This window comes from Brevibacterium sp. K11IcPPYGO002 (assembly GCF_050920635.1).
Taxonomy (GTDB): domain Bacteria; phylum Actinomycetota; class Actinomycetes; order Actinomycetales; family Brevibacteriaceae; genus Brevibacterium.
This window is the reverse complement of the sequence record NZ_CP131929.1, coordinates 2,875,491-2,929,130: the sequence shown is the minus strand read 5'-3', so window position 1 is coordinate 2,929,130 and position 53,640 is coordinate 2,875,491. Positions and strand designations below refer to the sequence as shown.

The 53,640-nt window shown below is 62.9% G+C and carries 70 protein-coding genes and 1 other RNA gene (2 of these 71 running past the window's edge); 45 read left to right on the top strand and 26 right to left on the bottom strand.

Features of this window, described 5'->3' with window-relative positions; all coding sequences use genetic code 11:
* The 9 genes from QYM46_RS13435 to QYM46_RS13395 all read right to left on the bottom strand — a co-directional run.
* Positions 1–376: the 5' portion of a hypothetical protein gene (locus tag QYM46_RS13435; RefSeq protein ID WP_432789320.1), read on the bottom strand. The gene continues 68 nt to the left of window position 1, outside the view; 376 of the gene's 444 nt are visible here — the first part of the coding sequence; the start codon lies at positions 374–376; the stop codon falls past the left edge of the window.
* Positions 366–983 carry a hypothetical protein gene (locus tag QYM46_RS13430; RefSeq protein WP_432789319.1) on the bottom strand — a complete coding sequence of 206 codons (618 nt, stop codon included), beginning with the start codon at positions 981–983 and terminating at the stop codon, positions 366–368. Before QYM46_RS13430 ends, QYM46_RS13435 begins: the two co-directional genes overlap by 11 nt.
* Entirely contained in the window at positions 980–2,266 is a 1,287-nt protein-coding gene (locus QYM46_RS13425) for a phage portal protein (RefSeq protein WP_432789318.1), read from the bottom strand. The genes QYM46_RS13430 and QYM46_RS13425 overlap by 4 nt, the downstream gene beginning before the upstream one ends.
* Complete coding sequence (locus tag QYM46_RS13420; protein WP_432789317.1) at positions 2,263–3,729, bottom strand: terminase large subunit domain-containing protein; 1,467 nt, start codon at positions 3,727–3,729, stop codon at positions 2,263–2,265. The genes QYM46_RS13425 and QYM46_RS13420 overlap by 4 nt, the downstream gene beginning before the upstream one ends.
* Positions 3,689–4,183 (bottom strand): HNH endonuclease signature motif containing protein, encoded by a 495-nt coding sequence (locus QYM46_RS13415; protein WP_432791740.1) that lies wholly within the window; start codon positions 4,181–4,183, stop codon positions 3,689–3,691. The genes QYM46_RS13420 and QYM46_RS13415 overlap by 41 nt, the downstream gene beginning before the upstream one ends.
* Positions 4,167–4,349 carry a hypothetical protein gene (locus QYM46_RS13410; protein ID WP_432789316.1) on the bottom strand — a complete coding sequence of 61 codons (183 nt, stop codon included), beginning with the start codon at positions 4,347–4,349 and terminating at the stop codon, positions 4,167–4,169. Before QYM46_RS13410 ends, QYM46_RS13415 begins: the two co-directional genes overlap by 17 nt.
* A gap of 66 nt (positions 4,350–4,415) precedes the next feature.
* A complete protein-coding gene (locus tag QYM46_RS13405; protein ID WP_432789315.1) occupies positions 4,416–5,240 on the bottom strand; it encodes a helix-turn-helix domain-containing protein in 825 nt (274 codons plus the stop codon).
* 1 nt (position 5,241) lies between these two features.
* Entirely contained in the window at positions 5,242–5,763 is a 522-nt protein-coding gene (locus QYM46_RS13400) for a hypothetical protein (protein ID WP_432789314.1), read from the bottom strand.
* Positions 5,760–5,951: a helix-turn-helix transcriptional regulator gene (locus QYM46_RS13395; protein ID WP_432789313.1), complete on the bottom strand. Its 192-nt coding sequence runs from the start codon at positions 5,949–5,951 to the stop codon at positions 5,760–5,762. The genes QYM46_RS13400 and QYM46_RS13395 overlap by 4 nt, the downstream gene beginning before the upstream one ends.
* Before the next feature lie 201 nt (positions 5,952–6,152).
* Here QYM46_RS13395 and QYM46_RS13390 point away from each other — a divergent pair, with 201 nt between their 5' ends.
* Positions 6,153–6,692 (top strand): helix-turn-helix domain-containing protein, encoded by a 540-nt coding sequence (locus QYM46_RS13390; protein WP_432789312.1) that lies wholly within the window; start codon positions 6,153–6,155, stop codon positions 6,690–6,692.
* Positions 6,667–7,773: a tyrosine-type recombinase/integrase gene (locus tag QYM46_RS13385; RefSeq protein ID WP_432789311.1), complete on the top strand. Its 1,107-nt coding sequence runs from the start codon at positions 6,667–6,669 to the stop codon at positions 7,771–7,773. Before QYM46_RS13390 ends, QYM46_RS13385 begins: the two co-directional genes overlap by 26 nt.
* Here the strand turns inward: QYM46_RS13385 and QYM46_RS13380 are convergent.
* Complete coding sequence (locus QYM46_RS13380; protein ID WP_432789310.1) at positions 7,718–8,068, bottom strand: hypothetical protein; 351 nt, start codon at positions 8,066–8,068, stop codon at positions 7,718–7,720. The genes QYM46_RS13385 and QYM46_RS13380 overlap by 56 nt on opposite strands.
* Before the next feature lie 445 nt (positions 8,069–8,513).
* Between QYM46_RS13380 and QYM46_RS13375 the strand changes: the two genes are divergently transcribed.
* The 12 genes from QYM46_RS13375 to QYM46_RS13320 all read left to right on the top strand — a co-directional run bounded on the left by QYM46_RS13375 (position 8,514) and on the right by QYM46_RS13320 (position 19,850).
* Positions 8,514–9,740 carry a globin domain-containing protein gene (locus QYM46_RS13375; protein ID WP_432789309.1) on the top strand — a complete coding sequence of 409 codons (1,227 nt, stop codon included), beginning with the start codon at positions 8,514–8,516 and terminating at the stop codon, positions 9,738–9,740.
* A 103-nt stretch (positions 9,741–9,843) separates the two neighbouring features.
* Complete coding sequence (gene prfB / locus QYM46_RS13370) at positions 9,844–10,968, top strand: peptide chain release factor 2 (RefSeq protein WP_432789308.1); 1,125 nt, start codon at positions 9,844–9,846, stop codon at positions 10,966–10,968.
* A 203-nt stretch (positions 10,969–11,171) separates the two neighbouring features.
* On the top strand, positions 11,172–11,861 hold the full coding sequence (gene ftsE / locus QYM46_RS13365) for a cell division ATP-binding protein FtsE (RefSeq protein WP_025780920.1): 690 nt from the start codon (positions 11,172–11,174) through the stop codon (positions 11,859–11,861).
* Positions 11,858–12,772, top strand: coding sequence for a permease-like cell division protein FtsX (ftsX, locus tag QYM46_RS13360; RefSeq protein WP_169252834.1), 915 nt, complete (start codon positions 11,858–11,860; stop codon positions 12,770–12,772). Before ftsE ends, ftsX begins: the two co-directional genes overlap by 4 nt.
* A gap of 1 nt (position 12,773) precedes the next feature.
* The gene (locus QYM46_RS13355) at positions 12,774–14,003 is read left to right on the top strand and encodes a peptidoglycan DD-metalloendopeptidase family protein (RefSeq protein WP_432789307.1); all 1,230 of its coding nucleotides are present in this window, start codon (positions 12,774–12,776) and stop codon (positions 14,001–14,003) included.
* A gap of 175 nt (positions 14,004–14,178) precedes the next feature.
* The gene (gene smpB / locus QYM46_RS13350; RefSeq protein WP_432789306.1) at positions 14,179–14,649 is read left to right on the top strand and encodes an SsrA-binding protein SmpB; all 471 of its coding nucleotides are present in this window, start codon (positions 14,179–14,181) and stop codon (positions 14,647–14,649) included.
* 210 nt (positions 14,650–14,859) lie between these two features.
* Positions 14,860–15,238, top strand: a transfer-messenger RNA (tmRNA) gene (gene ssrA, locus QYM46_RS13345).
* A gap of 220 nt (positions 15,239–15,458) precedes the next feature.
* Positions 15,459–15,812 carry an SdpI family protein gene (locus tag QYM46_RS13340; protein WP_432789305.1) on the top strand — a complete coding sequence of 118 codons (354 nt, stop codon included), beginning with the start codon at positions 15,459–15,461 and terminating at the stop codon, positions 15,810–15,812.
* Positions 15,813–15,982: 170 nt separating this feature from the next.
* Positions 15,983–16,540: a hypothetical protein gene (locus QYM46_RS13335; RefSeq protein WP_432789304.1), complete on the top strand. Its 558-nt coding sequence runs from the start codon at positions 15,983–15,985 to the stop codon at positions 16,538–16,540.
* A gap of 111 nt (positions 16,541–16,651) precedes the next feature.
* Positions 16,652–17,860, top strand: coding sequence for a sensor histidine kinase (locus QYM46_RS13330; RefSeq protein WP_432789303.1), 1,209 nt, complete (start codon positions 16,652–16,654; stop codon positions 17,858–17,860).
* On the top strand, positions 17,857–18,495 hold the full coding sequence (locus QYM46_RS13325; protein WP_432789302.1) for a response regulator: 639 nt from the start codon (positions 17,857–17,859) through the stop codon (positions 18,493–18,495). The genes QYM46_RS13330 and QYM46_RS13325 overlap by 4 nt, the downstream gene beginning before the upstream one ends.
* Positions 18,496–18,686: 191 nt before the next feature.
* Positions 18,687–19,850 carry a DUF418 domain-containing protein gene (locus tag QYM46_RS13320; protein ID WP_432789301.1) on the top strand — a complete coding sequence of 388 codons (1,164 nt, stop codon included), beginning with the start codon at positions 18,687–18,689 and terminating at the stop codon, positions 19,848–19,850.
* Here QYM46_RS13320 and QYM46_RS13315 read toward each other — a convergent pair.
* The 4 genes from QYM46_RS13315 to speB all read right to left on the bottom strand — a co-directional run bounded on the left by QYM46_RS13315 (position 19,831) and on the right by speB (position 26,068).
* Complete coding sequence (locus tag QYM46_RS13315; RefSeq protein ID WP_432789300.1) at positions 19,831–21,507, bottom strand: thiamine pyrophosphate-binding protein; 1,677 nt, start codon at positions 21,505–21,507, stop codon at positions 19,831–19,833. The genes QYM46_RS13320 and QYM46_RS13315 overlap by 20 nt on opposite strands.
* Positions 21,508–21,800: 293 nt before the next feature.
* Positions 21,801–23,327, bottom strand: a complete 1,527-nt coding sequence (locus QYM46_RS13310; protein ID WP_432789299.1) for a sodium:solute symporter — start codon at positions 23,325–23,327, stop codon at positions 21,801–21,803.
* A gap of 24 nt (positions 23,328–23,351) precedes the next feature.
* Positions 23,352–25,055, bottom strand: a complete 1,704-nt coding sequence (locus QYM46_RS13305; protein ID WP_432789298.1) for a thiamine pyrophosphate-binding protein — start codon at positions 25,053–25,055, stop codon at positions 23,352–23,354.
* Between the two features lie 2 nt (positions 25,056–25,057).
* A complete protein-coding gene (gene speB, locus QYM46_RS13300) occupies positions 25,058–26,068 on the bottom strand; it encodes an agmatinase (protein WP_169252824.1) in 1,011 nt (336 codons plus the stop codon).
* Between the two features lie 144 nt (positions 26,069–26,212).
* Between speB and QYM46_RS13295 the strand changes: the two genes are divergently transcribed.
* The gene (locus QYM46_RS13295; RefSeq protein WP_432789297.1) at positions 26,213–27,703 is read left to right on the top strand and encodes a PucR family transcriptional regulator; all 1,491 of its coding nucleotides are present in this window, start codon (positions 26,213–26,215) and stop codon (positions 27,701–27,703) included.
* Here QYM46_RS13295 and QYM46_RS13290 read toward each other — a convergent pair whose 3' ends face one another.
* From QYM46_RS13290 to QYM46_RS13260, 7 genes are all read right to left on the bottom strand, one after another.
* Positions 27,704–28,891: a histidinol-phosphate transaminase gene (locus tag QYM46_RS13290; protein WP_432789296.1), complete on the bottom strand. Its 1,188-nt coding sequence runs from the start codon at positions 28,889–28,891 to the stop codon at positions 27,704–27,706.
* Between the two features lie 70 nt (positions 28,892–28,961).
* On the bottom strand, positions 28,962–29,741 hold the full coding sequence (locus QYM46_RS13285; protein WP_432789295.1) for a hypothetical protein: 780 nt from the start codon (positions 29,739–29,741) through the stop codon (positions 28,962–28,964).
* Complete coding sequence (locus tag QYM46_RS13280; protein WP_432789294.1) at positions 29,738–30,928, bottom strand: vWA domain-containing protein; 1,191 nt, start codon at positions 30,926–30,928, stop codon at positions 29,738–29,740. The genes QYM46_RS13285 and QYM46_RS13280 overlap by 4 nt, the downstream gene beginning before the upstream one ends.
* Positions 30,925–31,899: a vWA domain-containing protein gene (locus QYM46_RS13275; protein ID WP_432789293.1), complete on the bottom strand. Its 975-nt coding sequence runs from the start codon at positions 31,897–31,899 to the stop codon at positions 30,925–30,927. Before QYM46_RS13275 ends, QYM46_RS13280 begins: the two co-directional genes overlap by 4 nt.
* Positions 31,890–32,342, bottom strand: coding sequence for a hypothetical protein (locus tag QYM46_RS13270; protein ID WP_432789292.1), 453 nt, complete (start codon positions 32,340–32,342; stop codon positions 31,890–31,892). The genes QYM46_RS13275 and QYM46_RS13270 overlap by 10 nt, the downstream gene beginning before the upstream one ends.
* Positions 32,329–33,213 carry a DUF58 domain-containing protein gene (locus QYM46_RS13265; RefSeq protein ID WP_432789291.1) on the bottom strand — a complete coding sequence of 295 codons (885 nt, stop codon included), beginning with the start codon at positions 33,211–33,213 and terminating at the stop codon, positions 32,329–32,331. The genes QYM46_RS13270 and QYM46_RS13265 overlap by 14 nt, the downstream gene beginning before the upstream one ends.
* A gap of 12 nt (positions 33,214–33,225) precedes the next feature.
* Positions 33,226–34,221: an AAA family ATPase gene (locus QYM46_RS13260; RefSeq protein WP_025778733.1), complete on the bottom strand. Its 996-nt coding sequence runs from the start codon at positions 34,219–34,221 to the stop codon at positions 33,226–33,228.
* Between the two features lie 244 nt (positions 34,222–34,465).
* Here QYM46_RS13260 and QYM46_RS13255 point away from each other — a divergent pair, with 244 nt between their 5' ends.
* The 5 genes from QYM46_RS13255 (at position 34,466) to nrdF (ending at position 38,969) form a co-directional block, all read left to right on the top strand.
* Complete coding sequence (locus QYM46_RS13255) at positions 34,466–34,636, top strand: hypothetical protein (RefSeq protein WP_432789290.1); 171 nt, start codon at positions 34,466–34,468, stop codon at positions 34,634–34,636.
* Positions 34,637–35,057: 421 nt separating this feature from the next.
* Positions 35,058–35,303 (top strand): glutaredoxin-like protein NrdH, encoded by a 246-nt coding sequence (gene nrdH, locus QYM46_RS13250; protein WP_025778731.1) that lies wholly within the window; start codon positions 35,058–35,060, stop codon positions 35,301–35,303.
* Between the two features lie 2 nt (positions 35,304–35,305).
* The gene (gene nrdI, locus QYM46_RS13245) at positions 35,306–35,719 is read left to right on the top strand and encodes a class Ib ribonucleoside-diphosphate reductase assembly flavoprotein NrdI (RefSeq protein ID WP_169252815.1); all 414 of its coding nucleotides are present in this window, start codon (positions 35,306–35,308) and stop codon (positions 35,717–35,719) included.
* Between the two features lie 5 nt (positions 35,720–35,724).
* Positions 35,725–37,851 (top strand): class 1b ribonucleoside-diphosphate reductase subunit alpha, encoded by a 2,127-nt coding sequence (gene nrdE, locus QYM46_RS13240; protein ID WP_432791739.1) that lies wholly within the window; start codon positions 35,725–35,727, stop codon positions 37,849–37,851.
* Between the two features lie 146 nt (positions 37,852–37,997).
* Positions 37,998–38,969, top strand: coding sequence for a class 1b ribonucleoside-diphosphate reductase subunit beta (nrdF, locus tag QYM46_RS13235; protein ID WP_062862062.1), 972 nt, complete (start codon positions 37,998–38,000; stop codon positions 38,967–38,969).
* Between the two features lie 331 nt (positions 38,970–39,300).
* Here the strand turns inward: nrdF and QYM46_RS13230 are convergent, their stop codons facing one another.
* From QYM46_RS13230 to QYM46_RS13210, 5 genes are all read right to left on the bottom strand, one after another.
* Entirely contained in the window at positions 39,301–40,359 is a 1,059-nt protein-coding gene (locus tag QYM46_RS13230; RefSeq protein WP_432789289.1) for a tyrosine-type recombinase/integrase, read from the bottom strand.
* A 4-nt stretch (positions 40,360–40,363) separates the two neighbouring features.
* Positions 40,364–40,774, bottom strand: a complete 411-nt coding sequence (locus QYM46_RS13225) for an ImmA/IrrE family metallo-endopeptidase (protein ID WP_432789288.1) — start codon at positions 40,772–40,774, stop codon at positions 40,364–40,366.
* Between the two features lie 41 nt (positions 40,775–40,815).
* Positions 40,816–41,277: a hypothetical protein gene (locus QYM46_RS13220; protein WP_432789287.1), complete on the bottom strand. Its 462-nt coding sequence runs from the start codon at positions 41,275–41,277 to the stop codon at positions 40,816–40,818.
* Positions 41,274–41,948, bottom strand: a complete 675-nt coding sequence (locus QYM46_RS13215) for a hypothetical protein (protein WP_432789286.1) — start codon at positions 41,946–41,948, stop codon at positions 41,274–41,276. Before QYM46_RS13215 ends, QYM46_RS13220 begins: the two co-directional genes overlap by 4 nt.
* Positions 41,949–42,282: 334 nt before the next feature.
* A complete protein-coding gene (locus QYM46_RS13210) occupies positions 42,283–42,861 on the bottom strand; it encodes a helix-turn-helix domain-containing protein (protein WP_432789285.1) in 579 nt (192 codons plus the stop codon).
* Between the two features lie 270 nt (positions 42,862–43,131).
* On the opposite strand from QYM46_RS13210, the gene QYM46_RS13205 reads away from it, so the two are divergent.
* The 25 genes from QYM46_RS13205 to QYM46_RS13085 form a co-directional block, all read left to right on the top strand.
* Positions 43,132–43,386 carry a helix-turn-helix domain-containing protein gene (locus QYM46_RS13205; protein WP_139908645.1) on the top strand — a complete coding sequence of 85 codons (255 nt, stop codon included), beginning with the start codon at positions 43,132–43,134 and terminating at the stop codon, positions 43,384–43,386.
* 63 nt (positions 43,387–43,449) lie between these two features.
* The gene (locus QYM46_RS13200; protein WP_432789284.1) at positions 43,450–43,806 is read left to right on the top strand and encodes a hypothetical protein; all 357 of its coding nucleotides are present in this window, start codon (positions 43,450–43,452) and stop codon (positions 43,804–43,806) included.
* Positions 43,803–44,030 (top strand): hypothetical protein, encoded by a 228-nt coding sequence (locus QYM46_RS13195; RefSeq protein WP_432789283.1) that lies wholly within the window; start codon positions 43,803–43,805, stop codon positions 44,028–44,030. The genes QYM46_RS13200 and QYM46_RS13195 overlap by 4 nt, the downstream gene beginning before the upstream one ends.
* Positions 44,027–44,179: a hypothetical protein gene (locus QYM46_RS13190; RefSeq protein ID WP_432789282.1), complete on the top strand. Its 153-nt coding sequence runs from the start codon at positions 44,027–44,029 to the stop codon at positions 44,177–44,179. The genes QYM46_RS13195 and QYM46_RS13190 overlap by 4 nt, the downstream gene beginning before the upstream one ends.
* A complete protein-coding gene (locus QYM46_RS13185) occupies positions 44,160–44,378 on the top strand; it encodes a hypothetical protein (RefSeq protein WP_172170960.1) in 219 nt (72 codons plus the stop codon). Before QYM46_RS13190 ends, QYM46_RS13185 begins: the two co-directional genes overlap by 20 nt.
* Positions 44,375–44,587 carry a hypothetical protein gene (locus QYM46_RS13180; protein WP_432789281.1) on the top strand — a complete coding sequence of 71 codons (213 nt, stop codon included), beginning with the start codon at positions 44,375–44,377 and terminating at the stop codon, positions 44,585–44,587. The genes QYM46_RS13185 and QYM46_RS13180 overlap by 4 nt, the downstream gene beginning before the upstream one ends.
* A complete protein-coding gene (locus QYM46_RS13175; protein ID WP_432789280.1) occupies positions 44,584–44,979 on the top strand; it encodes a hypothetical protein in 396 nt (131 codons plus the stop codon). Before QYM46_RS13180 ends, QYM46_RS13175 begins: the two co-directional genes overlap by 4 nt.
* A gap of 2 nt (positions 44,980–44,981) precedes the next feature.
* Positions 44,982–45,176, top strand: coding sequence for a hypothetical protein (locus tag QYM46_RS13170; protein WP_432789279.1), 195 nt, complete (start codon positions 44,982–44,984; stop codon positions 45,174–45,176).
* Complete coding sequence (locus tag QYM46_RS13165) at positions 45,164–45,334, top strand: hypothetical protein (RefSeq protein ID WP_432789278.1); 171 nt, start codon at positions 45,164–45,166, stop codon at positions 45,332–45,334. The genes QYM46_RS13170 and QYM46_RS13165 overlap by 13 nt, the downstream gene beginning before the upstream one ends.
* A 97-nt stretch (positions 45,335–45,431) precedes the next feature.
* Positions 45,432–46,364: a YqaJ viral recombinase family protein gene (locus tag QYM46_RS13160; RefSeq protein ID WP_432789277.1), complete on the top strand. Its 933-nt coding sequence runs from the start codon at positions 45,432–45,434 to the stop codon at positions 46,362–46,364.
* Positions 46,361–47,215: a recombinase RecT gene (locus QYM46_RS13155; protein ID WP_432789276.1), complete on the top strand. Its 855-nt coding sequence runs from the start codon at positions 46,361–46,363 to the stop codon at positions 47,213–47,215. Before QYM46_RS13160 ends, QYM46_RS13155 begins: the two co-directional genes overlap by 4 nt.
* 2 nt (positions 47,216–47,217) lie before the next feature.
* Entirely contained in the window at positions 47,218–47,721 is a 504-nt protein-coding gene (locus QYM46_RS13150) for a single-stranded DNA-binding protein (protein WP_432789275.1), read from the top strand.
* Positions 47,705–48,088: a WhiB family transcriptional regulator gene (locus QYM46_RS13145; RefSeq protein ID WP_432789274.1), complete on the top strand. Its 384-nt coding sequence runs from the start codon at positions 47,705–47,707 to the stop codon at positions 48,086–48,088. The genes QYM46_RS13150 and QYM46_RS13145 overlap by 17 nt, the downstream gene beginning before the upstream one ends.
* A complete protein-coding gene (locus QYM46_RS13140; protein ID WP_432789273.1) occupies positions 48,085–48,378 on the top strand; it encodes a hypothetical protein in 294 nt (97 codons plus the stop codon). Before QYM46_RS13145 ends, QYM46_RS13140 begins: the two co-directional genes overlap by 4 nt.
* Entirely contained in the window at positions 48,372–49,889 is a 1,518-nt protein-coding gene (locus QYM46_RS13135) for a DNA cytosine methyltransferase (RefSeq protein ID WP_432789272.1), read from the top strand. Before QYM46_RS13140 ends, QYM46_RS13135 begins: the two co-directional genes overlap by 7 nt.
* The gene (locus QYM46_RS13130; RefSeq protein WP_432789271.1) at positions 49,886–50,233 is read left to right on the top strand and encodes a hypothetical protein; all 348 of its coding nucleotides are present in this window, start codon (positions 49,886–49,888) and stop codon (positions 50,231–50,233) included. The genes QYM46_RS13135 and QYM46_RS13130 overlap by 4 nt, the downstream gene beginning before the upstream one ends.
* Positions 50,230–50,607 carry a hypothetical protein gene (locus QYM46_RS13125; protein ID WP_432789270.1) on the top strand — a complete coding sequence of 126 codons (378 nt, stop codon included), beginning with the start codon at positions 50,230–50,232 and terminating at the stop codon, positions 50,605–50,607. Before QYM46_RS13130 ends, QYM46_RS13125 begins: the two co-directional genes overlap by 4 nt.
* Before the next feature lie 14 nt (positions 50,608–50,621).
* Entirely contained in the window at positions 50,622–50,888 is a 267-nt protein-coding gene (locus tag QYM46_RS13120) for a glutaredoxin family protein (protein ID WP_432789269.1), read from the top strand.
* Complete coding sequence (locus QYM46_RS13115; RefSeq protein WP_432789268.1) at positions 50,885–51,076, top strand: hypothetical protein; 192 nt, start codon at positions 50,885–50,887, stop codon at positions 51,074–51,076. Before QYM46_RS13120 ends, QYM46_RS13115 begins: the two co-directional genes overlap by 4 nt.
* Before the next feature lie 2 nt (positions 51,077–51,078).
* The gene (locus QYM46_RS13110; protein ID WP_432789267.1) at positions 51,079–51,918 is read left to right on the top strand and encodes a hypothetical protein; all 840 of its coding nucleotides are present in this window, start codon (positions 51,079–51,081) and stop codon (positions 51,916–51,918) included.
* Positions 51,915–52,328, top strand: coding sequence for a hypothetical protein (locus QYM46_RS13105; protein ID WP_432789266.1), 414 nt, complete (start codon positions 51,915–51,917; stop codon positions 52,326–52,328). Before QYM46_RS13110 ends, QYM46_RS13105 begins: the two co-directional genes overlap by 4 nt.
* Positions 52,325–52,684: a hypothetical protein gene (locus QYM46_RS13100; RefSeq protein ID WP_432789265.1), complete on the top strand. Its 360-nt coding sequence runs from the start codon at positions 52,325–52,327 to the stop codon at positions 52,682–52,684. Before QYM46_RS13105 ends, QYM46_RS13100 begins: the two co-directional genes overlap by 4 nt.
* 2 nt (positions 52,685–52,686) lie before the next feature.
* Positions 52,687–53,097, top strand: a complete 411-nt coding sequence (locus tag QYM46_RS13095) for a hypothetical protein (RefSeq protein ID WP_432789264.1) — start codon at positions 52,687–52,689, stop codon at positions 53,095–53,097.
* Positions 53,098–53,239: 142 nt separating this feature from the next.
* Positions 53,240–53,485 (top strand): hypothetical protein, encoded by a 246-nt coding sequence (locus tag QYM46_RS13090; protein ID WP_432789263.1) that lies wholly within the window; start codon positions 53,240–53,242, stop codon positions 53,483–53,485.
* Positions 53,482–53,640, top strand: partial view of a hypothetical protein gene (locus QYM46_RS13085; protein WP_432789262.1) — the 5' portion only. The gene runs 141 nt beyond the window's last position; only the first 159 of its 300 coding nucleotides appear in the window; the start codon lies at positions 53,482–53,484; its stop codon lies off the right edge, out of view. Before QYM46_RS13090 ends, QYM46_RS13085 begins: the two co-directional genes overlap by 4 nt.

Here is a 53,640-nt window from a genome sequence, read left to right as displayed (position 1 = left end):
TGCTCCCTGAAGGTTTCCGAGACCCCAGGTGAGGCTTCTTCTCCAGAAGCTCCGTAATGGCCGTATCCAGGGCTTCGGGGTCGTCTAGGTGTTCTGGACTGTATTCGAGGTCGGAAGCGTCCTGTAGGCGTCCTGTGGCCGCTGCAAGGGCATTGTGTAGCCGGTGGGCGAGATCGTCGGCCTTCTGTGCTCGTTGACGGTACTTTGCGTTCTCGTCACGCAGCTTCTCGACGTAATCACGCGGGAACGTGTCCTGCTCCTCGTCGGTCGGCTCCGGGGCCTCGGGAGTCTCGTCGACCTCGGGGATTTCGACCGGCTCCTGGTCGACGGTCTCCTGCTCGACGATCTCCTCGTCGTTCATCTGCTCAAGCGACATTGGTGTTTCCTCTCTTTGCCTCGCGGCGCATATTCGTTCGGGCCGCGTTCGCGGCCTGCTTCTCGTTCTGATAATTGCTAGTACGGGTGATCGTGGGCACCGGGTGGCACACACAACCCTTATGTCGGGGCATCACATGATCGGGACGGAACACACGACCGTCACGTCCCCACCACTGGCAGAGTTCGCACGCCTGCGAGTCGACGCCTCGAGTCCACCCCTTCACCATTGGCAGCTTCTCCATGGATTCGCCGTAAGCCTGGTGCGCGGCGTCCAACGTCTCTCCAGTCGCTAGGCGGACGATCTGCATTCGCGTGTCCTGGTCGGATCCGAGAATCGTCACGACGGCACCTTCGAGGCGTTTAAGGTCAGCCGGTGGCATTGCAGGAGACACGGCGACGGGGGCCTGTAGCGCGGTCTCCACGTAGTCGCGGAGGACAGACACGGCATAAGTAGCGCCCTGAGCTCGTGCCTGTCCCACAACGTCGGCCATGGCGGTAATGAACGTGCCCTGCGAGATCTGTCCCGACTCGAAGGCGTCGAGCAGCTTCTCAGCCCGTGCCCTGACTTGCCCGGACAATGAGTTCAGTGCAGTCTCGAAACTCATTCACTGATCCCCGCGGTTGCGGCTGCGTCGAACGACTCGAGACGTTTCGCTTCCCGGATGCGTTCGATCTCAGCCTGCGAATATCCCAGACGCTCGAGCGCGTAGGACGGGGGAAGAATCCCGGACTGGACGAGCTTCACCACGGCGTCAGCCTCCTGCGCGATTGAACGCGTAGCGGCGTCAGCCCACGAAACTTCAGCCTCGATCTGATCGATCGGTTTGCCGGTGCGGACGGCGATTAGCAGCCGTGCTACCCATTCCCACGATCTCGAGAACTGATCCTGGCGTGCCTCAGCCCGTGCGGTCAGTGACGCCTCAGAAGCTCGCAGCGCGTCACCCGATGCAGGGTTCGACGTCGTAATACCGATGTAATGCGACGGGAGCGCGGAGACGGCCATGATCTGTCCCAAGATGATGCGGACAGATGCTTCATAGGCTCCGAGATCCGCAGCCGGGAGTTGTCCGAACCTAGTGTCCGACGATTCCGACACCATGGCGCGGGGGCCTTCAGGGATCGGGTTCTCGGCGTTGCCGTCCTCGTCCTCCTCGAGCTCGATGCCGGTTGCCCAGCGTCTGGGCCTGCCGACGTACTCCGACGACACCATGAGATCAGCCAGCGTCTTATTCAGTGCGTCGACGAGGGGGATCAGATCTTCGATCTCGGAGACACCATCGTCGAGGAGACGATCACCATTGATGAACGGGACGACGGGGACAACACCTAGCGGGTTCTCGATGACCTCGACGGAGGAGAAGCCAGTCGTAGTTGCGCCGGTCGTCTTCGCAGAAAAGCGGGTGATCGCCTCGGCGGTGTAGAGAACCGCCTCAGTCGTCTTGTCAGTCGTCCAACGCTTCACTGCTGCGAGAACTTCACGCGTCGCCGGGTGACGCAGGACAGTCACTTGCCGTGCTGATTCGACAGTCGCTTGCGGACGTCCAAACGTATCCACCCAGACGATGACGTAGGACTTGCCCAGCGTGAGGGCTTCACGGTGAACGACGCCGGAGTGCTGATCGAGGTTGTTGCGGATCCAATCGGCCCAGACGAGAGAATCGTCGTCATTCGTCTTGAAGCCGGTGATGCGCAGCCGCTCCGACAACGCGGTCACGGCCAGACGAGGAATGTTCGACGCCATGCGCCCAAACCTGTTCCCCAGAGCGGTCTTCGCCTCGGGAGCGAGATAGGCGAGTGCCTGCCGGCCACTGTAATAGCGGTCCAACTCCGAATAGGTGCCGATAGGTTCGTCGAGCTTCTGGAGGAGAGATTCGAGAGTCTTGTTCATGCGAAAGTCCTAACTTTCTTCGAGGTCTTCTGATTGGCGTGCCAAGCGGCACGGTCGAACGCGATAATCGAGGCAACTGCGCCGTCGATCTTGCGCGGAGAGTTCTTCTTGTCCTTCGACACGAGATCTCCGAGCGTTGTTGACTTGGCGACTGTGTTGGAGAAGTGAGCAGCCAGCTCGGGATCTCCGTCGTAAGTCACCATGTGTTCCATGACCGCCTGATAGAGACGGTCGGTTGCCGGGGCCATGCGTCGAGCGAACGCGGTGTTGTACTCGACGACTCGTTTCTCACCGTGACGCTCCTGCCACGATTCGATCTCCGAACGCCACCCCCACATGTCACAAGCCAGCTCGACGACGTTGTAATCGTCGAAGGCTTGATCGACGGCCCGGTCGACTTCGCCACGGGGGACACGCCAGCGTTCGTCGCCGGGGTTCTGCCACATACCGACGACGAATAGGTGCGGGTTCAGGACGGTGCAGCCAATGAGGACTGTGGAGTCTCCAGAAGCGGACCCGTCGAAGCCGAGAACGACTTTCTCCTTGGGATCGACGACGCGGTGAAGATCTCGCACTTCGTCGAGTGCTCCGAACGGCAACCATGAGTCCGAACCTGACACCCATTGGCCGAGACGGAGCTGCCGGAATACGGGTTCGCGTAGCGTCTTACGTGCCGACGCCAGCCCGTCAATGGCCAGGAACGGCCTAGAACACGATAGGGCGGGATTGGCAGCCTTCCACGCTTGTTCGTCGCTTGTAGAGCATCCTCCGGGTGCTGAGTACTCTTTCAGCCAAAACGACTTGTCAGCGCCTTCACGACCATGCTCCACGAGCTTCCACATGATCGATTCCTGAGACGATGCAGGAGTCGAGATCGCCAGCGTCAACGACTCGGGACGCTTACCCGCTACCGACGACACGGCTTCCCATACCGGCTCCGTGACGACGTGGAGTTCATCGACTATTTGGAGAGTCGGATCCCAACCATGCAGCGCGTCAGCGTCCGCCGGGAGCGGGACCAGAGTGGCGTCATTCTGGGGAACGACGATGCGGTCTTTGTAGATGTGTGTCCGCTCGAGGAGAACCGGGTTCAGCTCGATCATGCGTCGTGCCAGGTTCAGAGTGAGCTTCGCCTGCCGTTCATCCGTAGCAACGACGAGGACTTCAGCCGACATAGGGCCGGCGAACAGTTCTGCCACGGCCAGCATTGCAGCCAGTGCGGTCTTCCCGTTCGCTCGAGGCATGGAAACCAGACCAGTGCGAATCTTCTTCCCAAAAGCACCCTTGATAATGTCTTTCTGGAACGTGCGCAGCTTTACCGGATCTCCTGCACCGACACCCTTCGGTACGATGCAGAACTCCTCGATGAACTTGATACGCCTAGCAGCACGACCAGACGGCAGGTGAGAGACGTCCAGCGGCTCAACACTGATCGGGGCCTTCGGTCCAGCCTTGATCGCCACTTGATACCTCCTTGTCCACAATGTGAGAGGGAACGAGAGCCTTGCCGGGTGGCCGATCTTCGACCTCCGGTTGGTGCAACCCCGCACGTAGTCGAAGACGTCGGGCTTTCGATGCGGCGATCTTCTTTCCGATTTCGTTTTCGACTTCGGCGGTCGCTGGAGTTCGTGCGATCTTCCCGTTGTGATATCGGCAGAGGATGCGGCAGTTGTCGGGTTCGTATGTCCATTCGGGTCGATCGACGACTCGGACGATGTGATCGACTGTCAGGTCATCGGAGGTTCCACATACCTCGCAGAATGGTGAAGCCTTGCGAAGCTTCTGTGAAAGTCTTCTCCACTTTGATCTGTTGAAGTCTGCTGCATGTGATCGTGTCGTCTTCGGTGAGTGTTTGAGCTTGTGTCTCGAGCATCTGTTCTTCTCGCTGAGTTCTCCGCACTCAACGCATGGTTGCATCACCATCAGCATCACCACCTTCGACGAGATCAATGATTGCGTTGGCGAGATCGGTAGCTTCGTCCATGCGAACTCTCATAGTGGCGAGGTAGCCGCGACAGATGTGCAGGGCAGGTTCGCCGTGGATGGTGGTGGGCCTAACTGATAGGCCGGGTTTCTTAGACATGGGGGCCTTTCTGACAGTGGGGGCCTGATCTTTCAGACCCCCGGTGTACTCGAGTAGTGGCGGGTATTAGCTGGCTCTCTCCATTTCGGTGATGGGGTAGCCGTTTGCGACGAGGTGGCCGATGAAGTGGTCGAGCTTCTGTTCTGCACTCGAGGCGTCCATCTGTGGCATTGACACCTTCCATTCGTGTTCCCATACGTCTCGCGCTTCATCACCGATGTAGATGGTGATGTGGTAGAGGAGTTCCTGGAGTGCGTCGTCGTATTCGTCGTACCCGCTTCCTGGTGCCAGCTTTCGAGCTACATGCTGTATGCAGGTGATGAGGTCTGAGCGTGCATCTTCTGCGAGGTTGTAGGGACGTCGGTTCTTCTGCGAGTCACTCAATCTCGGAGAGTTGAGTGCTCGTGATTTCACCGGGTAGTTACCTGGATCTATAACCGGATGGGACCCCAATTGCTGGGGGGCTTCATGTCCAATTGCTGGGGGGCTTGTGTCCAATTGCTGGGGGGCTATGTCCACTGGCTGTTCCCCTTGTGCATGAACATCAGTTGCGCCATGTCCAGCATTTGGGGGGCTTGTGGATTCGCCTAGTACCCATTTCGGGTAGGTCAGCTGGTAGACGTTTGCGAAGCCTCGGCGCACTTGGTTTCCGCCTTGCTGAACGAGCCTGAGATATCCCCGTTCGACGAGGACGTTGATCGCCTTGTCGATGGTCGTTCGACTGCATCCGATCTCATCGGCCACGCGCTTCTTGCCGGGGTGGATCCTGCCTCCGTCTTTCGAGTCGGAGTACGTGCTCAGGTGCAGAAGAATTCGGACCTGAACGTGTGTGAGGTCCTTACCGACTCCACGGAGGATCGTCTGCTGCCAGTCGAGCTTGCTGAATGCCACATCAGTCCTCCCGTTCAAGTGCGTCGCGGCCTGCGTTGGTCAGCGTGTATCCGGTGCCGGTCGCTTCGATCAGTCGGACGCGTGCAGTGTCGAGGAGGAGGATCAGGTTCTCGAGCTGCTGGAGGTTCAGAGAAGCGTCTCCGACGATCATCTCGGGGTCTTCGTCGTCGAACTTGACGAGGGTAACGTCGATGCCTTCGCGTTCAGCTACTCCGATGTAGCCGAGGTTCTTATGGTGGAGCCGGCGGTCGCCCAGTTCTGCGAAGTCGGGGGCGATGCACTGCTCGGGGTCGCACCAAATGGGATGGACGACGAGATCGTTGTGGGATATACTGACTTGCAACATATCTTGTTCACCTTTCAGGTTGTTCAGGTTGACGGCACCGGATGGATTCTTGGCGGGATCTCCGGTGTCGTTTTGTTTTGTGAGGCGTTGGTCCTCGTCGTGCTTCATGCGTCGGAGCATGTCGCCGCTGACGGGGAAGAACACCGTGTCGTCTACGGGGACGTCGTAGATGGTCATGACGCCTCCTTTTCGAACTGTTCGTCGATCCAGGCGAGGACGTCGGATTCGCGGAACATTCTGCGTCCAGCCAGCTTTGCGGACTTGGGGGCGGTGCCGGCGTGGATCATGAAGCGAACGGAGGCCGGCGATCGGCGGATCATCTCAGCGACTTCTTCGACGAAGAGCAGTCGGTCAGTGGTAGTCATTGTTTTCTCCTTAGAAATTGTTGGTATGCCCGAGGACCGTGTGGTCTCGGGGTCTTGCTTGAGTCCCATATGTGATTGCCAACCGCAGTAGACGTGTAACGTCTAGGTGTCTGACTATACACGTAAGACGGTTATATGTCAACTCTGGGTCTAAAAGTGCGCTGTTGGCCGTGTTAGACGCTATGTTGGTAAAATGGCTGCATGAAGACGATCAACCAGAATCTCAAGCGCGTGCGCAAGGCCAAGGGCCTCAATCAGACGGAGCTTGCTGAGCAGGTGGGTAACGACTGGACGCAGCGGATTGTCTCGAGGCTCGAGCAGGGCCAGGAGATGACCGTGACGCAGCTAGAGGAGCTTCTGCGGGTTCTGGGTCCCGATATTCTGGCCGGCTCCCTGCTAGAGAACCTGGTGTCTGAGGACTTCGCTTTCCTTGCGCAGCAGAAGCGCATCGACGCCTATCTCGATCGACTCCATAAGATTCTGACGCTGACGATGGACTCCGAACGCGAGATTAAGATTCTTCGCCGGGTCATGCAGGGCCAGTCCGAGGAGGACGCTGAAAAGGCCGTAGACGCTTCGCTGCCGCCTCAGGCGCTTCCGGGCCTCGAGCGAGTCATCATGGAGATGGAGGCGCGTAGGTTTAAGTTGGGTCCGCATCCAGCGGAGGGAACCGCTGAAGATGCCGCCGCCTGGCTGAAGGATCAGGAGGCACAGAGTGGCGTCGATCAAGAAACGACCTAACGGCAAATGGCGTGCTCGATACCGGGACTCGGACGGCAATGAGCACGCTCGGCACTTCGCCCGGAAGATCGATGCTCAGCAGTGGTTGAACACTGTCACGGCTTCAGTGGTTCGCGGTGATTACGTCGACCCTAAAGCCGGTCTCGTTACCTTCACGGAGTTCTACGATTCGTGGTCGACTCGGCAGATCTGGACGAGGGGCACCCGTTCCAGTTATGACCACGTAGCCGGCACCGTCACATTCGGGGATATGCCGCTCCTGAAGATCAAGAAGTCGCACGTAGAGACGTGGGTAAAGAAAATGTCGACTGACGGTCTCGCCGCCCTGACGATCTCTAACCGCCTCGGACTCATGAGAGCGGTGTTCAAGGCCGCTGTGGGGGACCGGCTCATTGCTTTCGACCCCTCAGGCGGCGTTAAACGCCCCGGTGCGGCGTCAAGGGCATCGACGATGAATATCCCGTCGTCGGAGGAGGTTCGTGCGCTTATGGACGCTTCTGAGCCGTTCTTTCGGGTTGCGTTCGTCGTTGGTGCGTTCGCGGGACTCAGGCAGGGCGAGATCTGCGGATTGCAACTGGAGGACGTCGACTTCATGCGTCAGCAGTTGCATGTTCGACGGCAGGTGCAACGGCGGATGCCTCACCCGGTCGAGATCCGCGAACCGAAGTACAACTCCGATCGGACTATCCACCTTCCCCAATTGGTCCTGCACGAGATCTCTCGGCACTTGCAGGAGTTCGGGACATACGGCGACGACCGGTGGCTCCTGCTCGGGCGCGACAATGGACCGATGTGGCCGAGGTTGCACGAATACCGGTTCTCGAAAGCTGCGGAGAAGACGGGCCTGAAGTACACGTCTCATGATCTTCGGCACTTTTTCGCTTCTGGTTTGATCGCTGCTGGCTGCGACGTCGTGACAGTGCAGAGGGCGATGGGGCATAAGTCGGCATCGGTCACGCTGGACACGTATTCGCACTTGTGGCCGAGCGCGGAGGAGAAGACGCGTGTGGCCGTGGAGTCGATCTTCAATGAGGCTTTCGGTTCTCCTGCGGACTCCTCGCGGACTGGAGGCCAGAAGTAGGCTTCTCACCTGGCACGATGCTCGATATAGGTGAGTTGACCCAGATCTCTTCGACGTGCGGATCGTCGAAATAGTCCTGCAGGGCACCGAAACCCGAGAGCTGATGATCGATATGCCGGAAAGTCGCCTCTTTGTCCTCGAGCAGGGGGAGATCGGCGACGAGGCTGCGCTCGTCGTATTCGGCGATGACGGTGCGAATGAGCTCACGAGAGCGCTGAATATCGGCGCGGGGATCCACATCGAGATCTCTGATCCGTTTGTGAACCTCGCTGGTGATGACTTCGGTGGCTTCCACTCTGAACCCTTGCCTGATCATTCAATAGACAGCGTGATTTGCTGTTTAACCTATCTGTAGTCGAATGAAGAATCTAGTGAAAAACCAAATCTGTGGATAACGGAGAATCGCTTCGGCAAATGCCCGCCGTGTAGTTTCACGAATGTCACTAAGGGGGCTTTTCGTCTTGCGCAGGGGTGGGTTTCGATCTATATTTTCCTCACCAGTCTTCGTGTGAAGCGATGTGAGCCGCGCCGCCGGCGGGATGAATGAGATCTCCCGCCGGCGGCGCTTTTCCTGCTGTCGAAGGGATCCTCGCCTCCCGGCTGGTACGAAGAATCTCATATTCTACAATGCGTAGAATTCGGCGTCGTGGTCCGAGTACGGTTGAAACTGCCAAGAACGACTGCGACCTGGAAAGGCCGTTCCCGCTGCGCGGTGCACCGGTGCCGCAAAAGGAGCACAAGTGATCTCCCGACCCGCTTTCACCATCGTCAAAGACACCCTTCCCGTCATCGGATCGGCCATCGGCGACATCACCCCGATCTTCTATGACCGGATGTTCACCGCCCGTCCCGACCTGCTTGCTGACCTGTTCAATCGCGGCAATCAGGCCCAAGGCGAACAGCAGAAGGCGCTGGCCGGCGCGATCGCCGCCTATGCCAGCCTGCTCGTGTCCGAGGATGCGCCGAACATCGACGCGATGATGAGCCGGATCGCGAACAAGCACGCCTCGCTGGGCATCACCGAAGACCAGTACCCGATCGTCTACGAGCACCTCTTCGCCGCCATCGGCGAGGTCCTCGGCGGAGCGGCCATCCCCGAGGTCGTGGACGCGTGGACCGAGGTCTACTGGGATATGGCGAATACCCTCATCGCCGCCGAACACACGCTCTACGCCCACCACGACGTCGACCCCGGTGACGTCTGGTCCGACCTGGTCGTCACCCGCCGCCGGCAGGAATCACCGCATACCGTCAGCCTCCTCCTCGCTCGCCCCGATGGTGGAGCTCTGCCGCAGGCCCGGCCCGGGCAGTACATCTCCGTCCAGGTGCAGCTGCCTAACGGGGCGCGGCAGATCCGCCAGTACAGCCTCACCCGGACGAGTTCGAACGACTCCTGGGCGGTGACGATCAAGGCCGAACCGGGCTGCGCGGAAGCGGGCGTCCCTGCTGGTGAGGTGTCGAACTTCATCCATGGAAATGTCTTCGAAGGCGACCGGGTCCGCTGCTCGCTGCCCTACGGCGACCTCGTCGTCGAAGAGGCCGAGACCCCGCTGCTCCTCGTCTCTGCGGGCATCGGCTGCACCCCGATCCTCGGTGCGCTCAATGACCTCGTGTCCAAGGAATCCCGGCGCGAGGTCACGGTCCTCCACGCCGACCAGTCGATGGCCTCCCACGCCCACCGGCAGGAGATGGCGCAGCTCGTGGCCCAGCTGCCGGGTGCCCGGATGCACCACTGGTACGAACAGCTCGGAGCGCGGGGGACGAGTGAGACCGTCCACGAGGGCTTCATCGACCTCGCCGAGGTGGACGTCCCCGTCGACGCGCAGGTGTACCTGTGCGGTCCGCCCCCGTTCATGAAGGCCGTGCGCCGCGGACTCGATGCGCTCGACGTGCCCGAGGACAATATCCACTTCGAGGTCTTCGGCCCCGACACCTGGGCGACCGTGCCCGAACTCGTGCCCGCCTGACCTCAACCGGGGGATGGTGCAGATGCGCGCCGAGGCGGTCCCGCCTCGGCGCGCATCCGTCGGTTCTGGGTGGGGAGGGGGCATGCACTAGAATCGCATCATTATGGCCTCCACTGATTACTCTTCTGAAATCGCCAACCTCCGCCAGACGTACAAAGCGATTCTCGACGTGTCCGATCTGGACAATCTGCGCGACGAGGTTGCCGAGCTCACGGAGCAGGCGTCCTCGCCGACATTCTGGGACGACCCCGACTCGGCACAGAAGACCTCGGCCAAGCTCTCGCACAAGCAGGGCACCCTGGAGAAGCTCGAGAAGTTCGGGCAGCGCATCGACGATGCCGAGCTGCTCGTCGAGATGTCCCAGGACGAAGGTGACTCGGACTCGCTCGACGAAGCCGACCGCGACATCAGGAAGCTGCGCGATCAGCTGGCCGAACTCGAGATCTCGACCCTGCTCAGCCACGAATACGATGAGCGCTCCGCCGTTGTGACCGTGCGTTCGGGTGCCGGCGGCGACGACGCGACCGACTGGGCGCAGATGCTCACCCGCATGTACGTCCGGTGGGCGGAGAACCGCGGCTACAAGGTTCAGGAGCTCGACACCTCCTATGCCGAAGGTGCAGGCATCAAGTCCGCGACCATCCAGATCGACGCGCCCTATGCCTACGGCACGCTGTCGGTCGAAGCCGGCACCCATCGCCTCGTGCGCATCAGCCCCTTCGACAACCAGGGACGCCGTCAGACATCATTCGCTGCCGTCGAGGTGGTCCCGCTCATCGAGTCGACGGACCATGTCGAGGTCGACGAGAACGATCTGCGCATCGACGTCTACCGGTCCTCGGGCCCCGGCGGACAGTCGGTGAACACGACTGACTCGGCCGTGCGCATCACGCACATCCCCACCGGTGTGGTCGTGAGCATGCAGAACGAGAAGTCCCAGATCCAGAACCGTGAAGCTGCGATGCGCGTCCTCCAGTCCCGCCTCCTCGACCTCAAGCGCCAGGAAGAGGCCGCGCAGAAGAAGGAGCTGGCCGGCGACATCAAGGCCAGCTGGGGCGACCAGATGCGCTCGTATGTGACCCATCCGTACCAGATGGTCAAGGACCTGCGCACCGGCTACGAGGTCAACAACCCCTCGGCGGTCTTCGACGGCGACCTCGACGGACTCATCGAAGCCGGCATCCGCTGGCGCAAGGAACAGGAGATGGCCGAAGAGGCCGAGGCCTGATCCTTCGGGCAACGGTACCGAGCCGTCTCGCTCGGTCGATGGCCGACTGAGGGTCGGCCGCCTCGGCGAGGTTTCGACCATCACCGAGGCGACTGTGAACTTCATCAGATCGCACCACACGCCCGGCCGCCTCCGCGAACATCACGGAACTGTTACGTACAGTGGAAGCGGCCGAGCCACCCGCAACATGATTGAAGACCGACTTGATCAGATTCGACTCCGTTTCGAAGTCCTACGACACACGTTCCCGCAAAGCACTCGACGACATCTCGTTCGAGGCTGACCGCGGGGAATTCGTGTTCCTCGTCGGGGCTTCCGGTTCGGGAAAGTCCACGGTCATCCGACTCATTCTGCGTGAAGAGGTCCCCAGCGCCGGACGCATCCACATCGCCGGAAAGTCCGTGGTGAAGATGCCCAGCTGGAAGGTGCCCTACCTGCGGCGGGGGATCGGAACCGTGTTCCAGGACTTCCGCCTGCTGCCGAACAAGACCGTGTTCGCCAATGTGGCCTTCGCCCTCCAGGTGATCGGAAAGTCCCGCGCGGCCATGTCGACCCTCGTCCCCGACGTCCTCGAGACCGTGGGCCTGGCAGGCAAGGAGAAGCGGTACCCCAGTGAGCTCTCCGGCGGTGAGCAGCAGCGTGTGGCCATTGCCCGCGCCGTGGTCAACAAACCCGGAATTCTGCTCGCCGACGAGCCGACGGGCAACCTCGACCCGGCCACGAGCGCGGACATCATGAACGTGCTGGAGAAGATCAACCGCAACGGCACCACCGTGCTCATGGCCACTCACGACGGAGAGATCGTCAACCGGATGCGCCGGCGGGTCATCGAACTGCGCGAAGGCGAGATCGTCCGCGACGTCGAAGAAGGCACCTACGGAGTCGCCTCATGAGGGCCGGTTTCATCCTCTCCGAAGTCTGGTCGGGCCTGCGCCGGAACTTCTCCATGGTCATCTCCGTCGTGCTCGTGACCTTCGTGTCCCTGCTCTTCGTCGGAGCCGCGATCCTGCTGCAGATGCAGGTCGGGCAGATGAAGGACTTCTGGTACGACCGTGTGCAGGTCTCAGTGTTCCTGTGCCCGCCGGATTCGGAAGCGACGAACTGCGTCGACGGTGAGGTAACTGGAGACCAGAAGGACCAGATCCGGGCCGAACTCGAAAGCTCCGATCTGGCCCCCTATGTCGACAAGGTCTACTTCGAGGACAAGACCGAGGCCTACGAACACTTCCAGGAGCAGTTCAAGGGCACCAGCCTCGAAGGCACCGTGCCCAAGGACGAGATGAACGAGTCCTTCCGGGTCAAGCTCAAGGACGCCGAGAAGTACGACATCATCAAGGAGACGTTCTCGTCGACTCCCGGGGTCGAAGAGGTCGTCGACCAGAACCAGCTGCTCGATCGACTGTTCGGGGTGCTCAACATCGCGACCATCGTGGCGATCGCGATCGCCGGCATCATGCTGCTGTGCGCGATGCTGCTCATCGCCACCACCATCCGACTCTCCGCGTTCTCCAGACGCAGGGAGACCGGCATCATGCGACTGGTCGGTGCGTCGAACACCTTCATCCAGATGCCCTTCCTGCTCGAGGGGGTCATCGCCTCAGCCATCGGGGCGACCCTGTCCGCCGGTGCCCTGGGGCTGCTCGTCCGCTTCGGAGTCAGCGGCTGGCTGCAGTCGCAGGCCACGGGATTCAGTCTCATCTCCGGATGGGACGTCCTCCTCATCACCCCCGTGCTCATCATCATCGGTGTGCTCATGGCCGGAGCCTCGTCGCTGATCACGCTGAACAAGTACACGAAGGTCTGAGATGAGACGCAGACTCGGACTCGTCGTCACGGCCGCCGCACTGGCGGTGATCATGCCGGTCACCTCGGTGGTGGCCGACCCGCGCGACGACAAAAGCGAGGTCGACGAACGCGTCAAGGAACTCCAGCAGGAGTTCGAAGGCCTCGACGAGGAACTCGCCCGCGTCATCGCCGAACGCGACGCCGCGCAGGAGAAGCTGCCGGATGCCGAAGCCGAATCGAAGGCCGCCGACGATGCGCTGGCGAAGGCGATCGAAAAGGACGAGGACATGGCCGCGCGCCTGACCTCGGCGGAGAATGCGCAGAAAGACCTCAAGGACACGATCAAGTCCGGCACCGAGGAGATCGACAAGCACAAGACCTCGGCCGCGCGCATCGGGCGGCAGGCCTATCAGAACTCGGGCATCACCTCCGATCTGGCGATGCTGCTGCAGATGGCCGAGGGCACGAGTGCCGACGGCGGTATCGGCCGCGTCGACTCTGCAGTGCGGTCCCAGCAGCGCACGATCGACAAACTCTCCGAACAGCGGGCGCTGAATAAGAACAACGAAGAGCGGCTCTCGGGCGTGACCGAGAAGATCTCCGACCTCAAGGACGAAGCCGCTGAGGCGGTGCTGGCCAAGGAGGCCGCGCAGGTCGATGCGAAGAAGAAGGCCGACAGCCTCAACGATCTCATCTCCGCGAAGGACGATGCGGAGAAGACCATCTCCGACAACAAGGCCAAGACCGAGAAGCAGCTGGCCGACGAGAAGGCCGAGCAGGATCGTCTGGCCAAGAAGGTCCGGGAATGGGAGAAGGAGCAGGAGAAGAAGGGCAAGTTCGTCTTCGGTGACGGAGACTTGGCCAATCCTGCCAAGGGATACCCGACGACGTCGCCGTTCGGATACCGCGTCCACCCGATCACAGGCGCACGGAAGCTGCACACCGGAATGGACTTCGGTGTCCCCTGCGGAACTCCGATCCGTGCGGCCGGCGACGGGATCGTCGTCACCTCCGGCTGGACCGGCGGCTACGGCAATCGCGTTGTCATCTCCCACGGCAAGATCAAGGGCGATTCGATCGCGTCGACCTACAACCACAACACGAAGCTCAAGGTCCGCGACGGGCAGAGGGTCAAGAAGGGCGACATCATCTCGTACTCCGGTACGACGGGCGCGTCGACCGGCTGCCACCTGCACTTCGAGATCATGAAGAACGGCACCTACGTCGATCCCAAACCCTTCATCTTCTAATTGCTACCTGACGGCGGCTCAGCTACCTCGCGCGAGGTTGCTCAGCCGCCGTCAGGTAGTTCTGGGAGGGGACGGGCGTGCGGAAGGTGGCCGATGGGATAGAATGGATGGCTGTGCCCGCAAACGCGTGCACTGGTGATCGGAAGCAGAATCGGGAGCAGAGAGGAGGCCGGTCATGCCGAAGGACACAGGCAAGAAAGTCATTGCGAGGAACCGCAAGGCGCGCCACGACTATCACATCGAAGACACGTGGGAGGCCGGGCTCGTACTCACCGGCACCGAGGTGAAATCGCTGCGCGAAGGTCGAGCCTCGCTCACCGACGGCTTCGCCCTCATCTTCCAGAATGAGGCCTGGCTGGAGAACGTCTACATTCCCGAATATCTGCAGGGAACGTGGACGAACCACTCGGCCCGCCGCCGTCGTAAGCTGCTGCTTCACCGCGAGGAGATCCTCAAGATCTCGCAGAAGGTCAAGGAATCCGGTCGGACCCTGGTTCCGCTCGAGCTCTACTTCGACGGTTCACGCGTCAAGGTCGAGATCGCCCTGGCCAAGGGTAAGCGCGAATGGGACAAGCGTCAGGCTCTGCGCGAGGCGCAGGACAAACGCGAAGCCGAACGCGCCATGAAATCCAAGCAGTACCTGTAAGGGTTGGTCGACGGCGGGTTCGATTCCCGCCATCTCCACCTCCCTCGCCGAGGCGGCCGGAGCGCATTCGGGCACGCCCGGTCCCGTATTCGCCGAGTTCAGGGAATGCAATTGGCTCGGTGTGTGTTCTACGAGTATGCTGGAGTATCTGGTCGGTGCCAGCAACCGCCTCGGCGGAGAAACCGCTGATCAGGTTTGGTAACAGAATATGGGGATGATCGGTTTCGACGTTGGACACTGCGTCGGGAGAAGCGGGCCGAGAATGCAGAGTCATCTCGTTAATGTCCTCTGCAAAACAATAGGTGCTAAGTCTAACAACCGCACCGATTTCGCCCTCGCTGCCTGATAGAGCGCGAGCTGCGAATCCGTCAGCCTAGAGTTGCCTCTGCTCTAGATCCTGGCGTCGCTTAAGAGGCCACTGCTTCAGATGCATGTTGGGGGCATCTGAGGGACTTTTACTCAACTCCGTTCGTTGGTCCATGTGTTCGTGCAGGGGCCAGAACCTAAGACACTGTTTTCACGAACTGCGCCCGGAGAAGTCCTGACAATCTGCCGACGGACGCGGGTTCGATTCCCGCCATCTCCACGTGACTGAGCCCCGGATTCCGCAAGGATCCGGGGCTTTTCGCTGCCCGAAAATCCCTAAACCAGCAGTGACGACACCTCGAAACGGGCGAACATCCTCGCCGAGGCGGTCAGACAGTTCCGCTCCCATCTGTCAGTTCGTCCGCCGCCGAGTTCACGACATCCGCTTGGTTCAGCCCCGGTGCGATACGGTGGATCCGAGTCCAAGGAGGAGACCGGCCCCGATGTTCTATCCGCCGCTGATCGGCTACCTCGTCCTCGCCGTAGTCGGCATCGCTCTCGTGCTCGTCATCCGCGGCGACCGCCTGCCCCGCAATCGTGCGATCGGGATCCGGACAGCCAAGACGATGCGGTCCGACGCTGCGTGGCGGGCCGGTCACCGTGCGACAGTTCCTTGGCTCATCACCATCAGCATCATCGCCGGCGGATTCGCATGTGCGTTGTCAGGCGTGGAGTCCTTTGCCTGGCCGACGGCTCTCGGAGACGTTCTCGCCGTCGCAGGGTGGCTGGTCATCCTCGGACTCTTCATCGGTGTCTGGACCACTGCCGACCGCGCGGCAAAGTCCGCAGAGGACTGACCTCGCCCAATTCCGGCCACTCGGCCGAGCGCGATCAGCCATTCGGCCGAGGTCCGTCCTGCCCGAAACCGGAAGGATCGAGTGTGTCAGGCAGCAGCCACCGCCGGCCGTGAAACCGCGGCGCAGCGCATTGACTGCTCACTCCGATCCGATAAGGACTCCACACACCCATGAAGAAGGCACTCATCTCCCTCGCCGCTGTCGTCGCCACCATTGCCGCCATCATCGGCGGCCTCCTCATCGGCGAGAACCGTGCGAAAGCCGTACTCGAAGCCGACGTCGCCGACTACCTGGACGGCTGCGTGATCACCCCCGACACGATCGACGTCCACGGTCGCCCCTACCTGCTCTACGCCGCACAGCACACCGCCGACCTCAGCTACGTCGACCTCGACCCGGCGAAGGGAACGAACAAGGATCAGGTCCTCGTCCACCACCTCGTCGACGGCCACGCCGACCGGCTCACCCGCTTCATCACCTTCGACTACCCGTCGGGCCAGGTCCGGCCGGTGAAGAATCCCGACGACTCCTACACCGAGGTGGCCACCATCGATGGCAAGAAGGTGACCTTCTCCGCCCGGACGGAAGGCAACCGGCTCGACGTTCTCGGAAATGGGCGTTCCCTCACCGACCGCGCTCTGCCGCAGGAGGCCGAAGTGCGGAACGTGTCCGCGGGCGACGATGGCGTCGTCGTCGAAGTCGAATACGCGGACACCGCCTGCCGCTGACACGGACGGCCGTTGACACGGACTGCCGTCGTTGCCGGCAGCGCAGCACACGACAGTGCCGAAGCCGATAACCCAGGCCCCGCGATCCGACGTTGACTAGACTGTGAGCAAATGAGACGACTCCTCACCCGGCTGTGGCTGATCCCGGTCCCGCTGACCTTCGCCCTGGAACTGTTCATCGGCAGCGGTTGGTCACTGATCCTCGGCAACGTCATCGCCGTGGCCGTCGGCGTGCCCATCCTCGTTCGCGCCCAGTCGCGTCCTGGACGGTCTGCACCGCTGGAGTGGGCCGTCCTCGGACTGCTCGGCGGCCTCGCCCTGGCCGCCGTCGCCGCCACGATGAGTCTGACGAGCCTGTGGCTGAGCCTGGTGGCGCTGGCGATGCTCGCCCGGACTTCGTCGAGCCGGTTGAACATCGCCTCCATCGTCGTTCTCGCAGTCGCGAACATCGTCTGTCCCCTGGTCATGGCCGACGGGGCGACCTTCGCGCTCATGGTGTTCGCCCTGGTCATCGCCGCGATCGCGATCGGACTGATGCTGCGATCGAATGACCGCACGCTGGTCGAGAGACAGGCCACCGCCGCCGAGGCGGAGCGACGTCGCATCGCCACCGAACTCCATGACCTCATTGCCCACGAGGTGACCGGCATCGTCGTCCTCGCCCAAGCCGCCGGACGCAGCGACAACGCGGACCTGAGGTCGACGGCCCTGACCAAGATCGAAGATTCGGGGACCCGCGCGCTCGAGGAGATCCGCCGACTCGTCTCCGACGCCCGCAGCGACACTCGAACCGATGCTTCGCCGGTCACGGCGTCGACAACGGCGTCCGGTCCCGACTTCCAGCCCGCTTCCCGCACTCCCATCGCCACCGGCCCGCAGTCCCTGCGTGACCGGATCGCGGCGTTCGGCGAATCCGCGACGATCACGATCGAGGCCCCCACCGAGGTGGCCGCCCCCGTCTGGCCCGTCCTCGACCGTGTGCTCGTCGAATCCCTGACGAACGTGCGCCGTCATGCCGGAGCCGATGTCCCGGTGACGGTCACCGTCACGACCGCGCCCGCCGACCTGATCTCACCAGAGAGCACCGGGAACCGCACCGGATCCGACGGTCCCGGCGCTCTGATCATGACCGTGGCCAACGGACCCGGTGCCGGTGGGATCGGAGCCGGAAGCGGAACGGGACTGAGCAGTCTGCGTGTGAGGGTGGGCCACCTCGGTGGGAGGATCGAAGCGGGCCCCGAACCCGGGGGAGGGTGGAGCGTCATCACACGACTGCCGCTCGATCCACGCAGCGACCACCGACAAGGGGAGAACCGATGATCACCGTTGCTGTCGTCGATGATCAGGAGATGGTGCGAATGGGATTCTCGCTCATCCTCGACGCCGAAGCCGATATCCGCGTCATCGGACAAGCCGCGGACGGGGTCGATGCGATCGACCTGGTCAAACGCGAACAGCCCGATGTGGTGCTCCTCGATATCCGCATGCCGCGCCTCGACGGTTTGACCGCGCTTCCGCGGCTGACTCCGTATTCCCAGGTCATCATGGTCACCACCTTCGACGATGACGACTACGTCGATGCGGCTCTCGCCGGGGGAGCCAGCGGGTTCCTGCTCAAGGACGCCGGCGCGGACCTCCTGCTCGCCGGTGTCCGGGCGGCGGCGAACGGCGATGCGCTCATCTCACCGACGCTGACTCTCGACCTGCTCAGACGGCGCACCTGCGCACCCCGGTCGAAGACGGCGCACATCGACCGCCTCAGCGACCGGGAGTCCGAGATCGCGAAGCTTGTGGCAGTGGGGCGGACGAACCAGGAGATCTGCGCCGAACTCTTCATCTCACTCGGCACCGTGAAGACCCATCTGGGCAGCATCCAGGCCCGACTCGATGCTCGCAACCGCGTCGAGATCGCCGCCCGCATGTGGGAATCGGGGGTCATGAACTCGAACGGCTGATTCCAGCGGCCCCAGCTCCGACCTCCCGCTCGACCAGTCCGCTCGGTGGACCCGCTCGACCTGCCCAGTCCACCAGCCCAGTGGACCTGCCCAGTCGACCGGACAGAATCGGCCGAATGGCCGACCCCGCTCGTCTCTTCTCGGTCGCACGGCCGATGTGGCAGGTCTCCGATCCGGGAAGGATGGACACCATGACACAACCTCAATCCGACACCCCAGACTCTGCCGACATCACAGGCCCTGCCGACGCCACAGACCCTTCCGACACAGCGAGAGCTGCCGCCTCGGTGAGTCCCGCCGATCTCCGAGGCCGGCCCCGCATCGCCGCGCTCGACGTCATCCGCGGTTTCGCCCTGTGCGGGATCCTGCTGGTCAACCTGCCGCCGATCTTCGGCCTCGGCGTCGACGGTGGGGCCCGCGACTTCTACCGCTTCTATGCAGACTTCGTGCAGAATCGGTTCTTCCCGATCTTCTCGTTCCTCTTCGGAATCGGATTCGGGCTGATGTGGCTGACCGCGCGGGATCGCAGCTCCCGACCACGTCTGGCACTGCTGCGCAGATTCGCCTTCCTCGGCATCCTCGGCGGCTTGCACCAGCTTCTCCAACCCGGCGAGGCGCTGCTTCCATATGCGCTCGCCGGGATCGTCATTCTGCTGCCGGCTACATGGATCGCCGATCGGTGGCGCAACGGCGTCACAGTCGTCCTCGGCGTCATTCTGCTCGCGGTCGGAGTGGCCACCGGAGGCGGAATGGCCGTCATCGCGGGACTCTTCCTGGTCGGCTTCGCCATCGGAGCCAGTGGTTTCCTCCGTTCCGTCCTCACCCATCCCGGACGAGTCGCGATCGCCGGTGTCCTCGCCCTGGCCGCGACGATCGTCGGCTTCGCCGGCACCGACTACACGACCCGTCAGATCAACCAGTGGATCAACGCCGGCCTCGGCATTCTCATGGCCCTGACCTATATCGTCGCCGTCCTGCTGCTCCTGCGCACCCCCGCCGAGGCGGTCCTGAAGTCCGTATTCGCACCGCTGGGGCGGATGGCGCTGAGCAACTACGTCGGCGCCACCGTCATCCTCGTCACCGTGCGGTTGGCGACGCCCGATCTTGCCCGGTTCGACGACCGCGGCGGTTACCTCGCCGGAGTCGTCATCTGTGCAGCGATCATCATCGTCCAGGTCATCGTCTCAACACTGTGGCTGCGCCGGTTCGGACAGGGTCCGTTGGAGAAGCTGTGGCGTCTCGTCACCTGGGGTCGATCGCCAGAACGACGCCACCGGCGCCGAAATCAACGCCGCCACCAGCGCCAGGACCAGCGCCGCGACCGGCTGGGCGCGGTCACGAGTTCACGCGAATGACCTCTTCCTGGTACGGCGCGATGACCTCGCCGGAGATCCGCAGGTCGAGAAGCAGGAAGGGCCGTTCGTCGACCGGACGAGCCTTCCACTCCTCGACGATGTCGAGATCGGACAGGGATCGGACGACGACGCCGTGTCCGCCGGCGGCCGTGACCAGGGCCGCGAAGTCGATCTCGTCGATGAGCATGGGTGACTTCTCCAGCCCCTTGAGCCCGTACAAGTTGACCTCGGCGCCATAGGCCGCGTCGTTGAAGACCACCGCCATTCCGCGACCGTCGGCGACCCGGATCGCGGTGTCGAGGTCGGACAATGCCATGGCTCCGCCACCGTCACCGCTGGTCAGCACGATCGTCGACTCCGGGTTCGCGCGGGCGGCTCCGGCGACGGAATGCCAGCCGAGTCCGATCGATTGGAACGCGGTGCCGACCATCGCCAGCCGGTCCGGTGCGCTGGGTTCCCAGAACATGTTCGCCCAGGCGATGAAATGTCCGCCGTCGGAGACGACGACCCGATCCTTCGGCAGAATCTCGCCGAGGCGGCTCGCCGCCGCACGAGGATCGAGCCGTCCGTCCCCGGCGAGCTCCGACCCGACGACGTAGGCACGGTCGGCGGTGGTGTCGACGGAGTCGTGCCAGCGCGGAGCGCCGCTGTCCGAATATTTCGCACCGTCGATTCCGGTCGACTTCAGCCGTGCCACGAGCTCGGCGGCAGCGAGTGTCGCATCGGCTCGGATGAAGCCGCCGACGCGGGCGTTCGTGGCACGGTCGTCGGTGTCGATCTGCCACACCGTCGTCGAGGGATGGAAGAGGTCTCCGAAACGCATCGTGAACTGATTGAGCGAGGCTCCGAAGACCACGGCGACATCGGCCTCGCGGACGCGGTCCATCGCGGCCGGGGCGCCGAAGCCGCCGGCGACTCCCAGGTCGTGTTCGGCAGCCGGGAAGATATTGCGGCCCAGCGCGGTCGTCACACTCAGCGCACCAGTGAGCTCGACGAGTTGACCGAGCTCGTCACTGGCTCCGGCCAACCAGGCTCCGCGACCGGCGAGCAGCAGCGGTCGTTTCGCCGCGGCCAGATCTGTGGCGAGACGATCAAAGGCCGCATGAGCGAACTCCCCGGTCGGCGCCGTCGGTGCCGGACGACTGGGACCGGGGACGGCCGGAATCTCACCGAGCTCCAGAGTCGCGACATCGTAGGGGATCGCGAGCACCACGGGCACCCGGTAGGTCAGCGCGTGCTCGATCGCGGTCACAGTTGCGGCGGCCGCATCGACCCGACCGACGGTGTACGTGCGCACACCCACCGCCGAAGCCATGGCGATCTGGTCGACGTCCCACGGCCGCGGACCCGATGTCGGCTCATCCCCGACGACGAGGACGAGGGGAACTCTGGCTTGGGCCGCCTCGGCGAGAGCGGTGAGCGTATTCGTGAACCCGGCACCATAGGTCGTGGTGGCGGCGGCGATCCGCCCGGAGGTGCGGAAGTGGGCGTCGGCGGCGACGACGGCTCCGGCTTCGTGGCGGACGGCGGTGTAAGTGGCAGAAGTGCCGCGCAGCAGGGCGTCGAGGAAGTAGGCGTTGCCGTTGCCCATGAGGCCGAAGACCTCGTCGATGTGGGCGGCGAGAGTGTGCGCGACGTGCGCAGAAGTATGAGCCATGGCTGGCCTTTCGCGAATGAGATATGGAAACGAGGGATCCATATATGTCTCACACGCGCGACCCGGCGGCTTCGTGCCCCTTTTTCGGACACCGGCTGAAGTGCCGCTCGCCCTGGGCGCCCTTTTCCGGGGGCTGTTGCGGACGGCTCAGCCTGACTCTCCGAATATAGGTGACTGTGGCCTGGGGCACCAAGTCGGGCGACGTCCCGGCACGCAGATCGCACCCGCCCAGAACTACCCGACGGCGGCCCAGCAACCTCGCGCGAGGTTGCTGGGCCGCCGTCAGGTAGTAATCAGCGGTTGATGCGTTCCTTCCAGGCGGCCATGACCTCGGGGGAGGTCGGCTTCGATGCGAAGGACCCGACGAGGTAGCCGACCAGCGACGCGATGAGGCCGAGGTAGATCGCCTCATTCGAGTAGATGCCCATCGTGATCATCACGACCACGGTGGTCACGGCACCGAGGATCATGCCGGCCATCACGCCGACGATCGTGCCGCGCTTGAACACGAGGCCGCCGAGAATCGGGATGAACAGGCCGGCCACCAGCAGGTTGTACGCCACGGTGAGGGCTTCGACGACGCTGGGCATGATCATCGCGAGCACCAGGGTGACGACGCCGAGCACGATGAGGTAGATGCGCGAGTCGCGCACCTCGTCACCGGTCTCGCGCACCAGCGACCGCACGAGCGTCGACCTCGCACTCGTTCCCGAACCGGTTCCATCCGCCGAGGCGGTCGACCCATCCGTCGCTGCGCCGTCCGCAGACGATCCGGTCGAGGCCGGCACGATGTCCTTGCGGGCGAGGATCGGTTCGACGATGTCCTGGCGGCAGACGGTCGAGGCGGCCATGAGCGAACCGGACGCCGTCGACATCATTGCGGCCAGCGCCGCAGCCAGCACGATTCCGCCGAGCACCGGCGACATGGAGGCATCGACGACGGCGGCGAACACATCGTCCTGGACCTCGATGCCGGGCACGATCGTCGTCGCGGCCATGCCGATGAGCGCACCGGCCGCGGCGTAGAGCAGGCAGTAGACGCCTGCGGAGAATCCGCCCCACCGGGCCACACCCGGGCTGCGGGCGGTGAACACGCGCTGCCAGATGTCCTGGCCGATGAGCAGACCGAGGGTGTAGATGAGGATGTAGCCGAGGATCGCCTGCCAGCCGATGCCCACCGGTGAGGTGTGCGTGTCGGGCAGCGAGGAGAACAGCTGACCGATGCCCCCGGACTTCGAGAGCACGAGCGGCAGCATGATGAGGAAGATGCCGATCGTCTGGATGAAGAACTGCACGAAGTCCGTCAGCGTGATCGACCACATTCCGCCGAGCATCGAATAGAGGATGACGATGCCGCCGCCGATGAGCACCGACCACACCTTGTTGAGGTCGAACAGGGTATGGAAGACCGTCGCGTAGGCGACCGTCGACGTCGTCGAGATCATCAGACCGTAGGCGGTCATGATCGCTCCGGAGACGAACCGGGAGCCCCTGCCGTAGCGGAGTTCGAGCATCTGCGAGACCGTGTAGATCTCGAGCTTCTGAATCTTCGGCGCGAAGAACAGCGACAGCGCGATGATGCCCAAGCCGATCGACAGCACGAGCCACATGCCCGACAGTCCGGCCGTGTAGCCGAGGCCCACACCGCCGATCGTCGACGCGCCGCCGAGGACGACGGCCGACATCGTGCCGGTGTAGAGCAGCCCGCCGAGGCGGCGCCCGGCGACGAGGAAGTCCTCCTGGTTATGGGCCTTGAATCGGCCCCAGACTCCGAATCCCACCATGGCGGCGAGATAGATGATGACAATTGCAGAGTCCACGGTGACCCTCTCTGTTGGATCGGCTCAGTGGCCGACGGTGATGTGAATGGCGGTGGGCACCCTGCGTTCGAGCGCCTCGGCGATGGCGGTGGGCAGGGCGGAGTCGACGTCCGCCTCGGCGATCGTCACCCCGGCCCCGCCCATGGACTCTCCGAGCTTCGCGAAGTCCGGGCGGGCGAGCCTGACGGCGAAGGGTTCGATGTCGCGGTCGACCATCTGTCCTTCGATCTCCGCGTATCCGCCGTTGTCGACGACGACGAAGGGGATGCCCAGTCCCAGCTCGGCTGCGGTCATGAGCTCCTGGATGGAGAACATGGCCGCACCGTCGCCGAGGATGCACACGACCGGACGCGCAGGGTCGGCGAGCTTCGCCCCGAGCGCGGCGGGAATGCCGTAGCCCAGGGTGGCGAATCCGGGCATGTAGAGCAGCTGGTCGGGTGTGCTCGCCGTCAGGGCGTGCACGGTGCCGTCGTAGGTGACCTGCGAGGAGTCACCGGAGATGACGACGGTCGATCCCGCTCCCTCTTCGACGAGCCGGGTGACCCTGGCGCCGATCGCGTCGAAGTCGAAATCGGTGGCCCAACCCTCCCGGATCCGGGCGACCCGAGCGGCCCCGGATTCCTTCGCCGAGGCGGCCGATCCGTGTCGTTCGGACGCATCCGTCCCGGCATTCCTCGCCGAGGCGGCGGTGGCCGGTGCGGACGCGAGCGCGCTCATGAGCGCGGTGAGGAACTCGCCTGCGTCCGCGCAGGCGAGGATGTCCCCGGGCAGGTTCTTGTTCAGCTGGTCGGGGTCGATATCGCAGCGTATGACGGTCTGTGAGACCGAGTCATCTCGGACGCCGATGTGCGTCTGCGCGCCGATGACTCCGCCCCACAGATCGGAGTCGGCCAGTTCGGATCCGAGCACGATGAGCACATCGGCAGCCGCGGACTCGGCCTGCACGCTGGGGAAGCGCACGTTCGAACCCAGTGACAGCGGATGCGTCTCGGACACGATGCCCTTGCCGTTGGCCGTCGTCGCCAGGGGAACGTCGAGGGCCTCGATGAGACTGGCGACCTCGGCGTGAGCGCGCCGGGCACCGCCGCCGGCGATGACCAGCGGGCGCGTGGCTGCACTCATCGCCTCGGCGGCACGGGCCACGACATGCTCGTCGAGTCCGGGGCGGCGTCCCGCGAACGGGACCGGAACGCTGCCGTTCCATGCCCCCTCGAGCACGTCGAGGGGAACCTCGATGTGCACGGGGCCGGGACGGGCCGAGTCGAACATGGCAAACGCCTCGGCGACGGCCTGAGCGGCGCCTTCGGCGGTGCGGGTGCGCTGGGAGGACACGAGGAGGTGACCCACCGCCCCGGAGGAGTCCTTCGTCTCGTGGAGCATGCCGACGTCGGCGCGTTCGAACCCGGTGGGCACACCGGGGGAGAGGATGAGCATCGGGCGGGACTCGGCATAGGCGGTCGCGGCGGCGGTGATGACATTCGTCAGCCCCGGCCCCGAGGTCGTGATGACGACCCCGGGCTTGCCGGAGACGAGGAAGTACCCGTCGGCACCGTAGCCGGCTCCCTGCTCGTGCCGCGGTGTCACGGCGCGGATCCCGAACTCCGGCAGATGCCGATAGAACTCGAGATTGTGGGTGCCGGGGATGCCGAAGATCGTATCGACACCGTGGGCGGCCAGCGTCGCCACCACTGCACGGCCGCCGTTGCGGACGTTGTGTTCGTCGTTCATGCTCAGACTCCGAGTGCGCTGCCGGACGGGCCGGAGGGCGCCGTGATCCCGTTGTTCTCCGCCGCCCACAGGGACAGGATCTCGTAGCCGACATGGGCGGCGGCGAGTCCGGTGACCTCGGCGTGATCGTAGGCCGGGGCGACCTCGACGATCTCGGCGCCGACGACACCCAGTCCCTGGAGTCCGCGGATCGAATTGAGCAGCTCACGGCTGGTCATTCCGCCGGCCTCGGGGGTGCCGGTGCCGGGAGCGGCCGCCGGATCGAGGACGTCGATGTCGACGGAGATGTAGACAGGGGCATCACCGAGTCGCTTGCGCATGCGGGCGACGACGTCGGCGACAGAGGTGAACTGGTAGTCGTCGCTGCGGATGATCTGGAAGCCGAGCACCTCGTCGTCTTCGAGGTCCTTCTTCCCATAGAGGGGACCGCGGATGCCGATGTGCATCGACGCGGTCATATCGATGAGACCCTCTTCGCTGGCACGACGGAACGGAGTGCCGTGAGTGTAAGGCGCACCGAAGTAGGTGTCCCAGGTGTCCAGATGCGCATCGAAGTGGAGGACGGCGATCTTCCCGTGCGTCTTGTGCAGGGAGCGCAGGTTCGGCAGTGCCAGGGTGTGATCCCCGCCGAGGGTGAGCAGCTTGGCTCCGTCGGCGCGCATCGCGTCGGCGTTGGCCTCGACGGTGGTGATGGCCTCTTCGATGTCGAAGGGGTTGACGCCGAGGTCACCGCAGTCGGCGACCTGCTGCCAGGTGAACGGGTGGACGTTCGTGGCCTGGTTGTAGGGGCGCAGCAGCTTCGAGGACTGGCGGATGTGGGCGGGTCCGAAGCGGGCGCCGGGACGGTAGCTGACGCCGGCGTCGAAGGGGATGCCGATGACCTTGACGTCGATCTTCTCACCGGGACGCTCGGCTTCGACCTCGTCGATGCGAGGCAGCAGTCCGAACGTCGGGGGGCCCGCGTAGCGGGGTGTCTTGCTGTAGTCGGCAGGGCCGAGCGGCTGAGACGTCACTGGCTTCTCCTTCGTCGTGGCGGCTGACCCGACCCCGATGGGTCGGAGGTTGTGTCCTCAGCCTAGGACCTGGGTCACACAACACCGATATCCAAAGTGGTGTAATTGAACTCAGTGCTGTCCAGCCTGGATAGAATCGGGTGCATGGTCACCTTGGAACAGATCTGGTCACGCACCGAACTCGCGCTCGACGTCATCGTCGATTCGTCCACCGCAGCTGAGCAGAATGTCACGATCGTCCATTCCTCGGAGCTGCCGGAGGTCGACGAATGGCTTGCCGGCGGTGAGGTGCTGCTGACGATCGGGGTCGGCCAGGACCTCGGCGGGGACAAGGTCGCGGACTATGTGCGCCGCCTCAAGGCTGTCGGCGTGCATGCGCTCGGCATCGGTCTGGGCTCCGACCTGCCGTGGCAGCAGGTCCCTCCGAAGCTCGTCGCCGCCGCGCAGGAGGAGGGACTGGCGCTGTTCGGAGTGCCCGAGCCTGTGCCGTTCGTCGCCGTCGTCGATGCCTTCACCCGGATGCGTGAGGCCGAGACCAACAGGGAGCTGACCCGGGCGAGCAGCGCCGCGCGTCGTTTCGCGACCGCATTGGCCGGTGAGGGGCCTGCTGCTCTCGTGGCCGATCTGGCGGAGACGCTGGAGGCTCCGGTTCGGTTCGTTTCGCCCACCGGCCGGGCGTTGAGCGGGGACGATGCCGAGGCCGACGTGCGTTCGGCGCTCATCGAGGAGTCATTGAAACCGACGGCGGGACCTCGACTGATCCGCACCGGTTCGCGGATCGTCGAGGCCGTTCCGATCGGCGGTGACCAGCCGCTCGGGTGGATTCTCACCCCCGCCGAGGCGGTCGGATCTCCGAAGACACGTGCCCTGCTGCTGTCGACCGCCTCGGCGCTGTTGGCGATGTCGTTGGCGGATCTGCCCGTTCCCTCCGGTCGGGCGCTGCTCTTCGACACCGATCTGGCCGATGGTGAGGCGCGCGGGGAGTGGACGCGGGTGACGGGTCTGGCGCCGGTGGCGACGGTGGGGATGCTCATCTTCGGCGGTGTCCGCGGCGAGTCCGCCGAACGCCTCATCGCCGATATCGTCGGGCGGAGTCTGCTCACCCGCACCGGTTCGCTGCTCGGCGTGGTCGGGGCGCAGGAGCGTGGGCTCGATGAGCTGGTGGCGAAGGCAGCCGAGGTCACCGGCCTGGACGTGCTTGCGGAGAAGAGGCTGCCGTTGGGGCAGCTCCATCACACGTGGATGCTGTGGCGGACGCAGCATGAGTCCGAGGCGTCCGAGGTCAGGGCGCTGCTCTCGGCCGTCGATGAGGAGGCTGCCGACCGGTTCGTCGATCGGGTTCTCGGCGAGCTCTTTCGGGCCCGTGGTGGTCAGGAGCTGTTGGAGACTCTGCGGGTGTTCATCGCCGCCTCCGGGGCGCGGGAGCGCATCGCTGCCGAATTGGGAGTCCACCGGCATACGGTGCGGGCACGGTTGGTGAAGATCGAGAAGCTGCTCGGCCGCGACCTCTCCCGTGCCGAGACGCGGCAGGCGGTGTCGATGGCCCTCGAACTCGCCGAACTGCAGGCTCACCTCTCACAGACTGCCCGGCACAGTGTTCTGTGCGGCAGTGTTCTGCCCGGCTGTGCTCGCTGACTACTCCTCGAAGTGTTCGATGCGGAAACGTTCGGCGATCTCAAGCACCCGGGCCAGCGCTTCGTCCTCGCCGATGCTGATGCGCACACCGGCACCGAGGTTGCGCACCGCCACGGCCTGCTCGACGCAGGCGTCTTCGAAGGCATCGGATTTCTCACCCAGCGGCAGCCAGACATAGTTCGCCTGTGCTTCGGGCACCTCCCAGCCCTGTTCGCGCAGAGCGGCGGCGAAGGCATCGCGGGTCTGTGCGATCTCGCCGGCCCGCTCGAGCACGTCGTCCCAGTGATTGAGGGATTCGAGGGCGGCGGCCTGGCTGAGGTCGGTGACGCCGAAGGGGATGACGGCCTTGAGCAGTCCTGCTATGACCGGCGGATGGGCGACGGCGTAGCCGACGCGCAGTCCGGCTAGTCCGTGGGCTTTGGAGAAGGTGCGCAGCAGTACGAGGTTCGGATAGTCGCGGACAAGACCGAGTCCATCGGCTCGCCCGGGTGCGGTGGCGAACTCCCAGTACGCTTCGTCGAGGGCGACGAGGACGTGGGCAGGCACTGTGTCGAGGAAAGCGCGGACCTCGTCATCGCGCAGCACCGGGCCGGTCGGATTGTTCGGTGAGCACAGGATGATGAGGCTGGTGGCCTCGGTGATCGCCGCCGCCATCGCGGCGAGGTCGTGACGGCCGTCGGCTGTCAGCGGAACTTCGTGGCGGGTCGAACCGGCGAGCCCGGTGGTCTGCGGGTACATCTCGAACGACGGCCACGGATAGATCGCCTCGGTGGTGGCGTCCGAGGTGATCTGGGTCAGCGCGACGAGCAGTTCGCTGGCTCCGGCGGTCACGACGAGCTGATCGAGTCCGACCCCGAGGCGGTCGGCCAGTCCCTGACGCAGGGCCCGTGCGGCATCGTCGGGGTAGAGCGCGGGGTTCGTCGCGTGAGCGACCATGGTCTCGAGGACCGCCGGCAGGGGAGGCAGGAAGTTCTCGTTCGAGGAGAGCTTGAACGACTCGAGACCCTCGACCCGGCGGGGAGGTTTGCCCGGAATATAGGGCGGGAAGGTCTCCAGAGCGGCCCGCAGTCGCGGTGACGGTGCCGAGGGAGCGGACGCCGAAGCGGCGGAGCCGGATGCGCTCGAGGACGACGATCCGGGCGCAGAGGACGAAGCAGGATCTGAGGCGGCGGGGTCGGAGACGTTCATGAACTCATGATGTCACAGGGCAGCGGTGCCGCAGCCTCTCGCCCGAGCGACCGGAGGCCCGCGCCGGCGATCACCAGGGTTTCTCCGGGGTCGACCGGCCGCCGTCGCCGCCTGGGCCCTGCTGTCGATGTTGCCGTTCGGAATCCTCACGGCGTTTCTCCAGCTCGTCACGCTTCTTCTCACGTTCGGACTTGCCTGAGGAATCGTCCGGTGCCTTCTCCTCGTCGGAATCCTGGCCCTCGTCTCCGGAGGATTTGTCGTCGGAGTCCTGATCCTGCGAATCCTCGTCATCGGACTCGCTGTCGTCGGTTCCCTCTTCCTTGGCCTTCTCGCCCTGCTTCTTGTCCTCGACGCGTTCCTTCGCCTGGTTGCTCTTCTGCTTCTCTTCGCTCTTCTTCGGCTGGCATTCCTCGGGTGCGTCCTCGAGTGTCTTCAGCGATCGGTCGTAGAGCTCCTGCGACTGGTCGGGGTCCTGCGAGGCGATCTGATCTGCCTGCTTCTCGTAGACATAGGACAGGTTGACCCGCACCGCACACTCGGCCGAGGTCGGAGCGATCTCCAAAGCGGATTCGAGGTCGGTCTGGGCAGCATCGAAATCGCCGACGGCCGCCTCGGCGGTGCCGCGGTTGAAGTAGCCGATGTGACGTTGGAACGGGCTGACCCGAAGGAACGCCGTCGCCGCCTTCTTCGCACCGGGGAAGTCATTCGAGGTGTATCGGACCTGCGAGGCCGTTCCGAAATAGGTGGCCATCGCGATATAGCCGAACACCAGGGCGAATATGGTGCCGAGGATGAGGTTGATCTTCGTGATCCGGCGCCGCCGTGACCACAGGTTCTTCACACGGTTCATCGCGGACCTCTCCGGTAGGGCGCCGATTGGCGAGGCGACGGCCCATGAGGAACCGCCTGATGGGGAACGGGCTGCTGGGGGACCTGCTGGTAGGGGACTGGGCCGCCGGAACCGGGCGGACCGCCTCGGCGAGGGCGCTTCGGGGTGATCGCCTTGAGGCGAAGATATTCGCGGACTCCGAAGACGAGCTCCACGGCGATCCACGCGAAGACGAGGATGAGCGGGACCCAATAGTATTCGTCGACGGTGACCCGGCCGTCCTTCTTCACCAGGGCCTGATCGTATTTCGGAGCGGTGTAGACGCTGGAGATCGCACCTGTTCCGTCGCGGTGGTGGTAGTCGACGCCGAGGTCCGAGGCGATCCGGCGCAGGTTGCCCTCGTCGATCATCGAGATCCCGGGTTCGCCGTTGCGGTCCTCGATGTATTCGGGTGGTGCCTGATCGTCATCGGGGTCATCGGGGTCGCCGATGCCGGGCGCAGTGCCGGGATCACCGACTCCGGACCCGTAGCCGAACGGCTGGCTGTCGCGCATCTTCCCGCCTTGTTCGGTCCCGTATCCGAAGACGGCTCCACTGTCGATGCGGGAGGCGAACGATGACCACGACTCCGGATTCTCCGAGACGGTCTGCTCACCGTCGCCGAAGTAGAATACGACGTTCTTGTTCTCCGGGCGGTCCTCATCGTTCGACGTCATCCGCTTCTCGAGCTCCTCACCGGCCTCGGTGATCGATGAGCCCCTCGAGTTCATCGACGACTCGGGTTCGAGGACGTCGACGGCGGAGGCGAAGGCGGCGTGATCGGTCGTCAGCGGCATCACGGTGGCTGCGGTCGACGCGAAGGTGATGATGCTCAGCCGGGTGCCGGGGAAGGCATCGGCGAGTTCGAGCATGTCCTCCTTGACCCCGGTCAGGCGTGTGTCGTTCCCGTCGAAGTCCTCGGCGGCCATCGACGTCGTGACGTCGACGACGAAGTACACATCGGCTCGCGCCTCGTACTCCTCGGTCGAGGATTTGATGGGGACGCCGGGGCGGGCCAGAGCGAGCGCGAGCAGGGCGACGACGCCCATGCGGGCGAACCACCTCCAGCGCGGACCGTCGCCGCGGATGGCCGGGATGATGCACACGGTGAGCAGGGCGAGGACGAGGACGCCCCAGCCGAACCAGGTGAACACGGGATCGAAGATCATGATTTCGTCCTCCATGCCAGCACGAACACTCCGGCGAGGCCGAAGACGGCGATGCCGAGCGGAACCATCGGCATGTCATGGACGATCGTGTACGACCGCCCGGGGGTGTTCGCCGCTTCCTGGCTCTGGATCTCCTCGACGATGCGGTCGATCGTCGAGGCCGAGCCCATGTCGAACTGTTCGCCGCCGGTGCGGTCGGACACGGAACGCAGCTCCTTCGTCTGAGTGGTCGTCAGCACCGAGGGAGGGGAGAGGCTGTAGACGCGGACCTTCGCGTCGACGGCGATATCGGCGGCTTCGTTGAGTTCGAAGAGCGGCTCACCGGCGAGCATATTGTCCGTGGCGAAGATGATCGACCGGGACCGGTCCTCGTCCTGCCGGTCGAAGTTGTCGACGCAGCTGACGAGCCCGTCGCCGATGAGTGAGGAGCCGCCGATGTTCGGGGGCGAGGTCGACCATGAGTAGTCGGTGCCCTCGGCGCCCCAGGTGCGGAACCCCTCCTCGGCCTCGGCGAGGTAGTTCTGGACCATGTCGTAGTCGTCGGTGAGCGGGAATGCGGAGACCGCGGTGGCGTTGAAGACGGTCAGTCCGATGCGTTCGCCGTCGAAGCGGTCGACGAGTTCCTGGTAGGACTCGAGCAGATCGGCATCGTAGCCGAGCATCGAGCCGGACACGTCGAGGCAGAGCATGACATCGCGCATCTTCCGTTCCGGATTGACCGTCTCGATCCAGGCCGGGCGGGCGATTCCCGCCAGCGCGGACAGGCCGGTGAGGACGACGACGCCGAGGAGGGCGACCGTGGTCACCAGCCGTCTGCGCATGGCTCTGCGGAAACTCGGCAGGCTCGTCATCCGTCCGCTGTGGGCCACGGCCAGTGAGGACTCCGTCGACTTCGGCCGGCGGAAGAAGTAGACCGCGGCTGCGGCGAGGACCAGCAGGATGAGCGCCAGCCACCAGAACATCAGGACCATCGCGCCACCAGCTTCCTGGCCTCGGCGATCTGCGGCTGCAGACCGGCCGGCTCCGCTTCGGCGAACTCCGCCTCATAGAGGCCGAGCAGGCAGTCCGCGAGGTCGTCGAGACCGGCGACGGCCGCATCGCGGTAGGTCAGATGTTCGGCTTTGACGCCCCACGCATCATGGGCGAATTCGCGCACGATCGCTGCCAGCTCCTGTGCCGATTCGCGCACGTCCGCGGACTCGTCGCTCAAGCCCGTCTCCACCGCGCCGATGCGTGAGAGGTACGTGCTGCGCACGGGAATCGGGATGCGCGGGCCTTCCGCCGCGGTGACTCCGGCCGCGGCGCGGAAGAGCGGGGCGAAGAAATTTCCGAGCACCAGCAGCAGCACGAAGCAGGCCGCCACGTACCACGCCGGTGAGACCTCCAGGGGCCCGATGAGCTCAGCGGGGCCCACGGCGGTGCCTCAGCAGAAGAGTGTGCAGTCGGCCGAGGGCCGACTTCGGATGGTCGATTTCGATATGGGAGATCCCCAGTTTCGCGAGAAGGTCGTTCCGCTGCTGACGGCGGGCCGCCTCGGCGAGAGCGAATTCCTGTCGGACCTCCGGTTTCGTCATCACCGAGGTCGGCAGCCCGCGGTCGGGGCGGGCGACGTCGAACGGCGCCGAGGCGGCCGGCAGACCCGCGAGGTCCGCGTCGGTGATCGTGATCCACAGGACCTCGTGTTGGGCGCGCAGTCGGCGGATCGTCGCTTCGGCCTCCGGCCCCAGCGGAGCCTGATCGGAGATGACGACCAGCAGCATCCGATGGTTGATGTGGCTGGTGATCCACTGCAGCTGGGTGTTGATCGACCCGGGGGAGGCGGTGCCGGTCTCGCCGAGGATCTGCTGCAGGAGGTGCTCGAGGTGGGCCTCGCTGCCTTTCCGCGGGGAGGCGGTGGTGTGACCGGCATGTCCGTGGATGAGCATGACGTCGTCGGCATGACGGACGGCGAGGTAGCCGACCATTCCGGCCATCAGGATGGCAAGGTGGCGTTTGTCGGCACCGGCGGAGGTCACGGCGTCGAAGTTGCGGGAGGTGTCGACGACGAGTCCGAGGATGTGCCTGCGGTGGGCGACATAGCGTTTGACCAGGGGCTCGGTGTGCCGGGCCGTGGCTTTCCAGTCGATGTCGCGGATCTCGTCACCGGGGATGTAGTCGCGCAGATCATCGAAGTCGAGGCTGTGGCCGTGGAAGACCGAGGAGTAGTCCCCGTCGAGGAGGCGCCGGGTCCGCCGGTGGGCGTGGATGGTCATCCGCGCCTTGATGCGATTGAGCAGGACAGTCATGGGTATCGCCGCTCAGGGGGTGGGCACGGCCATGAGGAGGGCATCGACGATCTGGGCGCTCGTGATGTTCTCGGCGGCGGCTTCGAAGCCCAGTTGGATGCGGTGGGCCAGTACTCTGTGGGCGAGGTCCTTGATGTCTTCGGGGATGACGTAGTTGCGGCCGCGGATCATCGCCAGCGCCCGGCCGGCGTTCGTGAACGCGATGGAGGCACGCGGACTGGCTCCGTATTCGATGTATGGGGCGAATCGCCCGAGGTACTTCGTCGTATTGCGGGTGGCGTGGACGAGCTCGACGAGGTAGCGGGTGATGGCCGGGTCGATGTAGACGGTGCGGGCATAGCTCTGCATGGTCACGACATCGTCGAGGGTGCAGGCCGGATCGGGCACCGAATCCTTGTCGAAGACTCCGGAGTCAAGGCGGGAGAGGATCTCGACCTCCTCGCCGGGGTTCGGGTGGGTGAGCAGATCCTTGATCATGAACCGGTCGAGCTGGGCTTCCGGCAGCTGGTAGGTGCCCTCCTGCTCGATCGGATTCTGTGTGGCCATGACGAGGAAGGGGCGGGGGAGTTCGAAGCGCTTGCCCCCGATCGTCGTCTGCTTCTCCTGCATGGCCTCGAGCATCGCCGACTGAGTCTTCGCCGATGACCGGTTGATCTCGTCGAGGAGGACGATGTTCGCATGCACGGGGCCGAGCACCGTATTGAACGAGCCCTCATGCGCGTTGTAGATCTGCGAGCCGATGATGTCGGCCGGCAGCAGGTCAGGAGTGCACTGGATGCGGGAGAACTGTCCGTCCACGGCATTGGCCAGCGCGGCAGCGGCCGTGGTCTTCGCCAGACCCGGCACGCTCTCCAACAGCAGGTGACCGCTGGAGAGGAGCCCGATGAGCAGGGATTCGCGCAGGCGCTGCTGCCCGACGACGAAATGGTCGAGGTAGGACTCCAAGGCCTTGAGGATCGTCTGTGCGTGCGCGATCTCCTGCGTGTTCGCCGGTGCCGTTGCCGTCATGGTCCCTCAGTCTCTCGGTGTCACTGGTCGCTCGGTGTCGCTGTGGTCGTCAGTCACGCAGTGCGGTGCGTTTCTGTGGTCTCCAGCATATTGGGTGGCGCTGACACGCAACAGCCGTCGACGTTGCAGTGCTGACACACTTCCGACTCCGTCCTCGGTCGACCGCCCAGTCGCAGAGCCGGTCGCAGAGGATCTGCCACTGCCTGTTCACAGCCGGGCCATCTCATGTCAGGACCGATCTGTAATGTCGATGAGACAGACGACGGTCAGGGAGGAGGTGCGAAGCGAAACCCGGAGAAATCCGGAGGAGATCACCGTCACCGAGGCGGCCGACCCGGTCCGTACCGAGGTCGCCGACCCGGTCCGCACGACAGGCGGTGCCTCGTTCCCTGCGACCGGTGACGAAGCGATGTGATGATCGCCTCCGCTCCGACGTGACCGGTGCCGCACGAACGAGTTCGGAATCGTCGGACGAGGGGTCCGCGACATGCCCACAGGCAAAAAATTTTCCTGTGGAAAGCGGTGGATAACGCGGGCGGAACAGCGGCCGAAAATCGGCCCGGAAGCCGCCGATGCCAGCGTCCGCGCAGGTGATCGAACTACACGAGTGTCGTTCACAGCCTGTGGACGAATGTGGACGGTGATGACACAGGGTGTGGAACCTTCGAATGACACTGGTGTAACACTGGATATAGGGGTAAGGTCTAACCCGAACACAACATCTAGTGGTCACCCCTGAGCCTGCGCCTGGTGATATTCATCATGATCGAGCAGTTGACGGGACACGGTCACAGCCATCAGAATGCCGAACTGCACAGCAGATTGAAGGAGTCGTCATGATCACCGTGTACACCAAGCCAGCTTGCGTCCAGTGCAACGCCACCTACCGTGCTCTCGACGCCAAGGGTCTGAAGTACAAGTCGGTCGATCTCAGCGTCGACGAGAACGCCCTCGATGTCGTCAAGGCGATGGGCTACATGCAGGCTCCCGTCGTCGTCACCGACAATGACCACTGGTCGGGCTTCCGCCCGGACAAGATCGCCACCCTGACCGGCGAACAGTCTGCGTCCGTCGTGGCCTGACAATGCTGCTGGTCTACTTCTCTGCCAACTCCGAGTACACGCACCGCTTCGTCTCGAAGCTGCGTCACCCGGCAGTGCGGTTGCCGACGTTGACCACGGAGCCGACGCTGCGAGTGGATGAGCCGTTCGTTCTCGTCACCCCCACCTATGGGGCCGGTCGCAATCGCGGGGCTGTTCCCAAGCAAGTCATCAGATTCCTCAATGTCGAAGAGAACCGCCGTCATCTCGTCGGTGTCATCGGCGCCGGAAACACGAACTTCGGCGAGGACTACTGCCGCGCGGCCTTCAAGGTCGCGGCAAAGTGTCAAGTACCCCTCATGTATCGAGTCGAACTCCTGGGCACTCAGGAAGATGTCGACGCTGTCAACCTAGGATTGGACAAACTGTGCGCGAGCTCGCTGAAGACCGCAATGTAGAGGACATCATCCGCGAAGAGACGGATCTGGATTACCACGCGCTCAACGCGATGCTGAACCTGTATGACGAGGACGGCAGGATCCAGTTCGAACGTGACAAGCAGGCTGCCCGTCAGTACTTCCTGCAGCACGTGAACAACAACACCGTCTTCTTCCACAACCTCAAGGAGAAGCTCGACTACCTCGTCGAGAAGGACTACTACGAGCCCGAGGTCCTGGACCAGTATTCGTTCGAGTTCATCGAACAGCTGTCGACACGCGCCTATGATCAGAAGTTCCGCTTCCAGACCTTCCTCGGTGCGTTCAAGTTCTACACCTCCTACACGCTGAAGACCTTCGACGGGAAGCGCTACCTCGAACGCTTCGAGGACCGTGTCGTCATGGTCGCTCTCTTCCTGGCCCGTGGCGACGAGACGCTGGCCACCCAGCTCGTCGACGAGATCATCGCCGGGCGGTTCCAGCCGGCCACCCCGACGTTCCTCAACGCAGGCAAGAGGCAGCGTGGTGAGCTCGTCTCCTGCTTCCTGCTGCGCATCGAAGACAATATGGAGTCGATCGGCCGCTCCATCAACTCTGCGTTGCAGCTGTCCAAGCGCGGCGGCGGTGTGGCCTTCGCTCTGACGAACATCCGTGAGTCCGGTGCCCCGATCAAGAAGATCGAGAACCAGTCCTCCGGCGTCATCCCCGTGATGAAGCTGCTCGAGGACTCGTTCTCCTACGCCAACCAGCTCGGAGCGCGTCAGGGCGCCGGTGCCGTGTACCTGCACGCCCACCACCCCGACATCTACAAGTTCCTCGACACCAAGCGCGAGAACGCCGATGAGAAGATCCGAATCAAGACCCTGTCCCTGGGTGTTGTGATCCCTGACATCACCTTCGAACTGGCCAAGCGCAACGAGGACATGTACCTCTTCAGCCCCTACGACGTCGAGCGCGTCTACGGTGTGCCCTTCTCCGACATCAATGTCACCGAGAAGTACACCGAGCTCGTCGACAACGCGGCGATCAAGAAGAAGAAGATCAACGCCCGTGAGTTCTTCCAGACTCTGGCCGAGATCCAGTTCGAGTCCGGGTACCCGTACGTGATGTTCGAGGACACCGTCAACAAGGCGAACCCGATCGACGGCAAGATCATCATGTCCAACCTCTGCTCGGAGATCCTCCAGGTCTCCGAACCCAGCAAGTACGACGATGATCTCGGCTACGACGTCGTCGGCAAGGACATCTCCTGCAACCTCGGTTCGCTCAACATCGCACTGACGATGGACTCGGACAACTTCGGTCAGACCATCGAGACCGCGATCCGGGGACTCACCGCTGTCGCCGAGACCTCGAACATCCAATCCGTGCCCTCGATCGCCCGCGGCAACGACATGTCGCATGCCATCGGCCTGGGGCAGATGAACCTCCACGGCTATCTGGCTCGGGAGCACATCTACTACGGCTCCGATGAGGGCCTGGACTTCACGAACATGTACTTCTACACCGTCGCCTACCACTGTGTGCGCGCGTCGATGGAGATCGCGAAGGAACGCGGTGAGACCTTCGCCGGCTTCGAGCGGTCGAAGTACGCCACCGGCGAATACTTCGACAAGTACACCGATGAGGCCTGGCAGCCGCGCACCGCTCGTGTGGCCGAACTGTTCTCCGCAGCGAACGTGCACATCCCGACGCAGGACGACTGGCGAGAGCTCAAAGCTCAAGTGGCCGAGCACGGCATCTACAACCAGAACCTCCAGGCCGTGCCGCCGACCGGTTCGATCTCATACATCAACAACTCGACCTCGTCGATCCACCCGGTGGCCTCGAAGATCGAAATCCGCAAGGAGGGCAAGGTCGGCCGCGTGTACTACCCGGCTCCCTTCATGGACAACGACAACCTCGAGTATTACCAGGACGCCTACGAGATCGGCTACGAGAAGATCATCGACACGTATGCCGAGGCCACGAAGCACGTCGACCAGGGCCTGTCGCTGACGCTGTTCTTCATGGACACCGCTACCACTCGTGACATCAACAAGGCGCAGATCTACGCCTGGCGCAAGGGAATCAAGACCATCTACTACATCCGGCTCCGGCAGCTTGCTCTGCAGGGCACGGAGGTCGAAGGCTGCGTCTCCTGCATGCTCTGATCAACGGACTCGGCGGACCGATGTGAATCGGTCCGCCGGCTTCATGCGGGCCGCATCCCACCAGTGGGGCCCGCGCATATTACTTTCGTCTGCCGCGCAGACAACTCGTACTCACGACGAACAGCACTTTGGGAAGAGAGAAAGCGTTGGAGAATCTGACTCTGGCATCGCATGTCGACGCCATTAACTGGAACCGCGTCGTCGATCCGATCGATGATGAGGTCTGGGATCGCCTGACCGGCAACTTCTGGCTGCCGGAGAAGGTCCCGCTGAGCAACGACATCCAGTCCTGGGCGACTCTGACCGATGATGAGAAGACGCTGACGATGCGCGTCTTCACCGGTCTGACCCTGCTCGACACGATCCAGGGCACTGTCGGTGCGATCTCGCTCATCCCGGATGCGGTGACCCCGCACGAAGAGGCCGTGCTGACGAACATCGCATTCATGGAAAGCGTCCACGCGAAGTCGTACTCCTCCATCTTCTCGACCCTGTGCTCGACGAAGGAGATCGACGAGGCCTTCCGCTGGTCGCGTGAGAACAAGTACCTGCAGTCCAAGGCAGACATCATCCTCAGCTACTACCGGGGTGACGATCCGCTCAAGCGCAAGGTTGCCTCGACGCTGCTCGAGTCCTTCCTCTTCTACTCCGGCTTCTACCTGCCCATGTACTGGTCGGCACACGCCAAGCTGACGAACACCGCTGACCTCATCCGTCTGATCATCCGCGATGAGGCCGTGCACGGCTACTACATCGGCTACAAGTACCAGAAGGGTCTGGAGTCGCAGTCCGAGGAGCGCAAGCAGGAGCTCAAGGACTACACCATGAACCTCATGTTCGAGCTCTACGAGAACGAGGTCGCCTACACCCACGACATCTACGATCCGGTGGGCCTGTCGGAGGACTGCAAGATGTTCCTCCACTACAACGCCAACAAGGCGCTGATGAACCTCGGATACGAAGCGATGTTCCCCAAGGAGGTCACGAAGGTCAATCCTGCGATCCTCGCGGCGCTCTCGCCCGGCAGCGATGAGAACCACGACTTCTTCTCAGGTTCGGGATCGTCCTACGTCATCGGCAAGGCCGAGAACACCGAAGACGACGACTGGGACTTCTGAATTTGCTGGTGAGGACGGTGGCGGCCCCTTCTGTAGGTGCTCGATCGTTGGCGTTGAGCCCCATCGGGGTCGCCCCGTTGTCCTCACCTGCCCACGTTTTGCCCATACTCAAATTCGGAAGGAGGTGAAAGGAAAATGGCCAAAGGTCGTGCGCGCAGCGCAATCACTGGACGCTTTGTGAAGATGTCGACGGCCGCCCGAAACCCTCGGACGACCGTCGTTCATAAGCCCAAGAAGAAGTAGCCGATTGATCCCCGTATAGGATCACCACTCGGGCGTGGGACTGAACTAGCACTTCGGTCCCACGCCCACTTTACAGATACTGACGGTCTCAAGCGAGCCGCGCACTACGCGCAGTGTCAATTCTCTCTGCAACATCATCAACATCCGTGTCGAAGAGATCCGAGTACACGTCAAGCGTCATGGCTGCCGACGAGTGACCGAGCATATTCTGCACGACCTTCACCGAAGCGCCAGCGGATACCGCAAACGATGCCGCGGAGTGGCGCAGATCGTGAAACACGAACCCCTCGTCAAGCTTGGCCTTCTTCCGCACAGACAGGAACCACGACTCTTGATTCTTAGGCTCAGCCAAGTCGGGAATGAGAAGGCTGTCGGGGGCGGCTTTCAGTGTGAGAGCTCGGAACCGATCGTGCATGAACTTCGGATACCCGACTGACCGTTCCCTGCCGTTCTTCGACACTTCGGCGCGAACCCGCACGCGTCGGGCCTCCAAGTCGACGTCCTCCGGTGTCAGGGTCGCGATCTCGCTCCACCGCAATCCCATGTATGCGGCAACGTAAATGACGAACCCGTACCGCCCGCGCTGAGCTCTCAAGTGATGCTCGTCAGCCGCCTGCGCCACCTTCTCAACCTGCTCGTAGGTGAGGTATACGTTCTTCCGGTGAGTCAGCGACGGTAAGTTCTTGACACCGCTGGCGGGGTTGCGCGGGATCAGGTGATCGTCGACCGCCGTCTGAAGTACAGCTTGGAGGACGTAGTGTGCCCTGCGGACGGTTCTGGCTGCTCGCTTCTCCGACAGCGTCGCAACCCACTCTCTGACGTTCGATCGGGATACCCCGTTCACAGGTAGTGCGCCGAACTTCGGGTAGATGTGAACACGCAACGCGGTCTCGTACACCCTTTTCGATGATTCCTTGGCGCTGACGGTTTTCAGCCAGTGCGTGCCCAGCTCTTCGACAGTGATCTTTCCCCTCGTCGGGTCCACGTAGGTGCCTTCAAGTTTCGACACTTCGACTGTGTTGAGGAAGACCTGGGCCTCGCGTTTCGTGCGGAACCCGCGGCGATCTGTGGGTTTCCGGTCGGGCTTGGTGTACCGAACCCTGTACCGGCGCCCCTTCGCAGTCTCGTACGGTTCAATGCTGGCCATGGTGTCATCCTTGTCGTGCTGCCCCGATGAGTCGGAGCAGGTGTTTCTCGTGAGAGCGGAGGAACCGGAGACGGTCCTCAAGGACTTCAGGTGTCACCCACAGTTCGTCGGCCGCCTCGAAGGCGGTGTGGGCCCATTTGAAGACGTCGACGAGGGCATCCCAGTGAATGAGCTTCCGGGCTGTGAGTCGACGTGCTGCTTGTTCTTCTCTCGGGTCGTCACAGTTCGTGTGCCCGAGGTCAATGTGCGCTTGCTCGTGCTGGATGGCGCAGCGGCGCTCGACCTGCAGTAGATCTTGGTCGAGCCAGATGGCGTTGTTGCCGTTTGTTGCGGCTACTCGAGTGTCGTTGAACCTGGTGAAGTGCAGGACAACGCCGTCCCCGCGCTCACGTAGTTCTCTCCATGGATGGTGCATACTTCAAGACCATAGGAGGTGGGTCTGACATAAAGAGGTGACTACTCATCGACTTCTTGGAAGACCATATCCTCGGTCGCGGACAACGGAAGCTCGAATGGTGGTCCAGGTAATCTCCGCACTCCGTCGGCGATTGATTCTCTAAGGTAGGGAACCATCAACGGGATGGCTACACTATTCGCGAACTCTGCGAGCACTACGTCATCGGCCAGCGACTCTAGGCCACCCCAAACTGAGACAATGTCAGACCGGAAATGCACAGACGCCGTCGAACCTGACATGCTCAGCTTAAAGGAAACCTGATCTTCCGAGCGTTGCTCATCAAGACTGGTGTCGAATTTGATGTGCACACCCTCTTCTGGGTCGTCGAAATCGGCATCGGCGTACTCCCATTTGGTGCTGAACTGGTCAGCTACAGACCGATGTAGGAACTCGAAACCTATGGGATAGATTGTGTAAAGATCGAGGGCACGTTTTACCTCGGACAAATCTACTTTGGTCATGGCCTCGCCTCAGTCTTGCTAGTCGCCCTCGAGAAGCGTCCAGTTCGGACGCTTCGAGTAGCGGTCCCCCAACTTTTCGAATGTGCTGCTCGTGGCGGAAGAAGCTCAGTCAATCTCTGCTCGATTAGCCAGTGAGCATTGACCACTCCAGACGTGTGGAGGAGAGTCGTCACTGGCGCTGGAGATCCACTCCAATCAGGCAGAGCCGTCTGCTGGTTAAGGAAGTCGTTAACCGTATCAATTTCAGCCATCGAAGGCTGCCGTTCATCGATGTGCATTGCTACATCATTCGTAACTAGCCAGGCCTCAACATCGGGCCAATACCAGAGGCCGCCCCCATAAGACACGGCCGGGAAGGGAAAGCCTGCCTTCCGCTGTCCGGTCACCCACAGCGACACTGCCTGCCGCTTTACATTGGCGCGATCCGCAATTTCGGCGCGTGTAACTAGGTCGGGCTCAAGACGTTCAACCCGGACATAGTGATTTCTAAGCTTGGCGATCGTTTGGCGTGCGGTCAGCACGGCATCCTCGCCGTGCTCGTAGCAGATGATGAAGTCCACTCCCATGTGCTGCGAAAAGTACATCTCAGAGGACTCTGCAAGATCGTCTTCAGCCTCGGAAGTCAGGTTCCGGACACGAAACTTGAATCGGAAGGGCTGTTGATTGTCCATGAGTCAATTACCTCAGTTTGCTTTCATGTTGTCAAGCGTCAACAGAGTTATCTGGGTTACCTCAGACGCCGCTTCCCGCTATCCATCAGGTCGTGCTTCAAGGGGCACTTTGCCGCTTCTGACCGGATAGTGCGGGCATGCCTGGAATCATTCTTGGGTGTGCCATCGATGCGGATGCGCGATTTGGTATCACAGGGGCAGAACGCGTAAAACTTGTGTCCCATTTCATGTATTGTCCAGCCGGCGTCCAGAAGCTCCTTAACGGCGTTTTTCGTCTCTTTGGCCCTCAGCGCCTTTAGGGCAGCCTTCCTGGGGATCGGGTCGCCGGCCGGGCTCACTCCCAGTCCTCCGGATCTTGCGATTCCTCCCCGCGCTTCTCCGACTCTTCCTTGTCCTTCTTGCCCCGGTTGGGGGCATCGTAGGCAGCAGTGTCTTCGCGTTCGGGCGGGGGAGTGAACAGTTTATGCACATTGTCGCCGGCGCCGTCGTTAACGGATTCGTGGTCGAGGTCTCCACGGGCACGGCCTCCGAACGAGCCGAGCCCGTCGTCCTCGCTTATTGCCGGCTTCTCACCGGCCTGGTTCATGGAGGTGGCACTGCGTTCACTGCAATCACCTGCTTCCTGCTCCTGTAGATCTGCGACTGTTGCGCGAATCAGTTCGTCAATCGCCTTGCGCTGCCGCTCGTTCAGTCGGTGTGCTTCGGCGGGCGGCGTGTACGGCTTCGCCTCAGGAGCGGAAACTCCTGCTAAGCCGTATGCCTTATCGAGGTCCAGGCCGAGAGTGGTGGCCACTCGGACGATCGTGTCGTCCTCCTGCCGGCCCTCTCGGTGCATGAGCCTCGATACCGCTGGGGCGCTGACGCCTGACTTCTGCGATAGCTGGCGAATTGAGCTGATGCCGTGCTGATCCATGAGTGTTTTCCAAGGCTCAGGCACTTCTCGTCGTCTCGCCATGTCTACAGACTCTCCATGATGTTGGTGCAGGTCAAAACCCACTGTAGACGGATCGACTACAAAGAACACGCGTGAAACTTTGCATGCCGTGGAAATTACAGGCGATCGTCTACTTGCGCCTGTAGACGAATCCGTCTACATGGATACTTGTAACCAGTTACACGTTGCACTACGATTAGAGAACCAGGAGGTCACAAAGTGGCTCTGTCAATTGAAAGGAGGATGTGGGTGCGACTCATCAGCAACGACGCCCTCAAGTCCTACATGCAGTTCCGAGGGTTCAGGAGCGTCAACGAACTCGCAATGCGCATCGGTGTCTCAAAGGCGACCATCGGTCACCTTCATTCGGGAGCAAGGCGGACGTGCAGCCCCAAGACAGCACGCCTCATTGAGGAGGCGCTGCAGGCGCCCCCGAACTCGCTTTTCATCCCCGAAGTGACACCAGTAACGCGTGAGAAGTATCAGTCGCCCGCGGCGGCCTGAATGAAGAAAGCCCCCAGCTGGGTCTAGCAGCTGAGGGCCGGCGATCCAGAAAGGACCGAACACATGATCCAGAATATCAGCCCCTCCGGCGATGACCTCGCCAGCGCAGGGCAGAAGATCGTTATCGCCAACGACGCCGTCAAAGTCAATGCGGGCGACCAGATCCGGAACGTCATCGACGAGTACATCAAATCTGGCCGTACCTTCACCGCAGACGACGTCCGGGAGGCGTTCATCGACAACGAGATCGTCGAACGGGCGATGTTCATGAAGCCGAACTTGCTCCCGGCACTCATCGCTGGAGCGTCACGTCGCGGCCTCATCGTCGCGGTTGGCTACTGCAAACCATCCCGCGCTTCACGCCACGCGAACCCCAACCGCATCTGGCAGGCAACAAGGATGCAGGAGGTAGCGGCATGAACGCCGTCGCCTTCGACTGCGGGGACTGCATCCCCGTCGTCGCGGGAGGCACCGTGCAGTCCGTCATCGATGACCACGCCGGCTGCGGCGAATGCGAAGAGCACGCGATCCGCATCCTGCAAGACCAAATCGACACCATCCGCCGACGAGGCCATGCCGCCCGTCAGAAGAAGTGGGAAGCGCGAGTGGACGCCGCCGTCGCAGAAGCAAGGAGAGCGTCATGAACGCCCTGATTCTCGCACTCACCGCCACGGGACTTGTCCTCACCGGGCTCGGGGCACTCGCCCTCGCCGGGTGGGCGGACTACCGGCAGGCACGCAACCACCATCGCAGCACCCAGAAAGGAAACGCCCATGGCTGCCCTCCTCACTGACAAAGAAGTGGCCGAGCAGATCGGCTACAGCGTCTACCAACTGCAAGCAGACCGGGCCCTCGACCGCGGCGACGGCGGAGATCGAGTACCCGCATGGATCGAAGTCGGCACGTCATGGAGACCTCGCGCCAGAGGTACACGCCAGTCTGCTGTCGACGCATGGCTCGACCGGCACGAAACGAAAGGAGCCGCAGCATGATGCACTTCAACGCGAAGACCGCGACCGTCAACTGCATTGACGGTGAACTCCACGTCGAGTTCCTCACCGTCAAAGGCAAACAGGTCACCGGTGTCCTCGCCGACGGCGCCGGGGAACAGTTCCTCAACGACGTCGAGGACGCACTGCTCGAACAACAGCACGAACACGACCGTGGTGCGGCGTTCCGACTCGATCGGGGTGCGGCATGAAGAAGCGTCCGAACCGACAGCGCTGCCTGACCGTTGGCTGCAATCCAATGCTTACCGACGAGGGCGCAGCCAAGAACCACCGAGAAGCGACGGGACACCGCACTGCGAAGTGGCCTGTGCGATCAGCCGAGGGTGAGAGGCGAGCTCGAATCCGCAACAAGACCGGCTACTACGACAAATACAACGTGGGCGCCAAGTCAGCAGTGGCAAGAGGTCTGGTTCCTGGGGTGCTGGGAGTTCTCTCCGAGCCAGACGTGCCGTCGAGCACGATCGAATACTGGCGAAAGCGAGAAGAACGCGAGGAGGAGTACTTCGAGGAGTACGGGATCTCTGAGGAACAAGAGCACTTGGACGCGGACTACCAGGAATACCTGTGGGATAGGGGGTTCTGACAATGAGTCGCCTCCCCATCCACCGCCGGCGCCGCATCGCCTGGCTGTACGCACCGTTCCTCGTGACCTCGATGGCCGCGTACTTCTACAGCTACACCCAAACCATCACCCTCAACGGCCTGGGTCTGCTCACCATGCTCACCGCATTCGCAGCCCTCGTCGCCATCACGAAGGAGTCGACACCGTGGACCTCCTAAGAGCCCGAGCCATCAGCCGTGATCCCGATGACGGAGTGCAGGCCGTCTACGAATGCCAGTCCTGCTACCGGACCTATGAAGGCAACTTCGACCCATGGCACCTGGCAGACACAATCCCCTGCACCTACGGGTGCCCTGAAGAAGAGGACGACGAATGAGTGAGGAAGTATGCCGCACCTTCATGGCTGACGGAAGTTGCTACGACAACACGTTCGGCGGTTGCGGCTGTTGGTGTCACAAGGAAAAGGACGAATCATGAAAGGCATCACCGGTAAACGCGTCGGCTACATCGACCCTGGTTCCAACCGGTGGATGAAGTACATGACCGCCAGCAAAATCGCGGCCGTCATGGGTCACTCGCCGTACGAATCGTGGTTCTCGCTGTGGCACCGCATGAACGGCACCGTTCCCGCGCAGGTCGAGAACGACGAGCTGCAGCGAGGAACCCTTCTTGAACCGGCAGTCTGCGAATGGTGGGCATCGAAACACCCGGACGCGAAACTCTACCGCTCGCCCATGTACCGGCACCCACTGTGGGAATGGGTGGCCGCAACACCTGACCGGATCGTCCGCTACGGAGACGGCCGCGAGCCTGAACTCCTCGAAGCCAAGACTGCGAACAACTCGTGGGAGTGGGGCGAAGAGGGCACTGACGAGATCCCGCCGTACTACTACGACCAGGTGATCTGGCAGCTCGGCGTTTTCGGGCTCGAGGTCTGCCACGTCGCGGCGCTGTTCTCTGGCCTGCAGTTCAAGGCGTATCGGATCGAGTTCAACGCCGACTATTTCGCCCGCCTGGTGGGGGAGGGGCGTGTGTTCATGGAGTCCCTGTGGGCCGGCGAGAAACCGTCTATTGATGCTCTCGACGGGCACATGGAAACCTATGTCGCCATCCGCTACCTCCACCCGGAAATCGAACTCGAAGAGGTGGAAGTGCCGTTCAGACTCGCGCTCGCCGCGCAGGACGCAGTGCTCGACAAGGAATCACTGGAACGGCGCACGAACCTCCTGAAGACCCAACTCACTGACCTCATGGGCACCGCTAAGGACGCGATGTTCGAGGGACACAAGATCGCCCGCAGGCAAGCACGCGGCGACGGCACACCGTACGTCGTGTTCCCGCCCAGCCTCAAATCGATCGACTTCACCGAATCCACCGCAATCACAGAAGGAAGTGCAGCAGCATGAACCAGCAGAATCCCGGCACCAGCATGGTGCAGGCAGTCCAGCAGACTATGAAGGCATACAAGGGTGAACTCGTCTCCACCCTCCCCAGCCACCTGCAGGAGAAGGGCGCGGGCTGGATGTCCTCAGCGCTCGCCTCAATCCGCCGCAACCCGCAACTGTTGCAGGCCGCCGCTGAGTCGCCGCACACACTCATCAACGCATTGTCCGAGGCGGCGCAGAAGGGACTCCAGCCGGGGACGGAGGAGTACTACCTCACCCCGCGAAAGAACAAGGGCCGCAACGAGATCCTTGGCATCACCGGCTACCAGGGTGAGATCGAGCTCATGTACCGCGCAGGCGCCGTGTCGTCCGTGATCGTCGAGACTGTGCACGCGAACGACAAGTTCGACTACGTACCCGGTCGTGACTCCAGGCCGATCCATGAAATCGACTGGATGGCCAGCGACCGCGGAGAACTGAGGCTCGCATACGCCTACGCACTGATGAAAGACGGTGCCGTGTCCAAGGTTGTCATCGTCAATCAGGAACGCATCAAACGGGCGAAAGCATCCTCACAGGGCGCGGATTCGAAGTACTCGCCGTGGATGAACGACCCCGCAGCCATGTGGGCCAAGACGGCCGCGCACGACCTTGCCAAGTGGGTGCCCACATCGTCCGAGTACGTGCGAGAACAGTTGCGGGCAGAACGTGACGTGGCCGCAGAAGAACCCGTCCGCCCTCAGCCTCCGGCAGCGCCCCCGCAGTCGCCGGCACCCCAGCAGGTGCAGGATGAACCGTTCCCGAACGATGACGAATATGTCGAAGGTGAACTCGTTGACGCTGACGGTGAGATCCAGGGAGAGGTGGCCTGACCATGGCAGGCGAAACAGTCATCACCATCATCGGAAACCTCACGAGCGATCCGGAGCTCCGCTTCACCCCGAACGGTGCCGCAGTCTCGAACTTCACCGTGGCCTCAACACCGCGGATCTTCGACCGGCAACGCAACGAGTTCATCGACGGCGAGACTCTCTTCCTCCGATGCTCGGCATGGAGAGAGCTCGGCGAGAACAGTGCGGAATCCCTCCAACGCGGAACCCGCGTCATCGTGCAGGGCCGCCTCAAGTCGCGCTCGTTCGAGACGAAGGACGGCGAGAAGCGCACCGTCATGGAACTCGACGTCGACGAGGTGGGACCGTCCCTGCGCCGTGCGACTGCCGTGGTCACAAAGACCCAAGGCGGCGGCGGAGGCTTCAGCGTTCAGCAGTCCTGCGGAAACTTCGGTGCCCACCACCAGCAGCAGTCCCAGCAGGGAAGCGGTTGGGGCCAAAACCCGCAGCAGGGGCAACAAGGCGGCACGGATGAACCTCCCTTCTGACCGCTTCTCGGACGACTGGGAGGGCGCGGTGTGTGCCCAGTTGGGGGCGGAGGTGGCAGACGAATTGTTCTTCCCCTCCACTCCCGACCGGGCGGCCGCCGGCGTGCGCCTCTGCTGGGACTGCCCACTGAGAGCAGTCTGCGCCAGCACGGCTCTCGAGGAGGAACGCGGCAAACCCGCAACCGAACGATTCGGGATCCGCGGCGGCCTCACCGTAGCCCAGCGTGCCCAACTCGATCCCGGGAAGATCTGCCCCGACTGCGGTTCACCCGTCATCACGAAATCACCCCACTGCGACGACGACCGCGAAATCCACCGCCTCAAACACCGTCGCGAATACGAACGAGAGAAAAGACGAGCGGCATGAGCTTCATCAAAATCACGACACGGCATCCCGGCGGGCGCGAAACCGTCGGCATCACTCAGCAGGCGAATGTGACAGCCGGCGAAGCATTCGACCGTCGCGTTACGAGAGCGAGAGTCGCCCGGCAACCTCACGACGCAGACCGATCGTCGCTGACAATCCACATCCACCCAACCGAGATCGTCGACTACTCCCAGCTGCTCGAATACGCGGAAACGATCGAAGCATTCGACGGCAATCAACCCGAACTCCCGCAGGAGTTTTTCAACCTCATGGAGAAACCACAATGCTGACCCTCACCGACCTGTTTTGTGGCGCAGGCGGATCCTCAACCGGCGCCGTGCAAGTCCCTGGCGTGCAGGTGCGCGTCGCCTCGAACCACTGGCAACTCGCCGTCGACACCCACGAAGCGAACCACCCCGACACCGGACATGTTTGCGCTGACCTGTCGCAGATCGACCCCCGCTACTACCCGAAGACCGACATCCTGTGGGCGTCCCCGGAGTGCACGAACCATTCGATCGCGAAGGGCGGGGCCCGCGACATTGCCCCCGACCTGTTCAACCAGATGCCGAACGCGGCCGCCGAACGATCGAGGGCGACCATGTGGGACGTGCCCCGGTTCACCGAAGCGCACCGGTACTCGATCGTCATCGTGGAGAACGTCGTCGACGTCGCACGCTGGGCACCCTACGGTGCATGGCTCGAAGCCATGGACTCGCTCGGCTATGCCCACGAGGTCGTGTACATGAACTCGATGCACGCCTGGGCGCATGGCGACGCGGCGCCGCAGTCGCGGGACCGGTTCTATGCCGTGTTCTGGCGGAAGGGGAATAAGAAACCGGACCTGCACCGCATCCAGTGCCCACCCGCCTGGTGCCCCGAGCACGGCCGGGTTGATGCGATCAAGATGTTCAAGGGAACGAAACGCTGGGGCCGGTACAAATCGCAGTACGTGTTCCGGTGCCCACACACATCGTGCCGTGGCCGTGAAGTCGTGCCCGAGTGGGTGCCCGCCTCGTCGATCATCAACTGGGATGTCCTCGGGCAGCGCATCGGAGACCGATCCCGCCCGCTGGCAGTGAAGACGATGAAGCGGATCCAGGCTGGCATCGACCGATACTGGTCCGGGACCGAGATCGACCCTCTCGTTGTCAACAACGTGTCCGGCTCGGACTCGACTCGCTCGACGTCAGTGCGTGAAGTCGCGCCGACGATGGTCGCGGGCGGCCTGCATGCCTCCCTGCTTGTCCCCGTCGAGGGGCGTATGGGCAAGGAAGCGCGATCGGCGGCCGAGGCGCTGCGCACGCAAACCACCCGAAATGAGACCGGTATTGCGTTCCCAACCTCGTTGCAAGTCGAAGCGGCTGGCAACACATACGACGCCACTGATCCGAAGCATCGGGCTTACGGGCGTCCGGACGGCTACTACCGGGTGTGGCCCGACACTGAGGTCACGAAGACGATGCACACCACCGCATCGAAGGGTGTCACGTTCCCGCCTTTCATCGCGGAATTGCGCGGCGGATCATCGGACGCTCGACCAGCCTCCGAACCCCTATCGACGGCCACAGCGTCAGGGAATCATCACGCGATCGTCACCTCGGAGATCCCAAACATCGAGGACTGCTCGTTCCGGATGCTGTCGCCGCAGGAAATCTCCCGCGCCATGGCATTCCCCGCCGAATATCAGATGCTCGGCACGAAGCGTGACCAGGTGCGCCTCGCCGGGAACGCCGTCACACCACCAGCCGCACGCGACCTCGTGGCCGCCTGCGCCGAATCACTTGGAGTAGCAGCATGAAACAGAACTCCCGGTATGTCCCTGTCGCCCCGTACAGGGCAACGCTCGAAGAACTGAGCGAAAAGCATTCGCAGGAGGAACTGGCACGCCGTCTCAGCGTCACCCCGCGCACCATATGGCGGGCGGTGAGCAGCGGGTCGGTGAAGATCAGTCGCACGTTCGCTGAGGCGATCCTGTTCGAGGCTGGCATGGGCCCTGAGCCGGAACCGGTACCGGAGCGTGCTGAGGATCCGATCACTCGGGCTGAGGTTGCAGGATATGCGCTCACCGATGACGGGCAGGAGTACATCGAACGGTGCCGGGCGCCCCGGAAGTACCGGCGGTACATGGAGACCGCGGCATGACCGACTTCACCATCGACGTGCACAAGGCGTACTGGATCTCGGACAACGACCGCCTGCACTGGGCAGACAAAGCGAAACGCACGAAGCACATTCGGCAACTCGCACGCTTCACAGCCAAGCAGCAGAAACTCGTCCTCCCGACACCCGTGATCGTCATCGCCGAGATCGGATTCCGCACAGGCGGCCGAGCCGACCCAGGCAATGCATCACTCGCAGTCAAAGCATGTTTGGACGGTCTCACCGACGCCGGCGCATGGCCCGACGACGACAGCCGACACGTCCTCGGCCCCGACTACCGCCGCGGACCCAAAGCACCGGACAAAGACCGGTACCGCATCCACCTGAAGTTCATTTCGCAACACGTCCCATTCTGACCAAGGAGACCACCATGGCCATCACCGTCTACTCAACCCCAGCATGCGCCCAATGCCGCATGACAAAGCACATCCTCGAACGCGACGGCATCCTCTACACGCCCGTCGACCTCTCCACTGACCTCGATGCGCACCGGTTCGTCACCCGCGACCTCGGCTACAAATCCGCACCCGTCGTGTACGCAGTCTTCCCCGACGGGCACACAGAACACTGGACCGGACTCAGGCCAGACCTCCTCGACAAGTACATCACCTCAGCGAAAGCGCAGGCTGCAGCATGACCAACAGCATCGGGTACGCGAACCCCGCCGGCGCCAGCCTCAGCACCTACCCGCTCGAGAAACTCAACAACACCCCACACGAACGCCGACAAGCCACCGCAGTCGTCCAATCATGGCTGCCCGCCCACGAGGCACGAGACGTCCTCGAAGCCCTCGGACTGCTCCCACCACGACCAGGGAGGGAATGACAATGGCACGACTCGAAGGTCTGTTCGCACGCCTCTCGCTCGACTACGCCGACCACCCGAAGATCGCTGTCCTATCCGACGAAGCATTCCGCGCCCACGTCGAGATGATCCTCTACTCACGCAAGTACATGACCGACGGGCAAATTGCTAAGCAAATTGCTAAGCGATGGCCACAGCAAGCGCTTAACGAACTGCTAGCAAATGATTCCGAAGCGCCCTCACTGCTCGAACTCGACTCCGGCGACTACCTGCTCCACGGATTCGCAGACATGCAGGAGACAAAACAAGAGATCGAAGCAAAACGCCAGGTCAGAGCCGAGGCGGGACGAAAAGGCGGCAGAGCGAAGAAGCAAAATGCTAAGCCCATGCCAAGCAAAACGCCTAGCAAACAGTCAAGCAATTTGCTTAGCAAAAACGTAGCAGAGATAGAGACAGAGTCAGAGACAGAGGTAAGTAATAAACCCCCTGTAAGTCCCCCAGCAGGGGACACCCGCAAACCCGCCCCCGCCGGCCGCAAGACTCGGATCCCCGACGGCTGGGCACCGAACGAATCGCACGAGGCGAAAGCAGCCGAGCTCGGGATCGACCTCCACGCTGAGGCGGAGAACTTCCGAGACCACGCCATCGCCAACGGCAAAACGTTCGTCGACTGGTCACGCGGATTCCACACCTGGCTGAACAATGCCCTCAAGTTCGGACCACGACCAAGTGGTCGACCATCCGAGCGGGGACCAGCCCGCAACCGAGCCGATGAACGCATGGACCAACACCGAGCCGTCATCGAAAACCTACGCCGCATCGAAGAACAACAAGCCGCAACCATCCAAGGAGAACTGCTATGAGACTCACCGAGACAGGCACCCTCCTGGCCCTCATCAGCGCCTACGACAACCGCAACTTCAACGAAGAGACCACAGCCGCCTGGTACGACCTCCTGGCTCCATACACGCTCGCTGAGGCCAAGCACGCGGTTAAGAAACACTACTCAGAAACGAGAGACTGGCTGATGCCGGCTGATGTCCTGCGCATCATCAAGACCGAACGCCGGGCGCGTCTCGCGAAGGTCGAGACGATCGTCCCGTCACGTGCGGACATGACCGACACCGCAGCTGAGCTCGCCACGACGAAGGCGCTGTCGAAAGCGATCGCGTCCGGGCAGCTCACGCCGGAGCAGTACGGCGACTACTTGCGAAGCGATACACCCTGGTCGATGTACCGGCGGGGGATCCTCGCACTCAGGGGAGCGGCATGAGCACCGTCGACGAAATCCTCGCGTCCGGCCGGTACACGGACAAGCGGGGGCGGGGATGGGACTACGTGGAGACTGTCGCCTCTTGGTGCTCGCCGGTGATTGACGGCGAAGGAGTCAGTTGGGGGTATCGCTATCTCGATGAAGCCCAGATGCGTCTGTTGATCGAACGCGACAAGCACCGGGACGTGTGCCGGGGCCTGCCCCACTGTGGGACTCACCCGGTGCCCGCAGTGGTGAGCTGGACGACGCCGATTGGGTACCCGCAGTACGGCGCCCACTGGCGAGGCCGTCATCACTACACCAGCACCCTCTCCGAGGCTATGGACGCTGCTCGTGCATTGGCGGTAGGCGAATGACCATGGACCTGTTCACCGCCGCTGGCCAAGACCACGACCTCCCGCCGAAATGGGATGGCCGCAAAGTCACATGGGGACAATGGCAATCACCATCCCCAACGACAGCCGACTTCCACCTACCGACCAACGAACGCGCCTGCACGGAATGCGGATCACTCGCAGACCCGGATACGAACCGAGGCAAAGTCGCCGCACACTGGGACGAGACCGAGGTGGTCGAAGAGGTCCGTCGCACCAAAAGCGGCCGCGAATACGTCCGCGACATCGAGAGACCAGCCCGGCAAAAGACCACCCTGGTCGTGTTGCGCTGCCCGAACTGCAACCACGATCAAGTGCTCGACATGACCACCGGCGAAGCGTGGGACCTCGACAGCAGCGACTACACCGACAGCGGAAGCTGGGAGGGCCGATGATCCGCCTCATCGAGTACCTCATCACCCGCCGGCGACTGGTCTTGGCACACCGAACCTCACCAACCATTGAGCCCGAAACGGAACCTCACCAACCGCGTGTCGGGGCTGGGAAAAGTCTCGTGGGTGGGGATGGAATCGAAGCATGGGAGACAAAGTGACCACCTCAATGCCCGGCAACCCGTACGCCGAGCTGCATCAACATCAACCGGGAGCCACCGAGGGAGACGGCGAGTGGGCCGTTGCGCAGGCCACCCTCGCCCTCGCCCATGAGCAGCGGACGGCGACACTCGTGAACGTGGTGCGCATGTATGCCGACCTGGGCATGAGTGATCAGGCGGCCGGAATCATCGACGCAATCACCAACCGACTCGGAGGGGACAGAGCATGACTGAGAAGTACACCCCCGACGAGGCCGAGGTGATCGACTGCTACGCCGGACTCATGGAAGAACAGGCCGGCGAAAACTACGACGAAGCCAAAGCGGACGCTGAACGCGGGATCGCGAAGATCAAAGCGGATGCGCTGAGGGAAGCGGCAGACGAC

Excerpts from the sequence above, each read along its gene's own strand:
- QYM46_RS13225 (WP_432789288.1), bottom strand. The coding sequence starts at position 40,774 with ATGCACCATCCATGGAGAGAACTACGTGAGCGCGGGGACGGCGTTGTC.
- QYM46_RS13290 (WP_432789296.1), bottom strand. The coding sequence starts at position 28,891 with ATGAACGTCTCCGACCCCGCCGCCTCAGATCCTGCTTCGTCCTCTGCG.
- QYM46_RS13140 (WP_432789273.1), top strand. The coding sequence starts at position 48,085 with ATGAGCTTCATCAAAATCACGACACGGCATCCCGGCGGGCGCGAAACC.
- QYM46_RS13255 (WP_432789290.1), top strand. The coding sequence starts at position 34,466 with ATGTCGATGAGACAGACGACGGTCAGGGAGGAGGTGCGAAGCGAAACC.
- QYM46_RS13175 (WP_432789280.1), top strand. The coding sequence starts at position 44,584 with ATGAAGAAGCGTCCGAACCGACAGCGCTGCCTGACCGTTGGCTGCAAT.
- QYM46_RS13125 (WP_432789270.1), top strand. The coding sequence starts at position 50,230 with ATGACCGACTTCACCATCGACGTGCACAAGGCGTACTGGATCTCGGAC.
- QYM46_RS13395 (WP_432789313.1), bottom strand. The coding sequence starts at position 5,951 with ATGACTACCACTGACCGACTGCTCTTCGTCGAAGAAGTCGCTGAGATG.
- QYM46_RS13215 (WP_432789286.1), bottom strand. The coding sequence starts at position 41,948 with ATGGACAATCAACAGCCCTTCCGATTCAAGTTTCGTGTCCGGAACCTG.
- QYM46_RS13095 (WP_432789264.1), top strand. The coding sequence starts at position 52,687 with ATGGACCTGTTCACCGCCGCTGGCCAAGACCACGACCTCCCGCCGAAA.
- QYM46_RS13130 (WP_432789271.1), top strand. The coding sequence starts at position 49,886 with ATGAAACAGAACTCCCGGTATGTCCCTGTCGCCCCGTACAGGGCAACG.
- nrdH (WP_025778731.1), top strand. The coding sequence starts at position 35,058 with ATGATCACCGTGTACACCAAGCCAGCTTGCGTCCAGTGCAACGCCACC.
- QYM46_RS13150 (WP_432789275.1), top strand. The coding sequence starts at position 47,218 with ATGGCAGGCGAAACAGTCATCACCATCATCGGAAACCTCACGAGCGAT.
- QYM46_RS13280 (WP_432789294.1), bottom strand. The coding sequence starts at position 30,928 with ATGATCTTCGATCCCGTGTTCACCTGGTTCGGCTGGGGCGTCCTCGTC.
- QYM46_RS13430 (WP_432789319.1), bottom strand. The coding sequence starts at position 983 with ATGAGTTTCGAGACTGCACTGAACTCATTGTCCGGGCAAGTCAGGGCA.
- QYM46_RS13390 (WP_432789312.1), top strand. The coding sequence starts at position 6,153 with ATGAAGACGATCAACCAGAATCTCAAGCGCGTGCGCAAGGCCAAGGGC.
- QYM46_RS13135 (WP_432789272.1), top strand. The coding sequence starts at position 48,372 with ATGCTGACCCTCACCGACCTGTTTTGTGGCGCAGGCGGATCCTCAACC.
- QYM46_RS13325 (WP_432789302.1), top strand. The coding sequence starts at position 17,857 with ATGATCACCGTTGCTGTCGTCGATGATCAGGAGATGGTGCGAATGGGA.
- QYM46_RS13120 (WP_432789269.1), top strand. The coding sequence starts at position 50,622 with ATGGCCATCACCGTCTACTCAACCCCAGCATGCGCCCAATGCCGCATG.
- QYM46_RS13425 (WP_432789318.1), bottom strand. The coding sequence starts at position 2,266 with ATGAACAAGACTCTCGAATCTCTCCTCCAGAAGCTCGACGAACCTATC.
- QYM46_RS13190 (WP_432789282.1), top strand. The coding sequence starts at position 44,027 with ATGAACGCCCTGATTCTCGCACTCACCGCCACGGGACTTGTCCTCACC.
- QYM46_RS13340 (WP_432789305.1), top strand. The coding sequence starts at position 15,459 with ATGTTCTATCCGCCGCTGATCGGCTACCTCGTCCTCGCCGTAGTCGGC.
- prfB (WP_432789308.1), top strand. The coding sequence starts at position 9,844 with ATGGCCTCCACTGATTACTCTTCTGAAATCGCCAACCTCCGCCAGACG.
- QYM46_RS13415 (WP_432791740.1), bottom strand. The coding sequence starts at position 4,183 with ATGCAACCATGCGTTGAGTGCGGAGAACTCAGCGAGAAGAACAGATGC.
- QYM46_RS13210 (WP_432789285.1), bottom strand. The coding sequence starts at position 42,861 with ATGGATCAGCACGGCATCAGCTCAATTCGCCAGCTATCGCAGAAGTCA.
- QYM46_RS13265 (WP_432789291.1), bottom strand. The coding sequence starts at position 33,213 with ATGACTGTCCTGCTCAATCGCATCAAGGCGCGGATGACCATCCACGCC.
- QYM46_RS13320 (WP_432789301.1), top strand. The coding sequence starts at position 18,687 with ATGACACAACCTCAATCCGACACCCCAGACTCTGCCGACATCACAGGC.
- QYM46_RS13260 (WP_025778733.1), bottom strand. The coding sequence starts at position 34,221 with ATGACGGCAACGGCACCGGCGAACACGCAGGAGATCGCGCACGCACAG.
- QYM46_RS13145 (WP_432789274.1), top strand. The coding sequence starts at position 47,705 with ATGAACCTCCCTTCTGACCGCTTCTCGGACGACTGGGAGGGCGCGGTG.
- QYM46_RS13285 (WP_432789295.1), bottom strand. The coding sequence starts at position 29,741 with ATGAACCGTGTGAAGAACCTGTGGTCACGGCGGCGCCGGATCACGAAG.
- QYM46_RS13355 (WP_432789307.1), top strand. The coding sequence starts at position 12,774 with ATGAGACGCAGACTCGGACTCGTCGTCACGGCCGCCGCACTGGCGGTG.
- QYM46_RS13400 (WP_432789314.1), bottom strand. The coding sequence starts at position 5,763 with ATGACCATCTACGACGTCCCCGTAGACGACACGGTGTTCTTCCCCGTC.
- QYM46_RS13180 (WP_432789281.1), top strand. The coding sequence starts at position 44,375 with ATGATGCACTTCAACGCGAAGACCGCGACCGTCAACTGCATTGACGGT.
- QYM46_RS13315 (WP_432789300.1), bottom strand. The coding sequence starts at position 21,507 with ATGGCTCATACTTCTGCGCACGTCGCGCACACTCTCGCCGCCCACATC.
- ftsX (WP_169252834.1), top strand. The coding sequence starts at position 11,858 with ATGAGGGCCGGTTTCATCCTCTCCGAAGTCTGGTCGGGCCTGCGCCGG.
- QYM46_RS13230 (WP_432789289.1), bottom strand. The coding sequence starts at position 40,359 with ATGGCCAGCATTGAACCGTACGAGACTGCGAAGGGGCGCCGGTACAGG.
- QYM46_RS13115 (WP_432789268.1), top strand. The coding sequence starts at position 50,885 with ATGACCAACAGCATCGGGTACGCGAACCCCGCCGGCGCCAGCCTCAGC.
- QYM46_RS13335 (WP_432789304.1), top strand. The coding sequence starts at position 15,983 with ATGAAGAAGGCACTCATCTCCCTCGCCGCTGTCGTCGCCACCATTGCC.
- QYM46_RS13105 (WP_432789266.1), top strand. The coding sequence starts at position 51,915 with ATGAGACTCACCGAGACAGGCACCCTCCTGGCCCTCATCAGCGCCTAC.
- QYM46_RS13305 (WP_432789298.1), bottom strand. The coding sequence starts at position 25,055 with ATGAACGACGAACACAACGTCCGCAACGGCGGCCGTGCAGTGGTGGCG.
- QYM46_RS13220 (WP_432789287.1), bottom strand. The coding sequence starts at position 41,277 with ATGACCAAAGTAGATTTGTCCGAGGTAAAACGTGCCCTCGATCTTTAC.
- QYM46_RS13090 (WP_432789263.1), top strand. The coding sequence starts at position 53,240 with ATGGGAGACAAAGTGACCACCTCAATGCCCGGCAACCCGTACGCCGAG.
- QYM46_RS13295 (WP_432789297.1), top strand. The coding sequence starts at position 26,213 with ATGGTCACCTTGGAACAGATCTGGTCACGCACCGAACTCGCGCTCGAC.
- QYM46_RS13170 (WP_432789279.1), top strand. The coding sequence starts at position 44,982 with ATGAGTCGCCTCCCCATCCACCGCCGGCGCCGCATCGCCTGGCTGTAC.
- QYM46_RS13410 (WP_432789316.1), bottom strand. The coding sequence starts at position 4,349 with ATGTCTAAGAAACCCGGCCTATCAGTTAGGCCCACCACCATCCACGGC.
- QYM46_RS13110 (WP_432789267.1), top strand. The coding sequence starts at position 51,079 with ATGGCACGACTCGAAGGTCTGTTCGCACGCCTCTCGCTCGACTACGCC.
- QYM46_RS13185 (WP_172170960.1), top strand. The coding sequence starts at position 44,160 with ATGGCTGCCCTCCTCACTGACAAAGAAGTGGCCGAGCAGATCGGCTAC.
- QYM46_RS13160 (WP_432789277.1), top strand. The coding sequence starts at position 45,432 with ATGAAAGGCATCACCGGTAAACGCGTCGGCTACATCGACCCTGGTTCC.
- QYM46_RS13200 (WP_432789284.1), top strand. The coding sequence starts at position 43,450 with ATGATCCAGAATATCAGCCCCTCCGGCGATGACCTCGCCAGCGCAGGG.
- QYM46_RS13275 (WP_432789293.1), bottom strand. The coding sequence starts at position 31,899 with ATGGTCCTGATGTTCTGGTGGCTGGCGCTCATCCTGCTGGTCCTCGCC.
- QYM46_RS13330 (WP_432789303.1), top strand. The coding sequence starts at position 16,652 with ATGAGACGACTCCTCACCCGGCTGTGGCTGATCCCGGTCCCGCTGACC.
- QYM46_RS13155 (WP_432789276.1), top strand. The coding sequence starts at position 46,361 with ATGAACCAGCAGAATCCCGGCACCAGCATGGTGCAGGCAGTCCAGCAG.
- nrdI (WP_169252815.1), top strand. The coding sequence starts at position 35,306 with ATGCTGCTGGTCTACTTCTCTGCCAACTCCGAGTACACGCACCGCTTC.
- smpB (WP_432789306.1), top strand. The coding sequence starts at position 14,179 with ATGCCGAAGGACACAGGCAAGAAAGTCATTGCGAGGAACCGCAAGGCG.
- QYM46_RS13195 (WP_432789283.1), top strand. The coding sequence starts at position 43,803 with ATGAACGCCGTCGCCTTCGACTGCGGGGACTGCATCCCCGTCGTCGCG.
- QYM46_RS13100 (WP_432789265.1), top strand. The coding sequence starts at position 52,325 with ATGAGCACCGTCGACGAAATCCTCGCGTCCGGCCGGTACACGGACAAG.